Origin of the sequence: Vibrio aestuarianus (assembly GCF_028858425.1) — a bacterium.
Taxonomy (GTDB): Bacteria; Pseudomonadota; Gammaproteobacteria; order Enterobacterales; family Vibrionaceae; genus Vibrio; species Vibrio aestuarianus.
On record NZ_JAKNYQ010000002.1, the window covers coordinates 807,399 to 865,069 of the forward strand.

A 57,671-nucleotide genomic window follows, 5' to 3' on the forward strand; every position below is an offset into this window, starting at 1 on the left:
AACCGTCATGCACTTGAATTAGAGTTAAAGCAGGGGCTGATTGATGCTTTTGAACAAAACACGCAAGTTGCGGTTGTGCATATCGGTTTTACCAATGCGCGCCATATTCAATCACATTTTGGCTATCGAGCTTGGGACAACGTTATTACCCGCTACCGCGAACGGCTAGGAAGCATCGAAAAAATAGAACTTCTCACGGCTCGCCCAACTTCCACCGATTTAGTTCTGGTAGTTAAAGCCAAACAGCTGACCCGACACTTAGAAACTTTATGTCATAAATTAGTCGATATTAATCATTCCGAGTTCATGATTGAACAGCATAAAATTCACTTACATGCTTATATCGGTATCGCTACCAGTTTAGATACCAACAGCGCTAGAGAGCTACTCAAACAAGCCTCAGCAGCGATGGTTTCTTGCAAAGACTCTGGGCATAAGTTCTGTTATTACTCGCAAGCGTTTAGTGACTCACTGACACACACCAATCAATTGGAAAGTTACCTGCTGCGCGCGGTCAGAAATGATGACTTAATGCTCTATTTCCAACCTAAAGTATCGCCTGTAACGCACCGTTGGACAGGTGCAGAAGCCTTGTTGCGCTGGCGTCACCCAGTGCTTGGAGATATTTCCAATGAAACCTTGATCCACATGGCAGAGCAAAATGGTTTGATATTCGAAGTGGGAAATTTTGTATTGCGCGCCGCCATCGAAAAAGCCAGCCAATGGGCAAAACAGGTCGATGATTTTAAAATGGCGATCAATGTTTCAGCGGTACAGTTAAAAAATGTGCAGTTTGCCGAGCAAGTCAGTGAACTATTAAGCACTTACCAACTTCCTGCACAATACCTCGAACTGGAAGTAACCGAGAGCTGTTTAATTGCTGACGAAGTCGTCGCGAGCAATACCTTAAGAGTTCTGCATGAACTCGGGGTGACACTGTCACTTGATGATTTTGGCACAGGCTATGCGTCATTCAGTTATTTGAAAAAATTCCCCTTTGATTGCATAAAAATAGATAAGAGCTTTGTACAGCAATTAGAAAATAGTGATGAAGATAAAGAGATTGTGCGCTCAATCATCCACGTCGCGAAGAAATTAAAGCTTAAAGTGATACTCGAAGGTATTGAGAATCAGAATCAAGAAGATTTTATCATTAGCGAAGGCTGTGATTTTGGTCAGGGTTATTTTTACGGTCGACCAATGCCTTGTGATGAATTTGAAATAGGGCTACTGAATCAAAATTATCCGCACGCCTTTGAAGCAAAGGTGCTGTAGTTTAGTGGAAATCTTGATCATTCCTTTACTCTCAGGGTGGCGATTCCTATAATCGCCGCCTTTCTCTTTGCAAACGAGCGATATCGAGATGGATTTATTAACATCAATTCTCAAAAAGCTAGAAAAACAGAACTACCGTGCCTATCAACAGATTAAAGGCCAATACGATTTTGGTGATTTCACCCTGTATATCGATCACATCCAAGCCGACCCCTTCGCTTCTGCGTCTCGCTTTCGCGCAACGCGTGCTTGGTCACTGACAGATTTAGAGTGGCTAAGAGAAAAATCACCAGCGTATCAAATGGCCGCGAGAGACTTCATCGCACGCAGTTTTGCTGAATTTTCAAAGCAAGAGAACCACATTTCAATCGCACTAACAGGCCAAACGGTTCTTGATAGCACGGCGGTATTGTTTACTGAGCATGGTATTGAGCTACGTTTTCGCATCAATCTTCCAGCGGAAGGGCGCGATATTCTGGCCAAAAAAGCGCTGAATATTATTACCTTTTATCTGCCTAAGTTTATTCGCCGTGCGACAATCGAACGCGAGCTCAATAAAACGGCCATGCTTGAGCATTGCGAAGTGATTGAAGATCAAGAAGCAATGCGCCGCCAATTGGAAAAACATAACCTCGTTGCATTCGTGGCAAATGGTAGCATTCTCCCTCGCCTTGCAGGTAATTGCGATTTGCCGATGAAAGATGCCGTTACCTTCCAAGCACCGTCATCGTTAGAAATTGAGTTAGAAACTCCTAATCAAGGTAAACTCAAAGGGCTGGGTATACCGAAAGGTATTACGTTAATCGTGGGTGGCGGTTTTCATGGTAAGTCCACCCTCTTAACGGCAATTGAACGCTCCATTTATAATCATATCCCAGGAGATGGGCGTGAGCGTATTGTCACTGATCTCAATGCAATGAAAATTCGCGCTGAAGATGGACGTTGCGTGCATAATTTGAATTTATCGAATTACATCAATCATCTTCCTATGGGCAAAAACACTTCCGATTTTAGCACTCAAGATGCATCGGGTTCGACATCTCAAGCAGCGTGGTTACAAGAATCGATTGAAGCTGGCGTCAGTACTTTATTGATTGATGAAGATACATCCGCCACAAACTTTATGATCCGCGATGAACGTATGCAAGCTCTGGTGAGTAAAGGTGATGAGCCTATCACGCCACTGGTTGATCGCATTGGGCAACTTAGAGACGATCTCGATATTTCAACACTGATTGTTATGGGTGGCTCGGGTGACTATCTTGACGTCGCCGATACTGTTATCCAAATGCATGATTATCACGCTGTTGATGTCACGGAAAAAGCTAAGCAGGTCATAAAACAACATCCTACAGAACGTCAAAATGAATGTGAAACCCCATTAGCAACCTTCGCACCTCGCTCAATAAACCGAGCGGCATTACAAAAGTTATTAGTCGATGGGAAATTCCGAGTCTCAGCCAAAGGCGTCGATTCGCTTCGCTTTGGAAAAGAATTCGCTGACTTGACTGCGTTAGAGCAGTTAGAATCGGCATCGGAAGTGAACGCGATTGGTTGGACATGGTTTCAATTTGCTCAAGCTCCCGGTTGGTCAAATAAGCCAGCAGAAGAGATGAACGCCCTACTCACAGAAACTTGGTATCAAAACATGCCAAACCATGGTGACTTAGCCAAACCGCGCATACTAGACGTTATGGCTGCATTAAACCGCATGCGTAAGTCTCAATTCAAAGTCAGCGATTCTTAAACGAGTGATTGCCAGTTAGCAAACAATAACCCACCAGCGGATAACCAGTTATTTACTAATACTGGTATTAAATACAACGCGAATATAAAAAAGAAGCGAGCAACGCTTCTTTTTTATATTAAATTCAATTAGTTAACCACATTTAATCGTGTCGCAATACATTCCATGCTTCGCATAGCACTCTGAAGGTTTCAGCATTACCGTTGTCTCGATCGGGATGCCACTTCAACGCCAGTTTTCGCCATGTTCTGCGAATTTCCAGTTGCGTCGCCTCGGCAGGTAATTTGAACAGCTTCAAGGCATTCATTCGATTCATATTTAGGTCATTTGTTCCTCCGACCGCTTTACGGTAACGGGTCCAGAACTCATTTAACAATCGCCGAACTTCTCCTTCATTCGCCTCGTAGTTATGCCATTGTGTATAGTATTCACGTAACGGATCGTCCAAATCGATTTCACAATGAATGGCCCTTTGCGCTGGCATTAACATAATATTCATCGCTTCAACTTGTAGCCATTTTTCCGGATACAGTGTCTCTTGCAACTGATACAAGGCATTCATAATTAAAAAGTTACGCTTGAAGAGATCTTTCTCGGGGGAATCATCTAACACAGGCATAAAGCCAAGTTCACTTAAATTCGCGGCTAAAGTGTGTACCTTCCAACCTGAAGGTTGCTTGCGCAACACTTCAAGCATCGGCCAAAGCAGAGGGTTTTCCATATAGGATTGAAACGTAGCAGTAAGTTCTTGGCTTTGAGACATAGCATCGTAGTTCGCATAAAGATTCTATTGTCATTCAAATCTATGATGCACTTTTTGTCGAGTTTCTTGCTCCATCTTGTGTTTTCTTTTTGAACTGGAGTCCGTTTCTCACACCTTCTATCAACAAAGAGCTTTGCAACTTAGTCATGTCGGTGAGTGAATTTTGGACAACCGAATCCGCTGAGTAATAAATAGCAAGACAATCCTCGACAATTTTTTCTATGAAGTATGAAATGCGTCTAAATTTAGAAACTAAGATTAAGTTTCCCAACAGCGTGTAGCAATTAGTGTTTATTCTATAGATATGGAGAACTTCTTTCTCCTTTTGCTGCCGAGATATCAATATGAAACATATAAATCTAAAACAAGAAGAGATCGACTGCTGCCCACTTTGCCAGCATGATGAGTACTTGATTTCCGACAACCAGGAAAAATTCATTTGTGGTCAGTGTGGCTTTCGAACTGATAACCTACAAAGTGTTCGAAAAATGATAGCGACTCACGCGGTCTCTATCAGTTATAAGCATATTCATTCTTCTGCCCACAACGTTCACTAAGCCAGATCTTAAGATCCAGTAATGAATTAATGACCACCACATTCGAATCTTTAGAACGAGCATTCGGATTTAGAGGGGCTAGCTGAAAAGTTGGCACCTCAGCGTTGACTCCCGCCTCGACTCCTTTTTCAGAATCATCGACATAAATACACTCTTCTACTAGAAACCCCATACTCATCGCACAATAACGAATTAAGTCTGGTTCTGGTTTCCAACTGTTCGCTTCAAAAGCAGAAAAAATACGACCTTCGAAGAAGGTATTCAAACCGCAACGCTCTAAAATAAGAACCATTTTTTCTTTAGGGGCATTAGATGCGACGCAATACTCAATACCTTGTTGATCTAGATAGTTAAGTAATTCCAGCGCCCCCTCCATAGGTAATAGACGCTGCTGAAATAAGCGCTCAAGCTCAACCCGGTATCGCTTTTCGAGCAGATCAATATCGGCATCAATTTTGGCGTACGTTCGCGTTTGAACTAAGATATCGGCTATCTTACCACCTTCAAAATGATTACGGATTTGATCAAAAGAAAGCTCAGCGCCAAATTGATTGAATACCTCAACCAAGGCTTCACAGCATAAGCGCTCACTGTCAACCAAAGTACCTTCACAGTCAAAAATAATGCAATTAATTTTTTTCTCAGTCATAAACGCTTCCTTTTATCAGCCTTAATCTTAATATTTGAAGCATTACTTGGAATGATTGAGTTAACAGAATGGAGCGAAGGTAAGAACGGATGCGTATAACTTCCACACCCGTCACTCTTTTTACATTAAATGATATTTTTACAATGAAGCGAGATTGATAAATGATTCGCCGGGGTATCGGGATAAAGATTACGTATTTCAACAAAATCATCCAGATGATCAAGCAGAAGCTCCACGAGAGCGGGATCGAACTGGAAGCCACATTCACGCTTGAACAAACTCACTACTTTATCCAACGACCAAGCTTCTTTATAGCAACGTTCACTGAGCAATGCATCAAACACATCAGCAATCGCCGTTATACGAGCAAACAGGTGAATCTCTTCGCCTTTTTTCTGATTCGGATAACCGTCGCCATCCCAACGTTCATGATGCTCATGGGCAATAATCGCGGCCAATTTAGTGATGTCACCATCGCTAGTATTCAAAATGTTGAATCCTACAGTAGTATGACTTTGCATCACCCGCCACTCTTCAGGGTTTAATTTCCCCGGCTTATCTAATATTGCCTCTGGAATCGCAATTTTACCGACATCATGCATCGGGCTGATGATTTCGATCATCTCAACCTCGCGGTGAGTCAAGCCACATAATTTAGCCAGTAAGGCTGACAATTTGGCCACCCTTTTTACATGGTTACCCGTTTCACCAGAGCGCGTCTCTATCGCCTCGCCTAGCAAATGAATCATCTCTCTCTGAACGGTTAGAGTTCGTGATTGCAATGCGACAATCTTACGATTCTTACGAGCTAATTCTCGTTTTTGTTTCAACGTCACACTTTGCATAATAATAACGATCAACAAACCAAGAATAATACCGCTAGCGGTGACTAGAACTTGCCAATTTTGCTCTAAATAAGAGAGAGGACGGTTGGTAATCACGGCATTTTTTGGCAAATCATTTACGTCAATATGATGTTTCTTTAGAGCATGATAATTAAAAACCGGCGTTATCACGTCGATTGTTTCAACTTCATTATCCAGCGCTAAAGGAATAAAGCGACCAAGCTCAACTAAAACCGTCTTTCCAAGTTTCTCAGAACGGCTGACATAGCCGCCCACTATATCGTTACGAATATAAAACTCCCACATGACAAAAATGGGCGCAGCGCTCGCCTTGCTGAGTCGATATGAAATCTCTTGATAAGTGTGTAAAACACCTTGGCCAATTTCAGTATTAAAATGAGAAAGCAACACCGCATCGTCCGCAGATACAGAGGCAAGAAAGTGCTCAGTATCAGCAAGAGAAAGATCGTTTATCTCAATAAGCTCAATGCCGTTTAGCACACCTGTCGTCAGAGCAGAATCAAGGTTACTTCTTACCAGTTGTGAGGTATTGCTTTGATCAGAAAGATAATAAAGCTTCTGCAAGTTCGGCCTTAGTGAACGAATTAGCTTAAGATTGCCCAAAACATCGTCTTTTTCGTAGATAACAACGTTGTTCTTAGTAAGCTCATCCAAGGTCGCATTTTGATCATTAATACCAACAGCAATAACAGGAGTATCCGGGCGGATAATATTGGTGAGGTGCTTGGCAATGACGAGAGCGTTGTCATCGGTCACGATCACGGCATCAAAAGGATAACCTCGATATTTAACATCGAAATAGTTTTTGACCTGTGCAAGGTATTCTTGACCGTAAACTCTTTTGGTATCGAGATATTCAATCGACAGCTTGATCGGTGTGTCACTGCCAGCAATCGTATTGTCAATCACCTTCTGCAACTCATGAGTCCATTGATAAGAAGCCTCATAAGAATGCAGCACTAACACATATTTTAGTTGCCAAGGATTTGATTGAGCCGAAAATGAAAAAAATAACGCATAGAAAGCAACGGAAATCCACTTTAGCCAATGTTGCCAGCGTGTTTTATTCATGTATTTTTCTCTTCAATAAGCCACGGATGATGTTTGCAAAGAAACATCATACCTAGCCATCACGATAACCTATTGTTCTATATATACATTATTACTCAATTCGTGATCGGTGGACCATTTTTTAAGTAATAACGCTGCAAAATTTACCGAATTACCAAATGCATGTTTATCCAACATCACAAGATCGGAAACCAAAATTTCATCGTCACTATGGGTAACTAAGCCCGCCGCCACCGGCTCACCTTGGTGAAAGCCTAAATACAACTCACACGGCTGTGCATAAATGATCTGAGTAAAAAACTCGATAATATTGGCTTTATCTTCCTCATTAGCCCATAGGCTAGCTTGTAAAACTGCAAACCAAATTGTCTGACGATGAAAATCAACCAAGTACACATCATCAAGCAAGCTTTCATCTAGAGCTTTCTCTGACGCTTCTAGCAAGCGGTAGCTTCGTCCAACGAGCGCTTCTTGATACAAACTCCGCCCCTGAAGGCTTTCTTGAGTCGGAAACTCCACATCAACTTGGGAAAATAGCCACTGATTTTTAATTGCCGCCACATTAGGTAGGTTATTTGTCATGATGATCTTCTTCTTTTCATTATTGCAGGCAGGATACTAACCAACCCCTTGTGCGACAAGTAATTCCTGACAGTACTGCAATTAAATACCTACCCACTAAATTTATTTCGTGACTACACTGCAAAAGAGTTTCTCCGATAAGCATGGATAAACGTTGTAACTGAAAGGATCAGTAGCACCGCCGCTTCAATGAACAAGAGAATAAAGGGTATGAAATAGAGGGCGTTCAATAATTCGCAGCAACAATATATACTCTTAGATCTCAAGTAAGGCATACCTTACCCTTAACAACACTAAACCCTCATCCAAATTACGGATGATTCAAAACAAATATGACAAATGTTATTCGTTTTGAAAGCCAGTAACAAAGCACATTTGTAGGTTAATCATAAATAGGGAAAAATGATGAGCAATAAATACACACCACCGAAAATCTGGATTCATGATACAACTGGCGGTAATAAGTGGGCTAACATTAACCGCCCTGTTTCAGGCTCAACCCATGATAAAGCCTTACCTGTAGGAGCGCACTCTTTACAGCTTTATTCACTCGGTACACCTAACGGACAAAAGGTGACGATTCTTTTAGAAGAACTGTTAGCGTTAGGTATTACAGAGGCAGAGTATGACGCTTATCTTATTAACATTGGCGAAGGTGAGCAATTTTCATCGGGGTTTGTTGCTGTAAACCCAAATTCAAAAATTCCTGCTCTGGTTGATAAATCGGCTGAGGAAGAGATTAATGTCTTTGAATCTGCTTCAATTTTAGTGCACTTAGCAGAGAAATTTGGTCAGTTTTTACCGAAGGCTGGCAGTGCCAGAACTCAAACGTTTAATTGGCTATTTTGGGCACAAGGTTCAGCTCCATTTCTAGGTGGTGGTTTTGGGCATTTTTACGCTTACGCCGATGAAAAAATGGAATACCCAATCAACCGCTTTACAATGGAAGTCAAACGACAACTTGATGTTTTGGACAAGCAATTAGCCAAGCATACCTATATAGCCGGTGAAGAGTACACGATTGCCGATATAGCTATATGGCCGTGGTACGGCAATTTGGTGCTCGGTAATCTGTACGATTCCGCTGAGTTCTTGCAAGTTGAAGCTTATACGCATGTAATGCGTTGGGCAAAAATGCTTGAAGCAAGAACTGGGGTGCAACGTGGTCGCTTGATCAATCGCTCACAAGGTGAAGAGTGGGAACGAGTACCAGAACGTCATTGTGCACAAGACATCGATAACGCATTAGCATTACGACCATAATTAGGCCACCCCATGCGCATGGTCGATCTTGTTTTTGACCATGCAATTTCAAATTCATTTGTAGTGAGAGAGTCGCTAAAAAACTAAGGAATAAAAATGAAAAAGCTACTGTTAACAATCGGGCTATCTACTCTACTCGCGGGCTGTTCAGATAACGAAGTGGGTGATGTGGGTCTTGGTTGGTTCACTTTAAAAGACATAAAAATCGATCAGTTAAAGGATGACGTTGTGACTGGTGTTACTTGTCACATTGCCTCTATCAAAGCGGATTTAAGCCTTTCAGATCCCAGTGACAGCTCAATTTCATGTCGTCAAACTGGTGAAATTACCCCCGAGATGATCGCCAAAATTGATAAGAGTAAATCTGGTGAGGTTGTTTTTAAGCAGTCAAAGAGTATTTTCTTTAAGACGATGAAAGTAAGAAGAATTTATGATCCAGAAAATCAGACGCTTCTCTACCTTTCTTATACAACCAAAGAAACTGACGGTAGCTTTAAGCATAGCCTTTCAACCGTGCCACTATGGGGTACACAAGCTTATGTTGCTCAACCTGAAGCAACTCAATAACCTGAATTCAAATATATACCCAAATAACTTGAAGTTGCAGGCAGGCGGCAAGTGAGTTCATCCCTTAGCCCATTTAGAGGTTAAGTCATACACAAACATCGGCGACCGAAGATTAGGTCGCCTTTTTGTGCAATAAAATGAAAGTAATATTTCATTTTTGTGATACCATGCTGAAAATTTTCAATTCCATTTTTCAACATGAAATTTCCTGGACAGCGTAAATCTAAGCATTACTTTCCAACCCATGCTCGTGACCCTTTAGTCAATCAAATTCAACAAACACCGAAGCTGCATCGTCCGACGATAGTCGGTGTTGGACAGACTATTGTTGATATTGAAGCTCGTGTGGACAACGAATTCTTAGAAAAATATCAATTGAGTAAAGGTCACTCTTTGGTATTAGAAGAAAGCAAAGCCGATGCGCTCTATGAAGAGTTAGTGGAACGAGGTTTAATTACCCATCAGTATCCGGGAGATACTATCGGTAACACTCTACACAATTATTCGGTCCTCGCCGACAGTAAATCTGTATTGTTAGGCGTTATGTCGAAAAATATTGAAGTGGGCTCATACAGTTACCGTTATTTGTGCAGAACATCTTCACGCATGAACCTCAACCATCTTCAAACGGTTGATGGCCCTATCGGACGTTGCTACACCTTAATTTCGGATGATGGAGAACGAACCTTCGCCATTAACGAAGGGCACATGAATAAACTTCGCCCAGATAGCATCCCTAAAGAGGTATTTGAAAAAGCGTCGGCTTTAGTGGTTTCTTCATATTTGATGCGTGGAAAACCAGAAGATCCGATGCCTCTTGCGGTCAAACGTGCCATTGAGTTCGCTAAAGAAAAAAACATTCCTGTCGTGCTAACCTTGGGCACAAAATATGTGATCGAAGGCAACGCTAAGTGGTGGCAAGACTACATTAAAGAAAATATTACTGTAGTGGCGATGAATGAAGAAGAAGGCGAAGCGTTAACTGGCGAGAAAGATCCCTTACTCGCCGCCGATAAAGCACTCGAATGGGTTGACCTTATCCTCTGTACGGCCGGGCCAGTAGGTCTTTACATGGCCAGTTACACCGACGAAGAGTCAAAGCGTGAAACCGAGTTACCACTGCTGCCAGGCAATATTGCAGAATTCAATAAATACGAATTTAGCCGCGCAATGAGGAAACAAGATTGCGATAAACCCGTTAAGGTCTATTCGCATATCGGCCCTTATTTGGGTGGACCATTAGAGATCAAGAACACCAATGGTGCGGGTGATGGTGCGTTATCTGCATTGCTGCATGATATGGCGTCTAATAGCTACCACCAGCGTAATGTGCCTAACTCAGCCAAACATGATAAGCCTTACTTAACCTACTCTTCTCTTTCACAGATCTGTAAGTACGCAAACCGTGTGAGCTATGAAGTACTAACCCAGCATTCTCCACGTTTATCGCGAGCCCTGCCAGAACGTGAAGATAGTCTAGAAGAGGCTTACTGGGACCGTTAACACTATCACTTTGTAGAAGCGGTGAATCAGCCGCTTCTCTTATGCTTTGCCTTCTAAGGACATTTCCCCACCAAAACAAATTTGCTAACCCTCTATATTATCTCTCTTTTTTATACACAGTTTCAGATTGAGACATCTTGTTACACACGCTATAGTATTCATATTGAGTTAAGTATTAGAATCTATACGTTGCCAAATGCGTAACTCATAAGCTTCCCCCATTTCTGCTTAGGCTAGGGTGTTTTATCTATGTCGTTACCACAGGACGAGCTTTTAATTACCGACTACGACAATGATGTTTTAAATCAACGTTTAGTCCATATCTTCGATTTTTTTAACGAAGGTCTATTTTATATGGGCAACGATGACACAATGATGCTCTATAACCCTGATTTTTATCATCAATTTGGTATTGAAAGTGACACGCTGACGTTTTCTGATTGGCTTAGTCTTGTTCATCCTATGGACAAAAAACTTCTGCAACACCGAGTCGATGAACATATCATTACTGAAGAGTCAAGAGCCACCGTTCAATACCGAGTAAAGAAAACCAATGGTCAATATATATGGCTAGAAGGAAATGCTGTCACCAAAACCATTGACGGTGAACATTTTATGATTGGTAGCCATAAAGATATCTCCGACCAAAAACTGATGGAAGACTATATTCATCAGGCGGCTTTTTTCGACAGTGCATCAGGGCTATACAACCGTAGTAAGTTACTACTTGATATCGATGAGATCACCAATAAAAATGCTGAATCTTATGCCTTAATCTACATTCAGCTCGACGACATCAAGTCCTATTTAAACCAGTACGGTACAGATATTGTTAAAGATCTACTCAACCATGTCGTCAGTGCTTTGCATGAATTACCGGATGAATTGGCTGACTTTTACCGTATCCGTTCTGATGATTTCGCTATTTTGCTTAAAGGTAATCATCAATACGATGAGCTAAAACATATTTGCTCGCAGATCATGAAGCATTATTCGAAATCAGCGACTGAACATGGGCATCTTTATGGTAATGATATCAGTATTGGTGTGTTACCTAGTCTAGACAGTACCTACCAGGCAGAAGAGCTAATTAACATCGCATCCAGAACCTGTCAGTTTGCTAGTGCTAAAAATAACTCACGAATTGAGATTTACAGTGGGCGGATCCAAAAAAGTGTCGATCGCTTCTTCTTCATTGAACGCGGGTTAAAAGAAGCACTGAATCAACGCTCTCTTTCCGTCAAGTTTCAACCCATTATCAACGCACAATCAGGCAAGGTTTCAAGCTTTGAGGCGCTAGTGCGTTGGCGTTCATCCGAATTTGGCGAGATCTTTCCTGATGAATTTATCCCAGTGGCAGAAAAGAAAGGATTAATCGTTGATTTAGGTTATTTTGTGTTTGAAAAAGCCTGTGAGTTTATTGGTCGTTATAACAAGCAAAACGGCGTCGATATTCGCGTGAATATCAATGTTTCTGTTCTGCAGTTACTCAACAGTAACTTCCCGAATAACATTTTAATGATGGCAAAGACTGCCGATGTACCTCCCTCTTCCATTATGTTAGAGCTGACGGAAACCGTGATCTTAGATGGGGATAAAAATGCGTTGAATCAGCTTCATTCACTCAGTGAAATGGGCTTCTTGCTCTCTTTGGATGATTTTGGCGCTGGTTTTAGTTCTCTCAACAGCTTTTTCGATCTACCACTGAATCAAATAAAAATTGATAAGACTATTGCCTGGAAAACGCAAACCAACCACGCATCAGAGCAATACCTTGAGTTTCTGATCCAATTATGCCGTTCAAACAATGTCGACATTGTCATTGAAGGCATTGAAACCGCTGATATGCACCAAAAATTCAAAGAGATGGGAGCAACTTACCTGCAAGGTTATTGGTTCTCCAAACCGCTCTCTCTTGCCAGTGCAAGTCGTTATACTTTAGGCGCTCTGAGCACAAATTCAGTCTAAAAGCGAGGTCATCAATGACCTCGCTTATTTACATGATCGACTAATCGTTTTTCAACACGACACGAGCATTATGCGCTTGCACAGGACGGTTATTATTGCCCATCATCGAGTTCAATACATTTTCTTGCTGCTGAGACAATGTTTGAGCATGTTTTAACACCAACCAGCGTACACCTTCGCTGCACGGTGGCGTCGTTAACGAGCCATTAAAACGATAGTATTTATTCAATTTCGGAAGTAACAAGTTAACATCGAACTCATCTGTTAACGTTACACTCTTGCCGCTTGTTGGCAGGTTTGAAGCTAATTTGGCAAGCTGTTCATTTTGTTGGCCTACTTCAAACATCACAGCGAGAACCGCTAGGTTCCCTGCATTGTCGGCATGGACGAAGTGCGCTTCCAACGGATATTGTTTTCCCTTAATAAGGTTTTCCGATGGTGTATGAAAATGAAATTGCTTTAGTTCAAAATCAATGCCATCAAGAACCATGTGATTATCACCTGAAACCGAAGCCTGCAAAGTGTGACCATTGTTAGTTAATGTGGTCACTTTCCCCGAATAGTGAATATCCAAAGCTTTTAAATCAGCCTCAAGCGCACGTGTAACATCAATCGGACTTTGATTTTTGCCCACTTCACAAGTTTTCGAAACGTGCCCCCAATGTTCTGGCCCATGCTCTCCTTCATACCCCCAATCCGATGCTTGTGCCATACCTGCAAAACACACCACCATCGACGCGACTAAACAATGTTTTTTCATTCTTATTCCTTTAATTTTGGTTCACAATAACAGCTAAACAGAAGAGCAACTATTTAACGTTTAGAGATGCTATCGTCTATGCAATAAATCTCTTAATTGGCGCATCATACTTAACTATTTCATTGAATTGTGCGGTGAAAAATAAAGTTGCCAGTTAACCATTTCACATACGCTAAGCTTGGTGAGGATTCTAAGCTGGTGATAAAGATCCAATAACAGCGGTTCTGGTACTAAGATAAAAACCAGTTACAATGTGCGCCCTATTCAATGTGCACACCATTTAAAGAGATCCAACCATGCAGCGCGACTACGCTTACGAATGTTTAAACACCATGCCACGCGAAGAACTGGAAGAATTTAGCCTTCGCATGCTTCATCGCCTGGTTCCTGAAACGATGATGAATGAGCTATTTACTTTTGAGCAAGAAGAAGTGGAAGATGAAGCACGTTTGCAAGCTGCTCAATTTGACGCCATGCTCCGTATGCACGCCATCGCGTTAAGTGAAATACCTGCGCTCTTTTCTGATTCAGATAATGCCAATCAAAATAGTGAAAGAATGATCCGGCTCGTGCTGTGGCATTTCTATGCGTTATCATTCTGTCTCGAAAAAAGTATTACCCTATCGGTTCACTGTGCTGAAGTTGAAAATATTCTTCGCCAACGTCCAACAGATGCCTTTGCTTGGTCTAAAATACTCACCGACCTACTGTATCGTTACGCCGATTTAAATGCCCAATAGCAGCACTGGTTGTGATCCACTAGATAAACCACACGCTGATGATTTATCTAGTGGATGTGATGTACATAATCGATAATAACTTGGTTTCCCTCGATATAAACACGTTGAATTTCACCATCGACACTGACTCGATTTTGTAAACTAATCGTCCTTTCACCGATGTTTGAATTCAACTTCAGCGATGGCAACACATTTCGTGGCTCAATATGCAAATGCTGACAAAACTGATTAATAAAGCTCATCGATAACGGTGCATTACCACGTAATAAATTAGAAAGCTCAACTTGGCTAATGCCTAGCCTTTTCGAAACTTCCATTTGTGTTAAGTGCATTTTCGCTTTTTGCGACATCCAGGCATCGTACAACGCATTTCTATCTTCTTGGTTAAACTCCACCATTTACCTCTTCTATCGCTATTCTAACCCTGCTGAAAATGGCAAAAACAGACCAACATAATGTCAGACCAACGTAATAATCACCGATTGCAATATAAGGTTCTAACCATTTGGAATGCATATCTCTCTTTTAAAAGGTTTTGCAAATCGTGGGTGCTGCACGCCTAGTCAAACCTAATCTGGATCCAGACTGTGAACGAAACGTTCAATGCGCGCACGAGTTGTATTAGGATTCATCAATACCGCTTTTTCTCCAGGGATATGTAAACAATGGCCTTGCAAGTCATAGCGAGTGCGCGCAATAGAGCCAACCCAGTTGGTGTTTAAGTACATACCTTTACGCTGTAAAAATTGTTGTCGGTGATATAGCGTATTTTCAATCATTGAATCAATCGTTCCATTTTTGCCACCAGATGCCATTTCCTGTTCAAACATCTTTTCTGGGCAAGTTACTTTTTGCGGATCATAAAGACGGAACACCACGCTTGGGCCCTGATTTGCCAGTGCTGCTACCCAACAATTAGGCAATTTGACAAGTTGGCAGCGTAAAAAATTGGCATTTTGCAAGGTATTCGCAATAGCAGTTTGATAGCCTTCAACGCCTAAATATTGCAGTGCAGAATACGCAGAAAAAACGCCAACTGCACTACGTGAACATTCAATCGTCGACTGCAAGTGTGTCTCTTCCCTTTGTGTATGTTCAAAATATGAGTAATAGCTTGGATCGGTTTTTAACGCCGCAAGATCTTGCTTATTTTTCACCATCAGTAAACTCGAGGTATAGGGCACATACCCCCATTTTTGAAAATCAACGGTAAATGAATCCGCTAATTTTAGGCTATTAATATATGGCAGTAGCGAGACGATCCCGTTTAGTGTCGCTGCATTTATCGCCAATGGATTGCGTTCGACATCGTAATTTTTGAAAAATAACATGCTCCAACCTACCGCCGCATCAACATGCAAATGGGGTTTCGTAGCAACCGAATATTCTTCACACAACGTCTCTCTAATGTTGTATACCCGTTCAATATCATCAATAGCGAAAGTATCTGTAGTGCCAAAGGTGAGCATAATGGCAGGAACTGGAATATTGTGCTTAAAACACCAGGTCAACTGCTGCTCTAGCTCTGTGATATCCATTTGATTATTATCATTGACCTTAATTCGTATTACTTTTCCTTTAATATCAAGACCAAGTAAAGATAAGTTGGTCATGTTGGAATAATGACCCGCTTCAGAATTGAAGATACGGTACTCTTCTTCAGCCAGCCCATGCATAGCCGAATGACACAACGCGTTACGGATCCCCAATAAATAGCCATACAAGTTGCAAAATGTTCCCCCTTGAGTAAACAAACCACTGGATTGCTCAACGTTGTAACCAACTAAGTTAGCAATTTGTCTAACCACCAATTTCTCAAGCTCTGCGGCATCGCCTGCATACTCGCTATACACTAAGTTAGGATTGGCAATGGTCGCAAGTAGTGCACCGTGAATCGCAGGGTCACAAGGGGTTGAAATCACATTCTCAACCGAACGCGGATCATCCCAATTTTTCGAATGTTTGGCTGCATAAAGTGCCAGACTATCGAACGGGTGCATGACATCACGCGAATCATTAGGAATATGATTTATGTTTAGTAACTGTTGTTGTAGAGAAGACGAAATCGCTGCTGGGCGATGATTTAAGCGGCGCCCGTCGAGCCAGTCAGCAATATCGTGAATTCGATACAGCGGCCATAATTTAGGATCTCTGGCAAAAAACTGCGCCCGCATTTTTTCAAATTTCAGATTAAAGGTAGATGTCACTTGATTCGCTTTTTCATCTAACCCAATACAATCTATTGCTTGTTTTTTTAACAATAAATGTTTGGACGCCGTTTTCATCGTCATTTCTCCAGAGTTATTCGTGATAAGCACGAATCGTCACGCTTGCCCTACTTCAGCTTGAAATTAGCAACTAAACGATCAAGTTCATGATTGGATGAAGATAACGATTCTGTAGCACTGACCGTTTGTCGACCACTCACCACCAATGATTCAACGATATCTCTGATAGCGAGCATATTTCGACTCAGTTCTTCTGCAACCGTACTCTGCTGTTCGGTTGCCGCTGCAATTTGAGTACTTAAATCATCGATTTCAGTTACTGAGTTACCCATCATGTTCAGACTGCCTGAAACTTCAGATGTTTTGTCTGCGGTAGTTTGGCACTGCATTTTGGTTTTGTTCATAGCAGCAACCACACTGTCCGTGCCTTCAAGTAGCTTGGCTAACATGTCCGAGATCTCTGTCGTGCTATTTTGCGTCCTCGCCGCCAAAGCTCGCACCTCATCGGCCACCACCGCAAAGCCCCTTCCCTGTTCACCTGCGCGCGCAGCCTCTATCGCAGCATTCAAGGCCAGCAAGTTTGTTTGCTCGGAAATAGCACCAATGACCGTCAGTACTTCACTGATCTTAATCGCGTCTTTATTCATATTCGCAATACGTTCAGACATTTGATCTACATCACTGACCAACGAGCTAACCGTATCAACAGCATTGTTGACAATAATGATCGACTGTTTCGCTTCTTTGCTAGCAGAGTCAGTGATGTTAGTCGATTGAGTGACACTTTCAGCCACCGTCCTGGCGCTCTCGCTCATTTCGGTAATAGCAGTCACAACCTGCTCTGTCTCAGAAGAATGCGAAAGCAGCATATGCTCATTTTCTTTAGCGGTTTGTCCTAACTGTTCAATATTGGAGGAAATATTGCGACTGGCATCGGCGATTTGCAGCATCATTTTTTGTAAGTTTTCAGAGAACAAGTTAAACCCTTGGCTGATCTGAGCCAAATCATCTTCACCATGCACATCCAAACGTCGAGTTAAATCCCCAGAACCTTGTGAAAGAGCGAGTACTGCTTTTTTCAAACGTAGCAAAGGTTTATAGATCTGATTCAGGATAAAAAAGATGGCAGCAACGCTCACAACCAACAACATAATACTGGTGTAGATAGCACTCTTTTGCGCCTCATAAACTTCGGATAAAGCGGTGTTTTTATCGACGAACACCATCATTGTCCAATACATATTGTCCGTTAAGTTTACGCGCTTGAAATAACCATCAAACTCAATACCAAGATAAGGGAATGACAAGTTTCCTGAGTCCTGTTTACTAAACAGGCTCTCCATTTCGCTGAAGTTAGAACTGACTTGGGATGGTGTACGTCCAATATCATTTGGGTCATCACTAGCGAAAAATACCGCATGTTTATCAGTTAAGGTGGCAGCGCCACCAGCAAACCGTATGTTACTCACTTGCTCGATGACCTCACCAAGTTGAATATCACCTAGCAGTACACCGATAAAGCGACTTTGGGCGTAAACAGGCGTCACAGCACTGACTACACGACTACCGGTGACTTGATCTTCATAAATGTCGGTTAAGAATGCAGACTGAGACGTTTTTGCTTGCTGATACCAACTGCGGGATTTGAAGTCTTGCTTACCAGTCCACACACCATCATCGCTACCGAACGACATGTATGAGCGTCCATCGTCATAGACCATAACCACATTAGAAATCTGTGCACTTTCCGCCAACAGGCGAACCAACTTTACATTTTCTTGATCGGATAAATCCGTGCTGAAGTGCTTAGACCCTTGCATGACCGCTTGGTAACGATTTTTCACCCAAGACTCTAATTCAGAGACATGATAATTGAGCTTGTTCTGAGTTTCAGTGGTGAGAGAGGTGATCATTTTATCTCTCAGCGACAACATATTAATCGAACCCAAAATAATTAAGGATGTTGCAATCAAAATCGCAACACTCACGTATATTCTAGTTTTAAAACCTAAAGCCATGATTCACCCTCACCGTGCTACAGTGTATAAAAATAAGGTGAAACTTGGTCATATTATTAATATGAATGAAAGACCATAGAGACACCTAGCCAACCTGATTAAGTTGGTACAAGAAAAGTAATTATGCAAGTGGTGTCACAATGATTTATTATCTGATGATGTTCATACGCGTTGACAGTTAAGACCAACACTATGATTTATAAAGGAAGTTTTATTTATAAGTTTTGAATAAAAGAACGGCGCGCAGTGAAGAAAAAGACTACACGCCTAATCATATATAACCTTATATTTAGGCTTTTTCTTTTGAAGTAGCCCAAACGTAAAGCAGTTCTAAAGCGATAGTCGCGCCAGCCAGGGCTGTCACTTCGCTTTGGTCATAAGGTGGGGAAACTTCTACTACATCCATACCGACAAGGTTAATCCCTGCTAATCCGCGGATGATTTTGAGGACTTTGTCTGAGTTTAAACCACCACAAACCGGAGTTCCGGTCCCGGGAGCAAAGGCGGGATCAAGACAATCGATATCAAACGTAAGGTAAACCGGTTTGTCACCAATTGTTGCGCGAATCTGAGCAACTATCTCATCGACGGAGAGATCATTCGCTTGCATCGCATTAATCACATTAAAGCCGTGGCCTTCTTGTTTGTATTCCGTACGAATACCGATCTGAATCGAATGCTTGGCCGAGATCAACCCTTCCTTCGGAGCATGATAAAACATAGTGCCATGATCATAAGCGCTACCATTGGCATAGGTATCGGTGTGAGCATCAAAATGGATCAACGCCATTTCACCATGATATTTTGCATAAGCTCGCAAGATCGGCAGAGTGATAAAGTGATCGCCACCTAGTGCTAGCATGGTTTTACCGCTTTTCAAAATTTCGCCAGTTGCCGCTTCTAATCGATACGTGAAATCTTCTGCATCACCACAATCAAACACCAAATCACCCGCATCAATCACTTTAGTGTCATTGAAAAGGTTAAAATCCCACGGGAATTTTTTACCTTCCCACGCTAAGTTAACCGATGCACGGCGTATCGCATCAGGCCCCATACGAGCACCAGGACGTCCCGACGTCGCCATATCCAATGGCACACCTAAAACCACAACATCAGCATCTGCGCTAACTGGGTTCTTTACATATGGACGGCGAACAAAAGTCATCGCATTGGAATACAGCGAATAATCAGTTTTTGTAAACAAATCATTCATTTAAAAATCCTCTAAATAAGTGTAACCGCTCAAGCCTTGCTCTAGCTCTAGCAATACTTTTTCTTGTTCATCAGCGGCAACACGTTGGCTAACTAACTCACGATAATTGGTACGGATCTTATCAACATCGATGTGTACATAACGCATCATGTCTTCAACGCTATCGCCTTCGTTAATGGACAGTATCTCTGCTTCTCCATTATCCGTCATATTGACCACAACGCTGTGAGTATCACCAAATAAATTGTGCATATCACCCAATATTTCTTGATAAGCACCCACTAAGAAGAACCCCATTAAATACGGCTGGTCTGCATTCCAGGCAGGAACTGGCAATGTCGTTTCAATACCTTGTCCTTCTACATACTGTTCAATAGCACCATCTGAGTCACAGGTAATGTCCAACATCACCGCCCGGCGATCTTCTACATTTTCTAAGCCAGACAATGGTAGTACAGGGAACACTTGATCAATTCCCCAAGCATCTGGTAACGACTGGAATAGTGAGAAGTTCACAAAAAACTTGTCGGCTAAACGCTCATTCAGTTCGTCCAAAATTGGGCGATGGAAGCGATTTTTGGTGCTCATCTGCAATGTCAATTCGTGATAAATACGCAGTGATAACTGCTCTGCCCAAGCGCGATGTTGAAGGTTAATCACACCAGTTGAGAATTGACTATGCGCTTCAGATAGATCACTTTGTGTATCGTTATAAATTTCAATCAACGCACGAGCATCAGAACCTTCACGTAAATTTTCCCAGTTACGCCACATGTTTTGTAGTAACACTGGGGAATCGTGCTCAATCGCAGGGATTTCTTCTGGATAGTAAGCTTCTGTACCAATAACATTGGTGATCAACACGGCATGATGCGCAGTAATAGAACGTCCCGACTCAGAAATAATCACTGGCATAGGTTGGTTATATAACTGACAAACATCACCGACGGTGCTGACAATATTGCGCGCATACTCCACTAACCCATAGTTCATCGAGTTAGATGACTGGCTGCGAGTACCATCATAATCGACCGCTAAGCCACCACCGACATCGAAGAAGTCGATCTTCGCGCCAATATCGCGTAGTTCACAGTAAAAACGGGCCGCTTCATTCACACCATTACGCACATCACGAATGTTGGCCATTTGTGAACCTAGATGGAAGTGGACTAACTGCAGCGCTTCGAGTTGATCTTCTGTTTTTAAGCGATCAATCACAGTCAGCACTTGTGAAGCTGATAAACCAAATTTTGATTTTTCACCGCCGCTAGCTTGCCATTTACCCGCACCTTGAGATGCTAAGCGAATACGTAAACCTAATCGTGGTTTCACGCCCAAGCTTTTGGCTTCTTTCAACACGAGATCCAGTTCAGACAGTTTTTCTAAAACGATGAAGACTTTGTGCCCTAGTTTCTCACCAATCAAAGCTAGGCGAATATATTCCCTGTCTTTATAACCATTGCACACAATCACCGAGCTGGCTTGTTGAGCTAATGCCAATACCGCCAATAATTCAGGTTTACTGCCAGCTTCAAGGCCAAGCTGCTTAGTTTCTAACTGAGCTTGGCTGGCTAAAATTTCATCAACCACTTCTTTTTGTTGATTCACTTTAATTGGGTAAACCAACAAATAGTTATTCGGGTACTGGTATTCTTCAATCGCCTGATTGAAAGCATCACAGATATTGTGAACACGTTGATGAAGGATCTGAGGGAAACGCACAAGCACAGGCAAATTTAGATCACGAGCTTCAAGCTGCTTAACGATCGAACTCAAAGGCAATTGATGTGCCTTATCATGACGAGGAGATACATACACCTCACCTTGGTTATCAATACCGTAGAAGCCTTGGCTCCAATAATGAACATTGTAGTCAGCGCGAACGCGATCTAATTTTGATGGTTGTTCCACATCTAATCTCACATGGGTAGAGAGTAAAACGTGAATCAGAAATGCTGAAATCACGACCTGACACTTTGTGTGTCAGGCGCATTAACGTAGAAAAGTAGGTAGGTGTCTAATGATAATAATTTATCGTTAAGATTACGTTTAGTTGTTGTAAGACCGATCAGAAAAACCACTGAAATTTAATGTAAAACTACGCTCCACCAACGATCAATTCGTCAAATTTCGGGTTACCATGTAGGCCTTCTAAATCCGCTTCTTCTGCGATCATTTCGCGCAACGATGCACTGATATCCGTAGCGCGCTGCAGATCTTCAATTGCTTGCTCTTCAGCACCAATACGAGCATAAGCACAAGCTCGTTGGTACAAGGCTGGCGCATTTCTATCATCGAGTTCTAATACTCGGTTAGATAGACTCAATGCCCAGTAATACTCACGAATTTCCATCGCCGCATCCGCTTTGTAAGTCAATGCCTCTAAATCTCCCGGGCGTATTTTTAAGATTTCATCATATACTTCGATTCGTTGCTCGGGGGTTTGCATACTCTGAGCACGCAGCCATAAGTTATGAATTTCGTTAATAATTTCTATTTCACGGTTATTTTCTGTGATAATGCGAGTTTTACGCTTTAAATCCCTTTCTAATGCGAGAAATTTCTTTTCGTACTCTTGAGCGATCTTGTTTAACCGCTTATCGGCTAAATCACGCGTATTGTGTTTTAGCTCTTTTAGAGACTGCCAGCCTATCAATGCCACCAACGATGCCACACCCGCAATAACATAGAAAAAGTATGTCACTGTCACATTGGAATAGTTGAGTGATTTATCGGCGACGGATAGCTCGCGGTCTGTAATTTGGATAGTCATCCGCCGCTCAAGATCTTGCTGCTCTTGTCGTAATGATTTTAGTTCATCCAAGATATAACGCTCGACTAGGGGCCTATCGAGAATCGGCGATTCTGAATAAGCCTCTTCCGCTTTAAGCGGTGTTGATACAACCAACATTAATGTAAAAATAACTACTAACAATCGAGACACAACGCACTTCCTTTCTAGTCCATTTCTTTCTTCAACACAGAAAATGTTCTGAATACAAACAATTTTCCAGTATCAACACTACTGAAAATCTATTTTCTTAAACACTGCCAAACAACACTTAATTCGTCATCAAAACATTTTAATTCAAATTATTTTCAATTAATTACTCGCATAAAAACCATGATAAATCAAACGAATAACCATACAGCATCGAACAAAGTGACAATAACAACCTTGAAATAACCTTAACTAATGTTTAGTGTACTATACATAATTGCTATCTACTATTAAATAGCAACGACGAAAACAAAGGATGTAAATCATGTCACCCATGTTAGAAGTGAAAAACCTCTACAAGGTATTTGGGGAAACGCCACAACAAGCCTTTCCTCTTTTGGCTCAAGGACTCGACAAAGACCAAATTTTCGAAAAAACAGGACTGACTGTTGGCGTTAAAGACGTATCACTTTCGATCAATGAAGGAGAAATATTTGTCATTATGGGTTTATCTGGCTCAGGTAAATCAACTTTGGTTCGACTATTGAACCGACTCATAGAGCCAACTCAAGGTAATGTCTTACTCAAAGGCAAAGACATTGCTCATATTTCAGAACAGGAACTACGCGAAGTCAGACGAAAAAATATCTCCATGGTTTTTCAAAACTTTGCGCTCATGCCGCATATGACAGTGCTTGAAAACGCTTCTTTTGGTTTAGAACTGGCGGGCATTGCTGCACCTGAACGCAATAAGAGTGCTAAAGAAGCGCTAGCTCGCGTTGGCTTAGAGGCATATTGTGATTCGTATCCCGATGAGTTATCAGGCGGGATGAAGCAGCGGGTCGGACTTGCTCGAGCTCTCACTAATGACCCTGATATATTGTTAATGGACGAAGCGTTCTCGGCACTTGACCCATTGATTAGAACAGAAATGCAAGATGAGTTAATTCGTCTGCAAAACGACGACAAACGCACCATTGTATTTATTTCTCATGATCTTGATGAGGCAATGCGCATTGGTGACCGAATCGCCATCATGCAAGACGGCGTTGTTGTGCAAACCGGTACACCCGATGAGATATTGCACCACCCAGCAAATGATTATGTGAGTTCGTTCTTCCGTGGTGTCAATGTCGCCAGTGTCTTTTCCGCTAAGGATATCGCTCGTAAAAATCCAGCGGCCGTGTTCAAGAAACATGACAACGATGGTCCTGCCGCCGCAATGCAGTTATTGATGGATAACGATAGAGACTACGGCATTGTTGTCGACCGCAGTAATAAATACTCGGGTATTGTCTCTCTCGACTCTTTAAAACAAGCACTCAAACAGCAAGCATCTTTAAGCTCCGCACTGCTTTCCGACACGATCACTATTGACCCTGAATTATCGGTCGGTGAATTGATTAGCCAAGTCGCTGAAGTGCCATACGCCGTGCCTGTTGTCGATAAGCAGGGACACTATTATGGCGTCATCACCAAATCACGCTTATTACAGACTTTAGACAGGGAATAGTCATGACTACCGAAAATACAACGCAAGCCGCCGAAGCTCTTGACCCATGGGCTTCTACTGCGCCAACTCCCGCCAGTAGTGACCCATGGTCAACGGCTACCGCAACGCCAACTGGTGGTGACTGGTTAAGTGGCACGACTGACGCTCCCGTACCTTTCGATTGGCTTCACCCCTTCCAAGACGCGGTGATTCCTTTTGATAACTGGGTAGAAACGGGACTGAATTGGTTGGTACAGCACGGCCGCCCATTATTTCAAGCGATCCGAGTACCCATCGATTTCATATTAACTTCCTTTGAAACTACGCTTGTTTCAACACCAGCTCCATTTATGCTGCTGATCCTATTCCTCATTGCTTGGCAACTTGCAGGCCCAAAAATGGGAATCGCCTCACTAGCGTCATTAATAACTATCGGTTTAATTGGCGCTTGGTCAGAAGCGATGGTGACACTTGCTCTGGTTATGACCTCTGTATTCTTCTGCCTACTCATAGGGCTACCTCTGGGGATATGGCTTGCTAGAAATCAGACCGCTGGCAAATTCATTAGGCCAATATTAGATGCCATGCAAACCACACCCGCTTTCGTGTACTTGGTACCGATCGTTATGCTGTTTGGTATTGGTAATGTACCCGGTGTTGTTGTCACCATTATTTTTGCGCTGCCACCAATTGTTCGCTTGACCATATTAGGCATTCAGCAAGTGCCAGAAGAACTAATCGAAGCGGGGCACGCTTTTGGTGCTAGCCCAAAACAGATGCTTTACCGCATACAGTTACCTCTTGCCATGCCAACCATTATGGCTGGCGTCAACCAAACCTTGATGCTTTCGCTATCGATGGTAGTGATTGCTTCAATGATTGCTGTCGGTGGTTTAGGGCAAATGGTACTGCGTGGTATTGGTCGCTTAGATATGGGGCTTGCTGCTGTCGGTGGCTTAGGCATTGTAATACTGGCGATTTTATTAGACCGCCTCACCCAGCATATAGGGACAGAAAATCGAGATAAGAAAACGCGTTGGTACCAAACCGGTCCCGTATCCATTTTTTACCTCATCAAACAGAAAATGACTCACCAGCAAAGTATCAACAACCTAGGAGAACAGAAATGAGTTACGCATGGAAGACGTTAATCACCACTAGCATCATCGCTTCAACAGCACTATCAAGCAGCGTGTGGGCTGAAAAATTGCCAGGAGAAGGCATCAGTGTTCAACCAGTACAATCAACCGTTGCCGAAGAGACGTTTCAGACTCTAATTGTCAACAAAGCAATGGAAGCTTTAGGCTATGACGTCAAAGAGACCAAAGAGGTCGATTATAACGTTGCTTACACTTCAATTGCGGAAGGTGATGCAACCTATCTAACCGTAGGTTGGTTCCCACTTCATGCTGAAAAATATTCAATGTCCGGCGGCGATGCAAAATTCTACCGCAAAGGTCAATATATTTCAGGCGCTGCGCAAGGATATTTGATAGATAAAAAAACCGCTGAACAGTATGGCATCACCAATATTGCGCAATTGAAAGATCCCAAAATAGCTAAACTCTTTGATGCCAACGATGATGGCAAAGCCGATTTAACTGGCTGTAACCCTGGTTGGGGTTGTGAATTAGTGATTGAAGAGCAACTGACTGCATTCGGTCTACGTCCTACGGTCACTCATAACCAAGGAAATTACGCCGCCATTATAGCCGATACTATTTCACGCTATAAAAAAGGCGATCCCATTCTTTACTACACATGGACACCTTATTGGGTCAGTGGTGTTTTAGTTCCGGGTAAAGACGTGGTATGGCTTGAAGTACCGTTTTCTGCTCTACCCGGTGAACGTAAAAATATTGATACCACGCTAGCAAACGGTAAAAACTTTGGCTTCGAAATGAACAGCATGCGCATTGTGGCCAACAAAAAGTTTGCTCAACAAAACCCTGCTGCTGCCAAACTTTTTGAAATCATAAAGTTAGATATCAATGACGTCAGCGCTCAAAATATGATCATGAGTAAAGGGAAAAACTCAGCCAAAGATATTGAATCCCATGCCAATGGTTGGATTAAAGCACATCAACAGTTGTTTGATTCCTGGATTAATGCGGCTAAACAAGCGGCCAAATAGTCGAATGGTGGCTGCTCATAACCTTGAGCAGCCCAACTCATTTTCACGGAGGAAAGTGTGAATATTCATGAAGAAGTACTCATCGCCATACGCCAGATTATTCGAGCAACTGATCTCCACTCAAAAAAAATCAATAAAGATTTCGGACTAACCAGTCCGCAACTATTATTAATGAGAGAAATTAAAAGTTCCGAGAACGTGACCATCAGGCAATTGTCCAATAACACCAACATGAGCCAAGCAACCGCAACCAGTATTCTTGACCGACTGGAAAAACGCGGCTTAATTACACGTCAGCGAGACCAACAAGATAAACGTAAAGTGCATGCGCTACTGACAACAGAAGGTAACCAACTGCTGCTAAATGCACCTACCCTGCTACAAGACAATTTCATCGACCAATTTCAAGCCTTAAGTTCTTGGGAACAAACGCTGATTCTGTCATCTTTGCAGCGTATCTCAAGCATGATGAAAAACCCAGAAATTGAAACATCAGCGTTGCTTCCCATCTTAGAAGCTAACGATCCGCTTTAGCCTTAATTAATTATAAAAACAAAGCGTTGTCGACTTTTTTCGCAACACCGCTCTAATTAAACAACTTTCCATAATTAGAGGTTGTAATTCATTGAATTTCAGCTATTTTTGAAGCAAATTTCAAAGCATAACTAACCATGGATTACTTAAACTTATTTCAACTGCATTACCAATGGTTCATCACCGCTATCGTGCTAATCTGTTACCCAACACTTGCCAAATATTGTTTGCGATTTTTTGAAAACATGGTGATCGGTAAAGCGGATATCCATCGTTTAAAACGAGCTCGTTGGTTGGTTAAATCGATGCTGTTTACACTACTGATGCTTACTATTTTAATGATGTGGGGAGTTGAACTACGAGGTCTGCTTGTCGTAGGTTCATCCTTATTTGCTTTACTCGGAGTCGGTCTATTTGCGGCTTGGTCTTTGCTCAGTAATGTGACCTCTTTCCTCATCTTATTTGTACAAAATAACTGCCGAATTGGCCTGTGGGTACGAGTGGTCGACGGAGCAAATATGATTGAAGGCAAAATTGTCGATATGAATTTACTGAATGTGGTTTTAGAGAATATCGATGGCAATAAGATACTCTACCCCAATAATTTATTTATCATTCGTCCTGTCATTGTTCTGAATACGGCCCCCGAAAAAGCCGTGAAGAAAAAAGAGAAACGACAACTTCCAACTGGAGTAACGCGTTGAACGAATACCAAGATTTATCATTTCAGATTGAAGCCATTTCAAAAGCGGATGACGAACAACAGATCGACTTGCTTGGCGAGTATGTTGAAAACGGCCTTGATGAAGGTTCAATAGCGATCATTTTAGAAGCGTTTCCTGTTGAGCAACGTGTCCGGTTATGGCGCAGCCTTCCGCTAGAAATGCACATTGATGTATTAACGGAAATGCGTGCTGATGTACGTTTCTCAATTATTGAGGCGTTATCTGAAGTCGAACTCAAACTGACGTTAGCCAAACTCGATAACTTATCCCTCATCGAATGGGCAGACTCTTTGCCTGACGAGATTATCAGTGAAGCACTTCGATTAATTAGCCGCGATGAACTGGAACTGTACGACCAAGCAAGCGCCTATGAGGATGATGAAATCGGTCACTGGGCAGACCGTAAGGTCTACACTTTACCTTTCAGTATCAGCGTAGATAAAGCAAAAATACTACTCGAAAAATACCACAATGATTCTCCTCAGCACATTTATTTGATTAACAAAGCCAAAAAATTCCGCGGCATTGTTACCTACACCGATATTTTACTGGCCGATGGAAAAACGTTACTCAAAAACTTAAAGCAAGAGGAAATATTTACCCTTAATGCCCATCAATCCTTATCTGAAGCCGTCGAAGCTTTAGAGCACGCTCAGTTGCCAACGGTTGCTGTGATTGATGAAACGGATACTTTAGTTGGCGAAATTGACTGGCAATTTGCTCTCAGTACTCAACGAGAAATTTATGAAGCGCGCTTAATGGCGGGCACGGGTATGGACGAAGGCGATGACCTATTCGCCCCCATAATAAAAAGTTCGAAAAAGCGCGGCCTTTGGTTAGGTATCAACTTATTAACGGCAATTCTGGCTTCAATCACCATCGGTTTATTTGAGGATGTGATTTCGCAAGTCGTGGCCTTAGCGGTACTTATGCCAATCGTTGCTTCCATGGGTGGCATTGCGGGCAGTCAAACCTTAACCTTAATGGTTCGCGCCATGGCATTAAACCAAATTACGCCGGGTAACCGTTTCGCTCTACTCAAAAACGAAATTGGTATTGGTTCTATTAATGGATTGCTATGGGCATTAATCATCGGCGCGTTAGCTGGCCTGTGGTTTCAATCCACCATGATCGGCGCAACCATTTCCCTCGCTATCGTTGTGAACATTATAACAGCGGCAATGTTTGGTGTTTTAATCCCGATTACTTTAGATAAATTCAAACTGGACCCAGCGCTTGCAGGATCTGTAATTTTGACTACGGTAACAGACGTCGTCGGCTTTTTCGCTTTTTTAGGCACTGCTAGTTTAGTGATGTTGTAGATAAAAAACAGGTTGTTCTATACCCAAACCATTTGAAGTTGCAGGTAGGCGGCAAGTAAGTTCATCCCCATGAGCATAGATAAACTATGTGATTGGGGTGAGCGAATGTAGCCAACACCGCTGCAGCTTCAAGTAGGAAGGGTATAATGAACAGCCTGCTTTTATTCAAACAAATGAGTTGATACTTAAGCTTAAGCTGCCGCTTTATTTTCTGACGATACTGCTTCTACTTTATTAACAATCAACATCTGATGCAGCGCACAAATTGCACTGTTGTAATCTTGATCTTCTACTACAAATTGCGCATTAACGTTACGCATCGAAGAGTGCGCGGCAATAGGATTAACATCCGCTTTGGTTAGAGCTTGCATACCTTGGCTTAATGCAGCATTGGCATTAATAGAAGCACCAATGGCAGAAATCAGTGCCACCATTTTTCCTGATACCGATGCATTTGGGTAACTCTTTTCTACCTTGTATAACACGTGATTCAAATTTTCACTATTACCGCTCAGATAGTAGGTCATCGAATTGGCATTCATCTCTTTCCCAACTAAATACACCTTAGCATCTGCAATAACTTCCATTAATTCATAGCTCGCATTGTCAATCTTTCCAACCATACTCTGATCAAAGATGTGTAAAGCGAATACTTTATTGCGACCTGCAATAATTTCTACTTTATTGTCGACGGGTTGGTGAGCATTGGTAATTAAAGTCCCTTCATGTTCAGGTTCGAAGGTATTCTTGATGCGCAACTCAATACCTTTTTTACGCAAACCCGCAGCCGCATTCGGATGAATGGCTTCCATGCCAAGGTTAGCCAGTTGGTCTGCAACATCAAAGTTAGTCAGTCCCATCGGGCTCACTTTTTCAGGACCGACAACACGGGGATCAGCAGAACTCAAGTGGTATTCTTTATGAATGATCGCTTGGGTTGCTTCAGTCAGTGCTGCAATACGGCTAAATGTCATTTCACTGTAGCCACGATCATAGGTTTTCATTAGTCCTTCATCGCAATACGCATAACCAGTCACAATTGGCAGTTCGGTGCTCACATCAATGTCCGAAAAAGCCATAAGAATCACTTCATCCAAAGTTCCCGCTTGTCCACTATTCCAACCTGACAGGTCTACAAATCGGGCATTTACCCCAAGAGTTTTTAGCTTCAGACTCGTATTGTAAGCACTGTGTGCTTCTCCTATCGAAGATAAAAATTCTCGTATTTGCGGTAAATAATGACGCAGAGAAAACTGCCCGTACTGACATGTTTCCAAAATATTAGTGATACAATTTACAGCTTCTGCAATGCGCGATCGAATGAACTTATCAGCGCGAATACGGCTAATCGGATCAGCAAACAGATTGTCGTTGATCAGTAACATTCGTTGCTCAAGTTGATGTATGGCATCTTTCCATTGCGCATCATGCTTAGCGATCATTTGATAAATTCCGGGTTTACCCGTTCGCTTACACTCTAATAATGCATCGGTGATAGTGGCATATGCCGACACCACAAACACTCGCTGATAGGGGTCATTAGGTCGTAATAAAATATTGTCCAGAACAGCGTCAAACGCGCTCATCGAAGTTCCACCGATTTTCTCTACGGTGTAAGACATGAGATCTCCTTTGGTTATTAAATACACTTTATAAATCAATAATTCATGAAATAGATTGACGACGAATTGTGTTCAGAAAACCCTATTCTACGATGGGGTACACACCATTTTCGTCATGAACTTCAGCACCTGTAATCGGTGGGTTGAAAACACAAGCCATGACCATGTTTTCGTCTTTATAAGCCCTTAAATAGTGCTCATCGTGTTTATCTAAAATATACAAAGTCCCAGGCTGAATCGGATACGTTTCACCATCAACGACTTCGATTTCACCCTCACCAGATATACAAAACACAGATTCCAAATGGTTTTGGTAATGAATGTGGGTTTCGCTATCTTTAAAGATGGTAGTGATATGGAATGAGAATCCCATATTGTCATCTTTCAAAAGCATGCGAACGCTTTCCCACGTCGGTGCAACAACACGGCGTTCACTTTGGCGGCATTCATCTAATGTTCTTACAATCATCGCTTATCCTTATGATGCTTTTTTAATCAATTGAGCGGCAATATCTTCTACCGCTTGTTCAAAAATATCCAAACCCTGCTCTAATTCAGCTTCACTAATGGTCAGTGGACAGAAGAATTTAATCACTTCATCTTCCGGTCCTGCGGTTTCAATCACTAGGCCAAGTTCAAAACAACGCGCGGTAATTTTGCTTGCGAGTTCACCACTACAACATTCAATTCCTTGCATTAACCCTCGGCCTTTTTGGCGGTTAAATAGCGTTGGCTCTCGGCGTAACGTCATTTGAATACATCGAGTAACCTGCAGCGCTCGCTGCTGGATATGATTTGAAAGATCATCGTTTGACCAGTAAACCTCTAGCGCTTTCGCTGCGGTAACAAAAGCATGGTTATTACCTCGAAAAGTACCGTTATGCTCTCCTGGTTTCCATTCATCTAATTCAGGACTAAATAAGACGATAGCCATCGGTAATCCATAACCACCAATCGACTTTGATAGCGTAACAATATCGGGTTTGATACCTGAAGGTTCAAAGCTAAAGAAAGTCCCTGTTCGACCACAACCCGCTTGAATATCGTCAACGATCAGTAAGATATCGTATTGTTTACAGATCTGGCTTAAACGTTGTAACCATTGGTCTGATGCGACATTAAGTCCACCTTCACCCTGCACAACTTCCAACAAAACAGCTGCTGGTTTATCAAGACCAGAAGAGTTATCGCCCAGCATGCATTCAAACAGTGTTAGACCATCGATATCGGCATAGCCATCGTAAGGAATACGAGTTATTCCTCCTAGACTGATACCGGCGCCACCTCGATGATGCTGGTTACCTGTAGCAGCAAGTGCTCCGTATGAACAACCATGGAATCCATTAGTGAACGCCACCACATTGGTTCTTTTCGTTACCTTACGTGCGAGTTTCAATGCCGCTTCAACTGCATTAGTACCCGTTGGCCCTGTAAACTGGACTTTGTAATTTAAATCTCTTGGCATCAAAATACGGGCTTGTAGCGCCTTCAGAAAATCGGCTTTCGCTGATGAGTGCATGTCTAGACCGTGGGTAATACCATCTTTGTCAATGTAATCTAATAACGCCTGTTTTAAGATCTCATTATTATGTCCATAGTTCAGTGAACCCGCTCCAGCTAAGAAATCTAGGTATTGTTCTCCCTCTTCGGTGTATAACCAACTGCCTTTCGCGGTAGAGAAAACCACAGGAAAGTGGTTAGCATAAGATTGAACGTTTGATTCTTTCTTTTTAAAAATATCCATAACGTTTGAAATTATCCTTCGTTTTTAGAGTGTTGTTTTAGCGGAATTCGGTAAAGGTATTCAGTCGCATGTTGGCCATTAAAATGTCGAGTCTGGTCGAGGAATGTTGAAACTTCACCATGCTGACCATGCGCTTTATCAAGCTTCTTAAATAAACTCCATGATCCCTGATTATCTCGTGTGATTGTCGTTTCCAATGTGCTCACATCTTGCAGCGCATTCCTCTCTAAGAGTTCATTGAGCATTTGAAAGGCAAGGCCAAGGCCACGTGCATCTGGGTGTACCGCAACTTGCCAAACAAACAGTTCATGTAAGTTATCGGGTTTTAAATACGCAGAAATAAAACCGACCACTTCACCATCTCGTTCAGCAACAATGCATGTATCTTGAAAATGAATCGCCTGTAAAAAATTGCAATAAGCCGAGTTTTCATCGAGTGGAGGAGACAGCGCAACCAAATCATGAACTTTTTGTCCATCAGCTTGGTTTGGTGTACGAAATGTCCATCTATCATCCTTCATGTGCATAATTTCAGGGTATGCGACCCAAGGTGCTGCTGTAATCATTGCTCGCCACATAAATAGTTAGAACTCTAATGAATTTTCTTTATACCTTAACAACACTAACGATAAATTCAACTATAAAATTCATAAAAAAGACCAAAGGAAAAATAACTTACTGTTTTAAAATAAGTTAAATAACATGAAGAACAAAAATGACAGAATTATTTTGATTAGATGTGTAAACATATTTCAATTAAAAGGAATACCATGAAGTGAGAGCATTCGGATTTCTCTCCATTTCTCAGGCGGAGACCATCACTAGCGGAGAAAAATCGATTCAATAAGGTGGTAGCGGATAAGGGAGTGATCAGAAATAGCGTAGAGAAATGATTGAGTATTTAAACAAATTAGACTGAACTCATTTGCCGCATCCCTGCAGCTTCAAGTGGTTTGGGTATATGGGGGGCGAGTATTAACAAATGATAAGAAAAGTATTAAATAACTAGAAAGGAACTTCAATTTGCATCATTACGTCGAGATCGTAATCTTCATGCCAGCGATAATCAATACGCATGCGGGGCTCACCAACTTTCTTTTCACCAAACCCAAAGCTTATTTGAATACCATGGCTCATTAGCCATTCTTCGGTAGACATTTTACTCTTTTCTTCATGCAGATCTTGAGGCATCCACACCCCAAAACCGATGTAGCTTGTCGCTAACTTTTGAGTGAAAATTGGATCATCGTCAGTTTTTAAAACCCAGTCAGACCAATATAAAGAATTTGTGGATTTATTATCATCCGTCAAACCGAGAGCCGAGAGTTGAGCCGAAGCATAGTCGATACCGTCCAGCATCGAAAAACAGATACCCGATGCTTGAAACATTACAGAACTGCTGGTGCCTTCTTCTAAAAATGAGTTTGAATAGAGATCGCATGCTTTCGTCACTGACGAAAACAAGAGCAATACTAAAACGGCAACATTTAATTTCATTAACAACAACTACTCCGACCACTTTGAGGTTGTGGATTTTCTAGTATAGGCGCCTTTGTTGCAAGATCATTTCCACAGACTTGGTTGTCAAACCACTAATATCAGAATTCTCTGACAGACAATGTCGAATATCCGTACTTCTTATTGCCACTTTTTCAGGGCACGCCATCACCGACCAACGCTGTAAAATCTCCTGAGCCTTATAAAATTTGTCAAAGTTAAACAAATTATCGGGGCCAATCACAAAAGTAATGTCAGCGTCAGGAAATTGTTTTTGCAGTAATGACAAAACCGCATAAGTCGTCACACTTTCACCAGGTTGCTGTAAATGCTCTTCAACTGTCGATCTTTTTACATTACTTAATGCTAAATCACTAATAAAAGCATCAATAAGTTCACAGCGGGTCTCATAATCTAGCATTAATTTACCCCAAGCGTGTGAAATGCTCGGCACCAGAAGCACCAAGTCAAAATGGCTTAAAGAATCAATCACACTTTTATGACCTAAACTCGGCGGGTTAAAAGCACTTCCAAAGACAGCGATTTTTGTCATAGCAATCCTTATTCAACGTTGAAAACTACTTTCTCGGTTTTCTAATTTCGTGATTTAGGTATGATACACGAAAGATTTATTTTGCTTGCAGGAAAAGGAACTCTAATGGAAAAAATGATCCGTGATGAGATGCGCGTTCTCCCATCCATTGACCCAGCGTATGAAGTAGAACGCCGAGTCGACTTTATTAAACGTAAACTTGTTGAGTCTGGCTGCAAATCGCTCGTGCTCGGTATAAGTGGCGGTGTCGACTCAACCACATGTGGTCGTTTAGCTCAGCTTGCGGTTACACAGCTAAACCAAGAACACAATGTTAATGACTACCAATTTATTGCCGTACGTTTGCCTTATGGTGAACAGAAAGATGAAGAGGAAGCACAAATTGCCCTTTCTTTCATTCAACCGACGCATTCTGTTTCCGTTAACATTAAAGCGGGAGTTGATGGCTTACATACAGCTTCTCTTGAGGCACTGCAAGGGACCAGTTTAGTTCCAACCGATGCGGCTAAAGTTGATTTCGTGAAAGGAAATGTCAAAGCACGTGCACGTATGGTTGCACAGTATGAAATTGCTGGTTTTGTTGGAGCCTTGGTTCTCGGTACCGATCACTCAGCCGAAAACATCACAGGTTTTTACACCAAATTTGGCGATGGCGCATGTGACCTTGCTCCTTTATTTGGCTTAAGTAAACGCCAAGTACGTGCCGTAGCAGCTCAATTAGGTGCTCCGCAATTATTAGTACAAAAGACACCCACAGCGGATCTAGAAGAGCTTACACCTCAGAAAGCCGATGAAGATGCTTTAAACCTAACTTACGACCAAATTGATGATTTTCTTGAAGGTAAGCAGGTAGCGCAGCATGTCGTGGAGCGTCTAGTCGCTATCTATAAGATGACTCAGCATAAACGCCAACCGATCCCGACTATATACGATTAAACCATTAATCGATTTGGCTACTCACCAAATTGGTAGCGTAAACAATAAAGCCAACCGAATGGTTGGCTTTATTGTTTGAATCTGAATGACAAATTATTGACTCATTTTGATCAATGATTTACCCACCAGCCATTCAAGCTCTCTTGCACTTTCGTTACCAAATTGTGCTGCCGTCGTTTTGTATAAGCGGTCAATACCATTTGCAGCGAATTCATCAGCACATTCGCTCGTGACAATGTGGTGAAAAAGCAATCGCAAAATAGCTAAAAACTGCGCATTATTTAATGCTGTGATCCAACTCTTTGAAAACTGAGCAAGATCATTTTCAAAATCTAAATATTCAACGAAAAGTTTGAAAATTCGACCATCTAACGCGGCCGTAAAATCCGTTTTCTTTGGAAAGTGATGGCTAATCCCTGTACGAGATACACCCGTTTGTTGACTCAAAGTGGTGTATGACATTTTGTCATAACCCAATCTCAATAGCTGATCAACAACAGCATCCATTATTTTTTGGATGGTGATTTCAGTATCTTCTTTACTACGCTTTGGCATGGTTTAAGCTCTTCTATTTATTAATCCATCAATTGTGATGATAATGTTATTAAACGTCTCATCATTGCAGTGCGTTTTCCCTGTCTAAAAATCGCACAAAAAAAATAGCAACGCCTATCCAGAGCATTTTGCTAAGTCATATCTGCTAGTTTGGTGTTACTTTCCTTTAGCAATCGCTAATAAAGTTAACCTACTCCGTAATATCAACCAGTAAACGAATGAATTAGGCGCAATTTATAATAGTAATAATTACATCAATCGCATAATCTAACAATCACTGCCAATTCGCAACGAACTCAACACTGTTCTGACAAAATAATGACACGAAAACTAGTGATTCTTTGACCGCCATCACACTCTATGGTTACATTATCTTTCAATATAGTTTCAAACCATCAACATGACGTACTGTTTTAATGTAGATATGTTCTGCTTTTTTGTAGCTAGTCGACCATTTGCTCGCTAGAATAACCACACACTAAATATGAGGATTCGAAATGAGTATCGAAAACGACGTAGATATCCAAGTCTGTGAAGCATGCGGCTGCGCTGGCGAAATTGGTTTTATTATCAAAGAAGGTGATGAAGTTGCAGAGGTCATGGTTATGGCTCCTAACAAGATTCAGCTTGAGGCCGAGTTTGAAAAATACTTAGCGTTAGCCCAACAAGTATCAAGCAACGTTGAATATGAAGCATCTCCTATCGAGGAAAATTCAACTGAACTGCACGCGCGTTTTAAATTTGAAGTCAGTGCAGAAAAACTCATTTTCGAATTGAAGTCACGATCTTTGGCTCGCTAATTACGCCTTGATAATAATGACCAAAAGCGAGCAACTATCAGCTCGCTTTTTTTCTATTTGCACTAAACAGATATTGAAGCAAAGTAGCAATCGGCCGATACTGTTAGCAAGTGTTTTGGATAAGTGGATGCTATGAACGGAATCCGGCTTTTATTTTTATTATTCACCCTCATTTTTTCCAGTTTTAGTTGGTCACAATCCTTGGATCAATACAAAATCCTCAACCACCTCGATAACTACGGTAATTTGGATTTACGTAATAAACCTTATACCTCCCTACCTGATGATCTCACGCTCAAAGGCAATTTAAACATAGCGAAAACTTCTATTCTGTCATTACCTAAGGCGCTAAATGTACAAGGTAGTTTAGATGCATCAAATAGCTTGTTAAAAAACGTACCTAAGGGAACCACCATCCGTGGTTACGCCAATTTACTCGGTAGCCAAATCAAATCGTGGCCAGGAGGGATAAAGGTTGGTGGCTACATCAATTTCACCGATACTCAACTCGAGAAATTACCCGCTAATTTCAAAGTAAAAGGTGATCTCAGTGTCATTCGCACCCCATTAACCACTCTACCGGAAGGGTTAACAGTTGAAGGCAGTTTGTTTATTGGTGGGTCTAAAATAACAGAATTCCCAGACACCATGACCGTCAATGGGAATATCTACTTAGGGGGCAATGTTATCAGTAAGTGGCCAACTACTTTAACACTAGGTGGTGCTGTAGCACGCTAGTAAAAACATACGCAGATCGCAGCAACAAGAAACAAACTATACCCAAACCACTTGAAGTTGCAGGTAGGCGGCAAGTGAGTTAATCCCCATGAGCATAGATAAACCATGTGATTGGGGTGAGCGAACGTAGCCAACACCGCTGCAACTTCAAGTAGGAAAGGTATAGGAAAGTAAAAGAGAAGCGCCTCACTCCTCTTTTCTATTAGGGCGTGTTGACCCCGTTATAACTGATTTTTTGCTGGATTTGCATAGCTATCGAGCAGATAACGTTGAGCCCCTTCTGGTATCTGAGTCAACTTACGCTCTAAATGTGCTCGGACATCAGGGGTGATATCACTACTTTCGATACCCGCTGCTAATTTATTGATTGGAAATAGCTCATAGTTTGCGTGTATTTGGCGATCAATCTCTTGCGCGAGTGCATCTGGCGTCTCAAACGCTTGATCTATAACCTCACCAAACGCGACATGAACACGACCTTTCTCTCCAACGATCCCTTGAACGATGCTTTCAATATCTTCAAACTCACCTTTTTCATAGCGACCGCTAGAGGCTTTTTCGTACAATTCACACGCTTTTGCAATATCACATGGATCATTCTCATAGGAAATCGCAACCGGCACGATCCTCAGAGACTGAATGTAGCTGGCAAAATCAATTTTCTGCTTACGTCCTTCAACATGAAACATTTTCAAAATGGCGGGATCAGTGAAATCATTGCCATCTTTAGCTCGACCTTCTTTTTGAGCTATCCATATCGAATTACCAGTATCCAAGGAATGCTTAATGTAGGCCGATAGTGTCCCTAATGCCTTCATCATTTCACGAGGCCCTTTCGCAGAACGTTTTACAATGAAGCTTTTATTTAACCTCATTAATTCTGTCGTGCAGGGTTTTTTCAATAGATTGTCACCAATAGCAATCCGCACCGTTTTGTGGCCAGAGGTATTAAGACCATAGTTAACCAACGCTGGGTCCATCGCGATATCGCGATGATTAGAGACAAATAAATAAGCCGTCTGCTTATCCAGTTTGTCCAAGCCACTAAAGGTAACCCCTTGAGTAGTCGATGCTAATGTCTTAGTTAAGTATTTCTTAACTTCCAACTGAATGGCTTCAACTGACTTTAACTTTGACCATTTAAATTTTAGATACACTTTCACAAACGGACTAAGCATTGATTTTAGCCAAGCAGAACGCTTATCAAATCGATGTTGCAAAATCGCTGCAATAAATTCTTCATCATTAATCAAGCGGTCAATCGCCGCCGGAATTTCATCGTCATTGTATGGACGGATGTCTACATAAGGATCAGTTGTGGTGGTCATATTTTTATACATCAAATAAAAAACTGGCTTATTCTACGCGTAGTTGGCGCAGCTCGCAGCTACAGTCGTAACAGATTCGTGAAGGTCAGACCAGACTTAGTGCAAATTAGTTCGTCTATTTGGCATTTTCTGTGAGACAAGGTACTCTTAGCGCCCCGAAATTGGTGAGAACAAACATGAACTACGCGATTCATTTTGAAACGTTACTGCAAGTAAACTTAGTCGTTACTCCTCGTAAAAAAGTCATCAAACACAGCTTAGTTCGAGTCACAAGTGGCTTAGCCTTGTGTAAATTGGGTAAACACGAGTATTCGATTGAAGCAGGACAAGCATTTTGGATACCTTTAGACTGTTTGTGCTCACTGACTTTTTTTCCAAACACACAAATCCAAAGAGTAGATTTCTCGGCACGTCTTTGCGTACCATTTCCACATCAAGCCGGTTACGTAACGCTTTCGGAACTAAGTTTAGCTGCCATCGACAAGCTAAACCAGTGCAAGCAAAATGACGAGATTTACACTCACCTACTGCAAGTGCTTAAACTGGAAATTGCCCAACTTCAACCAAAAATTGAACTGAATCGTTTAAGTCATGATATTTCGACATGGCAACCACACAAAGAGAGCCACTTATCGGCAGAATGCCAAATGGTGTTAAGGGTACGCGAGGCTCAAAAACGCAAGCTATCTGGTACTAAAATATCACAGATCATTAGCGAACTATTTAATGATGATATGCAACAATATCATCAGCTTTTTTCTTTAGTACTAGGCGAAAAAGGATAAATTTACCAACTAAAGTTCGCGCTTTTACTGGCTGAATGTCTAATCCCTAACTATACATTTACTAATAATATTTTTATTACTAGATCATTAGATAGAAGGGACTGACTATGAAATTCAGCCACAAGATTGTTGCTGCGTCCTCATTACTATTACTCGCCACCGTGACTTTGCTTACTACACAGCAATATTTAACCGTTCAGGAAGAAATAAAATCCCAAGTAGAAGCAAGTGTAACGGAAATCGTTGATGGGGTTCGTAATACTGCAGGAGCTGAGATTAATAGCCGTAAAGCTATTGCCGCCTATTCAACCAGTATGCTTGAAGTGGATTTATCACCTAACAGTATCTCCAACGTAATTACTCGGCCTGTGGTTAAAAACACCTTCCTGCTTGCTGGTATCGGCTTTGAAAAAGATGGCTCCTACATCAGTAATGACCCATCGTGGAACCCCGGCTCCAGTTGGAACCCACGTATTAGGCCCTGGTACATCGATGCCAAAAATGCAGATAAACTCATCATTACCGCCCCTTATGCCGACTCTGCGACGAATGAAATTTTGGTCTCTATTGCTACCCCTGTAAAAGACAATGGCAAATTTATTGGTGCCATCTTTTACGATGTGAGCTTGGCAGGTCTAGCTGAACTGGTGAATACCGTCAAACTGTTTGATGCTGGTTATGTGTTTATTGTATCTGGAGATGGAACCACCATTGCTCACCCTAAAAAAGAGTTCAATGGTAAACCAATGAAAGATTACTTAGGTGGGACACCTTTGGTAGAAAAACCTCAGCAAGCTGTAATCAATGATAAAACTTACACTGTCGATTTTTCTAAAGTACCTGGTGAAAATTGGTATGTAGGTGTGGTTCTTGATGAGGAGATAGCTTATGCCTCATTGACTAAACTCCGTAACAGTTCAATTATCTATACCTTGATAGCGCTAGTGCTCAGCATTGCGTTACTCTTAGTACTGATTCGCATATTGATGCGTCCGCTCGATGCGCTCAATGAGGCAATACAAAATGTGGCTTCAGGTAACGGAGATTTAACTCAACGCCTTGCAACTGATACTGACCAAGAATTCTCTGTTTTAGCGGTCGGATTTAATACCTTTACTGAAACTCTGCAACAACGACTGATACAGTCAAAAGCCATTGGTTCAGAAATTCTAAGAGGCTCTGAAATAACCTCGATTGGCTTACAAGAATCGGCTGAAGCGATGCGTGATCAACTGCATGAGTTAGAGCAACTTGCTACCGCCATGCATGAAATGGCAACCACATCCGGTGATGTTGCTAATAATGCCCAAGGTGCAGCATCAGCAGCCAAAGATGCCGATGATGCAACGCAAATCGGTACCAATGTTGTAGCTCAAACAACTCGGGCTATTGATAACCTATCCGCTCGTATTGATGAGGCAGTAACCGAAGTGAGTGCTTTGGAAGGTGCAACATCAAACATTGAAACGATTTTAAAAGTGATCAACGACATTGCGGATCAAACCAACTTATTGGCATTGAATGCGGCTATTGAAGCAGCTCGTGCTGGAGATTCAGGTCGCGGCTTTGCTGTGGTAGCGGATGAGGTTCGAACGCTTGCCCAGCGAACTCAACAGTCAACCACCGAAATTCGTAATATGATTGAAAAACTGCAATCAAGTGCCACCTCCGTTGCAAGTGCTATGAATCACAGTAAGAATACGGCTGGCGAGGCGGTAAATAGTGCACAAGAAGCTAACGAAGCGCTACTGCAGATTCGAAATGCAATCCAGCAAATCAGTGATATGAATATTCAAATCGCTTCTGCCGCTGAAGAGCAGAGTCTAGTTGCCGAGGAGATAAACAATAATACAGTGAAAATTAAAGATCTTTCTGTTCAAGTCGCAGATGCAGCTGACAGCGCTAACATCGCGATGCAGTCTCAAACCGAGAATATTCGCGAACAGGATGCCATTTTGAATAAATTTACGGTGTAATGGTTTGTATTGAAGCTCATCACTTAACAATCAGTGAGTTTATTAAACAATGGCGCAAAATCTGCGCCATTGTTTGATGAGAAAGATAAATCGCTATTTAGCCCACAGCATACAACTTGAGCGGCCAACCATTTCAATCTTAATGTTTTTCTCTTTTGGAACAAACACCTGCTGCGATAGAAGATCTATCATCGAACTGTCCCACTTAATTTCGACGGTTTGATTACGCAGTGACTTATTCAATACCACTAAGCCTTGATCGCCCCGACTGAACACCAGAAGATCATCATTCGCTTCTAGCGTTTTCATCGGTAACCCATGCATTTTATTGTGAAATGCAATTCTCGCGGCCATCAATGGTGTACACCACGCATCTTGCCAACGTGGCAGACCTTGCTTGTTGAGGATACCACTGGTGTTTAAATCAGTATAAATCAAAGGCACACCACCATCTCGCCCAAGAACGTAGCTATAAGCGAGATCTTCAGAGGCTTCATCCATCACCGAGTCTAAAAACACGTCGTTGTTCGGTATATCATGAGTGATGGCAAACGTAATTGCGCGGCTGTTAGACAGTGCTTGTCCAAAACAATATGGGTCAATGAGCCACTTCAGGCTACCTTTCTTTTGCAGCGCATCAAACACCGTTTGAAACAGCGGAAAATCATAAGCACCCAGCGTAGTTTCCTTTAAATAAGGCTCTAAGAAGATCTGGTATTCTTCTTTTGTTGCGCCGCCATCGGTAATGATTTCACCAAAAATATGCATATCTTGCGTAATGTCATCAACCCACACTTTTTTCAGATGTTCAATGGACATATGTTTTGCCGCATCGATCCTAAAACCTTTTACACCCAACTCTTTTAAGGCTCTTAAATAAGCTTGCTGCTGAGACACCACATGATCATTGTCTCGCAGAGTCGGTAAACCAGGATCGTGCGCTCCACCAGTAATGCGCCCATGCTGAACTTGCCAACGGTCTTTCCAATCTTTAATGCCGAAGGCTTCAACAAAATCATCTTCGTCAAATAACGGCTCTTGCAAGTCACCAAATAGACGTATCTTTTGATAATACTCGTGCTTCTGTTGGTAAAGCGTTAGCTCTTGGTTACTTGGATACTGTAGATCTAATCGCAGCTTCGATTCATTTGCCATGTGATTAAACACTACATCGACATAGGCTCGTAATCCATGCTCGGCTAGAGCTGCAAGCATCGCTTTAAAGTCATCGGTATCTCCCAGTTGGTTATCAATGACACGATAATCTTGTGGTTGGTAACGCTGCCACCACTGAGTACCTTGATCGTTTTTCAACGACTTCATGGCAGGAGAAACTAATACCGTTTTATAGCCTAGTTTAAAAATCTGCTCTGCACGCTCTGCCACTAGGCGATATGGCCAGTCAAACGCATGCAAAATAACATCTGTTGATTGAACATTTGTCATACTTCTAATGTTCCTATTCGTCATGAACGATTTACAAGTTGAAAGAGGCCGAACCTCTCAATGCTTCACTTGCTTCCTTGAGCACGCATCAATATCGCGCATTAAACACTTGTTGAATTATAGGCAACCTAGACACCACGCCATCAGCCTTAATTGAATAAATTTTGTATGAGATAGAAGGCGTAGAGCAAGATGAAATTGCGCCTAACGAGATACTGACAAGATTACTTTCCCTAGATCAACCAAGATAAGTAACACCGAAAGATGAAAGGATGGGTAAAACAAAACAGATGGAGTGCTGATGTTTTGACCCAAGAAGGCACCTAACATGTCACAGTTTATCCTGATAACCTAGCTATAATTGGATAAGACTATTGTGCAAATACACTAGAGGGAACCATGAAAAAGCTGCGTATTGATATCGTTTCTGATGTTGTTTGCCCATGGTGCATTATTGGTTACAAACGACTAGAACACGCCTTATTGGCGCTAAGTGATACCATTGATGCCGATATTCACTGGCATCCGTTCGAACTTAATCCTGCAATGCTAACCAATGGTGAAAACTTAAAAGAGCATATTGCTAAGAAATATGGAACATCAGCAGATGCAAGCCTACAAGCGCGGCAGACACTTACCAAACTTGGCAAAGAAGTAGGCTTTGAATTCAATTTTAGTGACGATATGCGGATATACAACACTCGTAAAGCACACAAACTCCTGATGTGGGCAAACAGCCAAGGTAAACAACTTGAGTTGGCAATGGCGCTATTTCGTGCCTACTTTACTCTCGGACAAAATGTCGATGATGATAATGTACTGCTTGAAACCGTCAGCAACCTTGGCTTAGATAAGCAAATCTGCCAAGCAGTATTGAATGATGACTCCTGGGCAAAAACGGTTTCAGTCACAGAGCAACAATGGTTAGAAGCAGGGATTCAAGCGGTTCCAGCTTTGATAATAGAACAGCGTCATTTAATTTCAGGAGCGCAAACAGCAGAGATGCTTCAAAAAGTACTGCAAGACATTGCACAACAGCTGCCGACAACGCATTAGCTCTAGCCATCAAAAAGGGCACAACGTAGCGTTTGTGCCCTTTTTATATTTATACCCAAACGCCTTGAAGTTGCAGGTAAACGAGTGTAGCCAACACTGCTACTGCTTCAAATAGGAATGGGATAATAATGGCTTGTTAATGAACCGGTGTATCGGTGTCAGCAAAGAACTGGCCAAAGTGTTTTTCAAGCACCTCTGGGGTTAATTTGCCATCCGCTTCCAACTGCTTCAATTCTGCCACTATCGCTTTTTGTTCTTCCAACGATGGTAGCTTAACTTCTGGTTCATCAGCTACTTGCTGAGATAGTTGCTCTAGCTCTTTTTCAAAATCGCTCATTGTACTTACCTAAAATTAACGCAATAAGGGGAAGTGTACCGATTTCCCCTTCATGATTCTAGAGCTTAAAGCTACCAACCATTTTGTCTAGACGACCAGAAAGATCGCGCAGTTCTTGGCTCGCTTCTGCAAGTTCTTCTGCGGTACTGGTCGTCACCTCATTGATAGAGTTGATCTCTTCAATATTTTGGTTAATGGTATGAACCACAGTTGATTGCTCTTCAGTTGCGGTTGCAACTTGTGTGTTACGATCCGAAATATCATGGATACGATCAGATATGTTAACCAATACATTCACCGCTTCATCAGAGGCGGATACACCTTCTTGCGTCACTACCTTACCTGATGCCATCGCCGTTACCGCATCTTTTGCATCATTTTGTAACTGATTAATCATCTTCTGGATCTCTTCCGTAGAGGAAGCAGTACGGCTTGCTAAGTTACGAACTTCATCAGCAACCACAGCAAAACCGCGCCCTTGTTCACCCGCACGTGCCGCTTCGATCGCCGCGTTCAATGCTAGCAAGTTCGTTTGATCCGAGATATCACGGATAACATCCAAAATTGATCCGATATCTTGCGTGGTTGACGCTAGTTGCTCAACGACCTTACCAGTATTTTCAATATCTGCCGCCAAGCGACTGATCGCATCTTTGGCTTTATTGACAACGGCACGCCCTTCATCGGTATTACCAGAAGCTTGATTCGCCGTTTCAGCAGCCGTCGCTGCGTTAGAGGCAATTTCACTAATGGTCGCGCCCATTTGGTTGATCGCGGCAACAACTTGAATCGTTTGATCGCGTTGCTCTTGGCTGTTGTTGTGAGTTCGGTTTGATTTTTCAGAGACACTTTCCGCTGCCGATTGAAGAGCATGACTGGTTGACGCTACTTCTTTCATCGATTGGTGGATTTTCTCAATAAAACCATTAAAGCCAGTAGAAAGCTGAGCTATCTCATCGTTACCTTTCACTTCAATACGTTGAGATAAATCACCGTCACCTTTACCTAAATCGGTAAAACGTTGAGCAATCTGCTTGATTGGGTTGGCAATACTGTTGGCTAAGAAGATACCCATAAAGATGAAAATAGCTGCAACAATCAGTGTTGTGAACAGCATTTTTTGCGCCACAGCTGTCAGGTCGGCAAACACTTCAGCAACAGGCACCGAACCAATAACAAACCAATCCATTGATTTAACATAAGCGCTAGCCACAAACACTTCTTGGCCTTCATAAGTTGCCGTAATGAGGTTAAAGCTGCCTCTGTTCAATAATTGACTGGCTTGTGAACCATAGAGCTGAGTCAACGACGAGCTGGCTTTATCCTTACGCTGATGGATTTGCACACTACCTTTTGCGTCAGTCAAAAAGACAAAACCCGAATCCTCGATTTTAAAACCATTGAGTAAGTTGACCATGTCGTCCATCGATTTAGACAAACCAGACATAGTATCGCCACTCACATTTTGATAGTTAGCGAACATTTTAACCTCACCAGAGGCCTCTTGAAACATACTCACCATAGTCTGTTGACCTGACTGAGTAAAACCGAAGAACCAACCATCTTGTTGCTGATTTAACTGACGCAGGAAACCATTCTGGTTCCAATAATAAGCCGTTTTCCGGTTTGCCACTGAAGCATCATTCAGTGAGTACTGATTACGCACATTGTTAAGCTGCTTAACCAACATCGCTTCTGTCACAGCGTCAAGTTCTGTCTGCTGAACCGCTTGTTTAATAAATTCATTATTGGCAAGTTGTTCTGCAGAAAATAGCAGTTGAGAAACCTCACGATCAATCTGACTACTAATTTGTTCAAGCATCGTAGGTAGTTGGATGTCGATTAAGCGATGCTCTAACACTTCACGGGCTTGGCGCTGCGCCATAACCCCGACAATAATGGTTGAAGCTAGTACAGCAAAGGTAATGCCTATCACCACCTTCTTTTTAATACTCATTGAATTCAATTGGAACATCATTTCTGCCCTTAATTAATGGCTAATTGGGAATAACTGTTACTTATCGCCCGCGTAGGAATTTTCTTGATATTTTTATTGATAAAAACTTATGCGCAAGCATTACCTTTGGAAATGGATAATTGGCCCCCATAATGATAGACGAATATGGCATGATTGCTGAGCTTAGACTAAGTAATCGCTCAACAATTAACCGAACAGTCCGTACTTCACACTTTTAACGGAACTTTTTTAGAAGATAATTCACTAACTGTTCAAAAATTGGGAGAACCAAACCTTATGCAGTCGCTTGCTTTTCAGTCTTTACAACAGCATTTAAACCAACAAGTTATTGGTCAGCAATCGTTAGTAAAACAGTTGCTCGTCGCACTTCTTGCCGATGGGCACATTCTGGTCGAAGGGCCTCCTGGTTTAGCAAAAACACGAGCGGTAAAATCCTTAGCAGACTGCATAGAAGGAGACTTTCATCGCATCCAATTCACACCAGATTTGTTACCTGCGGATCTCACGGGTACAGATATCTTCCGCCCTGAAACAGGCGAGTTTATCTTTCAAGCAGGGCCAATTTTTAACTCTCTTGTCTTAGCCGATGAAATCAACCGCGCACCAGCTAAAGTACAAGCAGCAATGCTAGAAGCCATGGCAGAGAAGCAAATTACCGCAGGTAGAAAAACTTACCCACTGCCTGAACTCTTTTTAGTAATGGCAACACAAAACCCGATTGAGCAAGAAGGAACTTACCCTCTTCCAGAGGCGCAGCTTGACCGCTTCTTACTGCATTTAAATGTTGACTACCCAGATGCTGAAAATGAACTCGCTATTTTACGCTTAAATCGTGGTGAAGCACAGGGTATCGAACAAACCGCACCGCCTAAATTAACGCAAAACGATATTTTTGCTGCTCGTCAGGAAGTACTAAATATTCATATGGCAGAGCCGATCGAGCAATATATCGTGCGATTAGTGATGGCTACTCGCCAGCCAGAAAGCTATGACGCGAAACTGGCACAATGGATAGAACTAGGAGTGAGTCCACGCGCGACCATTGCTCTTGATCGCTGCGCCCGCGCGCACGCTTGGCTGAGCGGCCGAGATTTTGTCAGCCCTGAAGATGTTCAAGCGATGGTCTTTCCTGTATTACGTCACCGCTTGTTACTGACCTACCAAGCACAAGCTGAAGGAATCCATCCAAACCAAGTGATCTCCCACTTACTTTCATTGGTTGGCAGTGCCTAGCACTAAGGTTTTGTATGCCTCACTCACAGACAAAACATCGTTCTCAGGTCAAAAACACCGACCTGCCAGAATTTAGCAACGGCGTCAGTTTGTCGCTTGAAGAGCTGCTTCCATACAAGCAGCAAGCGATACATTGGTTACCACCAGCGAAAAGCTTGTGGGCTCAATTACTTGGTCAGCATCAAAGTAAACAACTCGGTAGAGGCATGGACTTTGCCGAAGTACGCCAATATCAAGCGGGTGACGATATCCGGTCGATCGATTGGCGAGTCACTGCTCGCACTGGGAAACCTCATACTAAGTTATTCAGTGAAGAGCGGGAAAAACCCGTCATTTTATATGTTGACCTCAGTACATCGATGCAATTTGGCTCTCAGTTAATGCTGAAATCGGTACAAGCCGCGCATATGGCGAGCTTACTCAGTTGGCTAAGTGTGGCGAAAAATGACCGTGTAGGTGCCGTGATCGACACTGGAAATGCATTAGTTGAGTTAAAACCGACCAGTCGCCAAAAAGGTCCGTTGCAGTTGATTCAGCAATTAGTCACGATACAAAACCAGCAGCTCAGTAGTCTCACCTTAACCAAGCGGCATGCTCATTCAATGCACAATGGTTTGATGGCATTGAATCGTTTATGTCCTAAAGGCAGCGAAGTTATTTTAATCAGTGATTTTGTCCATTGTGATGAATCACTAACGCCACTACTCAACCAATTGCATCGCCACAACCGTGTGCGAATGGTGCATATTTATGATCCACTCGAACAAGGAGAGACCCAATTTCGTGGTTTAGAACGGGTAACCGATAACCAACAGACGAGCTGGCTCAACTTTTCGACAAATAGTACACGCTTAGGGTTAAAAAAAGCCTTTGAATCTCAAAAAGAAAAACTAAAATCATTGAGTCAATCTATGGCAATTTCTTATACCTCACTCTCTAGTGAGAAACCTTTGCTGCAACAACTATCCGGATATAAAGAATGAAGGAATCATCAACTGCTACACCTTTAGATTTAAGCGCCATGCAACTGCCAGAATTACCTTCTTGGTTTCCATTGGCTTGGGGCTGGTGGGCAAGTGCGGCTGGAGTGCTGCTTTGCCTGCTGATCATCGTGCTAGCGATTCGTTGGCGTCGTAAACGTCTTGCACCGAAAAAAACCGCGCTGCGTTTGCTTAATTCACAATTTAGCCATTTAACACCTTCATCTGCGATTGAGCTGCTTCGTCAAGCGGCTTTGTGTTATTACCCACGAATGGAAATCGCGCATTTAACCGGGAAAGAGTGGTATACCTTTTTAGATTCTCAAATTTCTGCCCCTCTTTTTGTTCCTAATGAAAACTTGTGGCAACAAGCTTTATACCAAAAGCAAAATACTGAACAGAACAAAGAACTGATTCAGCACTGCTATCAATGGGTAAATGATGCGTTGCCGCCAAAGAAACGGAGATAGCTAAACTTTGGCAAATATAGAGTTATTGTGGTGGTGGGCGTTATTGCTGCTACCACTACCACTGGTTATTTATCGATTCTTACCACCAGTAAAAGAAAGGGCAGCCATTCACCTGCCCTACCTTCCAAAACAAGATCAGATATCGTCACCACGCAATATCGCCATAAAAGCCATCGCCACCGCTATTTGGTGTTTGCTGATACTCGCTGTTGCCCGCCCAGTTTGGTATGGCGACCCGGTAACGACACAACCTAAGCACCGAGATTTAATGCTCGTGGTTGATCTCTCCTACTCCATGAGTCAAGAAGACATGCAGCAAGGTGGGCAATACATAGATCGTTTGACCGCGGTCAAAAATGTTCTATCTGATTTCATTCAAAAGCGCGAAGGCGACCGTCTTGGTTTAGTGCTATTTGCTGATCACGCTTATCTGCAAACACCATTGACCTTGGATAAAAACACGATTAGCGAACAGTTAAACCAAGCGGTACTCAAATTAATTGGGACTCAAACTGCAATTGGTGAAGGCATTGGACTTGCCACCAAAACCTTTATTGATAGTGATGCTCCACAGCGAGTCATGATTCTTCTTAGTGACGGCAGCAATACCTCGGGGGTTTTAGACCCATTAGAAGCCGCAAAGATTGCTAAAAAATACGACGCCACCATATACACCATTGGCGTTGGCGCTGGGGAAATGATGGTTAAAGAGTTTTTTATGACTCGCAAAGTCAACACAGCTCAAGATCTTGATGAAAAAACACTGACTGAGATTGCCAACATTACCGGTGGAAAATACTTTAGAGCGCGTAATAGCCAAGATCTCGCCAACATATACGACACCATTAACCAGCTAGAACCAATAAGCCAAGCCACTCAAACATGGCGTCCTCAAACTGAATGGTTCGGTTACCCGCTTTTGGCAGCACTTATGCTTTCTGTGATCTTGATCGTGCTGAGGAGAAACCATGTCTAATTTTGTTTTTCTCAATCCATTATGGCTATTGGCGCTTTTCCCTTTGGCGGCCATTTTACTGTGGTTGACTCTGCGCTCGAAGCAGCAGACCCTTATTGCCCCTCATTTGGCCAAAGCGTTAGGCATAACAAACAACAAACGCCAATCGACAGCACTTTCCTTGATTGGTTTTTGCTGGCTACTCGCTGTCGTTGCACTTGCCGGACCTAGCTTTCAAACCGAAGCTCGCCCTAGTTACAGTAATAGCAATGCACGTGTACTGGTGATGGATATGTCAATGTCGATGTATGCGACTGATATTAAACCCAACCGTTTGACACAAAGCCGTTATAAGGCGCTCGACTTACTCGCTCACTGGAAAGAAGGCAGCACAGGGCTAGTCGCTTACGCCGGTGATGCATTTACCGTTAGCCCACTCACCAGTGACAGTGCAACTATTAATAACTTGTTGCCGAATCTTTCACCGGACATTATGCCCTATTTAGGATCCGATGCCGCCCGAGGCATTCAATTGGCGATAGAGGTGATGACCCATGCAGGCCTTGCTCAAGGGGATATTGTTCTGCTCACCGACGATATTGACTCACAAGAACAAGATGAGATTGAAAAGCTACTTGCTGGGACCAATTGGAAACTGATTATTATGGGGATAGGAACTCAAGCAGGTGCCCCCATCGTATTGGCTGATGGCTCGATGCTTAAAAACAATGCAGGACAAACCGTGGTCGCTAAGACCAACTTTGCGAATATGCAATCCCTTAGCCAATCGGTGCAAGGTATCTTTACACCAATTCGTCTCGACAATAGCGATATCGATATCATCGTCCGCCTTACTCAAGCAGAAAACCCCAATGTTGGTGCACAGAACAAACAAACCGTCGAAGACAGAGTGAATAATGGATACTGGTTACTCCTATTGCTTATTATTCCCTGCTTACTTTTATTTCGTCGTGGCTTTATTTTTTCCCTCGTCATCTTGTTTCTTCCGATGCTGCAAAGTCCAAATGCCGAAGCTTCGCCTTGGCTCAACCAAAACCAACAAGCAAAACAAGCCTTTGATAACGACGACTATCAAGGTGCCAGTGAGCAATTTACTGACTTAGAATGGAAAGGTATTGCCCAATATCAAGCCGGGGATTATGCAGCAGCGGTTAAGACGCTTTCTCAATTACCCAATACAAATGTCCGTTCTCAATACAATCTCGCTAACGCTTACGCGCAAAATGGCGAGTTAGTAGAAGCCAAAAAACGTTATGAGCAAGTGCTACGCCAACAACCAGACCATGCTGATGCTCAGCACAACCTTGATGTTGTGACTAAAGCTTTACAGCAACAGCAACAGCAACAGCAACAGCAACAGCAACAGCAACAGCAACAGCAACAGTCTGAATCGCAGTCCAATAAGGATCAACAGCAAAACTCACAACAAAACCAAAACAGCGAACAAGATTCTTCCTCTCAGCCATCTGATAGCAACAACGCAGATAACCAGCCAAGCCAATCCCAAAATTCAAAGGGAGAGAGTGAGGAACAGCAAACGGCGCAAGACAACCAGCAGCAGTCTGCGGAACAATCGCCCGCAGACAGCAAGCCCAACACCGAAGCACAAAAACCTGAGCCATCTCAGCGCGAGAGCGAGCAGGAAAATGCAGACAATTCTCAATCTGCTGATGCCACTCAAACTCAAAACACCTCAAGTGATGCAGAAAAGGAACAACAATCTGTTGCAGCACAAGCGATGGAAGCTGATAGCAGCCAAACCATTGATCCAGAATTGCGAAAGTTAGAACAAGTGGAAAGCGCCCGTGACCCGAGCCGCTTGCTCAAAGCACAAATGTTCTTACAAGCGAAACAAAGAGAAGAAAGCCAAGTTCAACCTCCACAAAACAACGGTAAAAAGTGGTAATCATGAAACAAGTTAATCGTTCATTTTTTGCTGTCATCATCAGCTTATTCATTGCGCTGAATGCGTTTATCTCCACCGCCTATGCGACGACGCTTTTCGCAAGTGTCAGTAAAAATAAAGTCGTCAAAAATGAAGTCTTTCAGCTGCGAGTCGTAGCTGATGAAAAAGCGTCATCGGACGCGATTGATTTTAGTGTGCTAGAGAATGATTTCTTTCTGGGTCGTCCCAGTTTTGGTACCTCAATGAATATCATCAATGGGGACAGCAGCACCCGCAGTGAATGGAACGTTTCGCTGGCCGCGAATAAGCTCGGAATTATTACTATCCCAAGCTTCACTTTAAATGGAGCCCAAACGCAGCCCATTTCTATTCAGGTTGCCGCTGACACTCAAGAGCCTGAGCAGTCGGATTTGGTTGAAATGCAATCTCATTTAGAACGTAAAGAGCTTTATCCGAATGAAAGCACTTACCTTAATGCGCGCTTAATCATAAAAGCCGATCCTAGAAGGCTGCAAAACCCTCAAATTGCTGCTCCTTCAGCTCAAGGCGTTGAATTAAAGCCAGCCGGAGAAGCAAACCAATATCAAAGCGTATTGGATGGCATTGAAGTCACCGTGGTAGACCAAAAATTCCAAGTCACGGCAAAAGAATCTGGTAGCTTCACTGTATCGGGGCCTGCATTTAAAGGCGGCCTAGTTTATGGCAGCAACCAAACTGGCAATACTCGCCTGATCCAACTTGATGTCCCCGCCAAAACGTTCCCTTTAACCGTATTGCCTAAACCAGAAACTTACCAAGGTACATGGCTACCAACATCTCAATTAACACTTGAGCAAACATGGCGTGATACAAGCGGTAAAGTGACAACTGACTCCCCCTTCCACACGAAAGTAGGTGAATCATTAACACGTGAATTAGTGTTAACGGTCAAGGGGATCTCCCAAGAGCAGCTACCTAATTTAGCCATCAATTATCCTGACACCATACGTGTTTACGCAGAGAAACCGCAATTCACAACATTGGACAATGGAGACGTTAAAATGACGATCAAACAGGTGCTAATTCCGAATACGATCGGCAATATCCAACTTCCAGAAGTGAATGTCACCTGGTGGGACACTCAAAGCAAATCGCAAAAATATAGCAAAGCAAGTGCATTAACTTTGAATGTTGAGAAAGGAGAATGGCTTGATCAATCGTCAGCGACACCGATTACACCACAAAATGTGCAGACAGTGACCGTTAAAGATGCTGGATATTGGCCTTATTTTACCGCTTTCTTCGCCCTACTTTGGGTAGCAACCATGATCGTCGCTTGGGCATTTAGAAATCAATCCTCAGCTCCTACAACAAATGCATACTCGGATCTTAATCAAGAAGATAGCAATGAATACACTCTGCTAAAAAAAGCATTATCCCAAGGTGATGGCGTACAAATCAGTTACTGTTTGACGCAATGGCGCGCTGTCGTTCAACTAACCGAGGAAGAAAAAATAACATTGGATAACGAATTAAACGCACTCAACAAAACACTCTATACAACACAAGAAAGCCCTTGGGATCCTGGAAATTTAGAGAAACTGGTCACTCGTATTCAAAAGCAACAAGCTAAGCGCGCTAAAAATAAAGCGCAACCTCTTGCAAAACTCTAGCGTGCACTTCACGCTTTTAACGCAATGATACGCATATAATAAAGCGTCCCAAAGCCAACATAAGGAAACAGTGACATGCAAATTAAGAGTACATCCTCTGCATTAATTATGGGGTTAAGCGTGATCCTCGGGCTCGGTGTGCTAGGCTTTTTTGTTCAGCAAACTGCCATCAAGTATAAAGAATACGAACGCGTAGTCACTGTAAAGGGGCTCTCCGAAAGAGAATACCCTGCTGATACCGTCATCTGGCCTATTCAATTTACCGTAGCAGACAATGATTTACCGACCATGTTTTCCACCATCGAAAAACAAACCAAAATGGTGACAGATTTCTTAGCCACCCAAGGCATTGCAGACAACAACGTTTCTTTGTCTTCACCTGCTGTTATTGATAAAAAAGCGCAGCAATACGGTGGAGAAAACTCGGTTGAATTTCGCTATTTAGCCAATCAAACCATCACGGTTTACAGCAATCAAGTTGACTTAGTTCGCGCCGCCATCAACAAGCTCGGAAACTTAGGCAAACAAGGTATCGTGTTCAATCAAGATCCTTACAACAACCGAGTCAATTACTCATTCTCAGGACTTAACGACATCAAGCCCGATATGATTGAAGAAGCGACCAAGCAAGCAAGAGAAGTGGCAGAGAAATTCGCCAAAGACTCACAAAGCTCGTTAGGGAAAATTAAAAGAGCCTCTCAAGGACAATTCAGTATTGTCGACCGAGATAACAACACGCCTCATATCAAAAAGATACGTGTGGTTTCAACGGTAGAATATTACCTATCAGATTGATAAAGCAGCAGACCAAGAGGAAGACTAGAAATATCTGACTATTCGACACATAATAACGGATATTTCTATTACTTCTGACCATGCAGTATTTCTATGATACGAATGCTATACCTAATTTCGATACTGTCTTGGCCGCTTGTTAGCTACGCTGATGTTGATCTTGTCAAAGTCGATAAATCCAAACGTAGAATGTACCTACTTGATGGGCAAACCGTAGTTCAGGAATACCGAATTGCTTTAGGAAAAAATCCGCAGGGGCATAAGTTTAAAGAAGGCGACCAACGTACACCAGAAGGTCGCTATTATCTTGATTATATTAGCAATGATTCATCATACTACCGCTCAGTCCACATTACCTATCCGAATCATCAAGATACCGTCCTAGCCATGAAATCAGGGGTGAATCCTGGTGGCGACATAAAAATTCACGGCTTAAAAAACGGCTTTCAAGCAAAGCCAGAATTCATTCAAAGCTTTGATTGGACTGATGGGTGTATTGCCATCACCAATGATCAAATGGATGATTTTCTCAGTCGAGTCAAATTAGGCACCCCCATAGTCATAGAATGGTAATGAATGCTCAAAATAACCATCCCCTATACCTAAACAACTTGAACTTAAAACTGCAGCAAGAAATGTATAACAGCAAAGCGATGAAAGCCTTGCTATATTGATAGTTATGCTTTTATCCTCAGACAAATTGAAGTTCAGGTAGGTGGCAAGTGAATTCACCCCATGAGCATAGATAAACTATCTAGTTAGGTTAAACGAATGTAGCCTGCGCAGATGCAGCTTCAAGCTGGAAAGGGATAGAGCTTTTATTTTATGTATTGTTGGTAATAAATACCAAGGAGTAACTGATACATGGGCAGTGTAGAAAATGAAAGTAAGTGTTTGAATATTATATTGAATGCTGTTCCAGACCATGTGTTTATTTTTTCTGAGTCCGGTGAATACCTCAATGTATTTGGTGGAGAAGATAATAACCTTGGCTTTGACTGTAAGAGCTTTATAGGTAAAACCCTCTATGAAGTTATGCCCCACACCATGGCGCATCAGTGCCACCAATTCATAAAAAAGGCATTAGCAGGTGAAGATTCACTCATTATTGAATACAGCTTTAATGAAGAGAATATGATCACCCTACCCGAAAATGTGACCATCAGTGACGAAGTATGGTTTCAAGGTATTATCAAACCTTTGCCTATGTTTTGCCTAAAAAGCAACCAACGCACAGTATTATGGACCGCACGCAATATAACCCACAGATACAACTTAGAAAAACAACTGAAAACATTAAGTGAAACGGATGAATTAACCGGTTTATTAAACCGACGTGCTTTTATGAAGCTGCTTTCTCAAGATATTGAAAACCATCCTGCAACTAGCAGTAATATCTCACTATTAATGCTCGATATTGATCTATTCAAAGAGATTAATGATCACTTAGGCCACTTAGCGGGTGATTACGTTATTAAACACATTACTAACATTTGTAGTGAAATGATTCTTCACCCACATTACATCGGCAGAATTGGTGGTGAAGAGTTTGCCATTGTATTAACTGAAACGTCAGAGTGTCATGCCTATGACATAGCCGAGAAATTGAGAATTGCGATTCAAAATGCGCCTTGTGAGGTTGAAGGCTATATTGTGAACGTTACGGTAAGCATTGGCGTATCTCAGCTGTTTGAATCTGATAACTCTAGTATGCACATCCTTTCTCGAACCGACCGAGCTATGTATTACTCAAAACAACATGGCCGAAACAGAGTCACCATTTTTGACGATAAGGTAGCCAACCACGCCAAAAATAAAAGCACACCAAAACAAATCAATTATAGGGCAGCTACTTAACAGATTTGCAACACACAGATATAAACCTGTTTAATTACATTCGCTTTAACGGCTTGACGACACTATCTAATCCTTCGATTTTTAGTGCTAAACATAACTTAAGCAACTCTCCCAGTTCAGCGCTTGGCCAACCTTTCTTTTCAAACCAAAGGAAAGCAACTGTTTTGGGGAATTTCTATACCTCTATCACTTCAACTTACAATTGGACAAAACCAAGCTAGGACTGACTAACTATGAGAACCAAGGTTTCAAATGATGGTTAAGAAGCCAAGAGGTAAATGATCGAAATGACAGTCACGGCACGAACACAGAATTATTTACAGGGTCGCTGTGGGAACAGCTCATCAATAAGCACTTTAGCCTCATTCAAATCCGAGACTTCAGGTGGTGCTTCTTGGGGTATTCAGGTGATTTTTTTCTAGTCGTGAAACCATGATGGCTTCCCAGAATGATCACTCAATACCAAAAGTGGGATCAAGTGCGTAAGATCACACTTTTTATGTCAATAGGGCTTGGTGAACACTTACAGCAATACGATGATAGACAGTCACGAATTGGATTTTGCACGAACGGTTGGGAAAAGGCTCTCTGAGCACAGAGAGCTGATTGAAGACATCGAAAGAGCAACAGGCTATTTCAGCTCTGAAGCAGGGCTGTGGTCAAGAGGGCGCGCACTAACGCAAGACTATTACTTAATATTTACTTCCACTAGCACCCCAAAGTGATCCGATACAACCGGATAAAAATCGTGATTAAAAATTACCTTATGCTGCTTTACCACTACAGGTTGATTACTAAGTACTAAATCAATGCGTAGCGCTTGGCTATTTTGCTCCCAACCATCAATGTTTTTAATGACAGTGGTTCCATCATCTTTGATTTCTGCTCTTTCATAACAATCCATCAAACCGCGTTGTAATAGGTAATCATAGCCTTCATTACGTATATGAGCTGGGTTGTTGAAATCGCCTAATAGAAAGCTCAACTCTGTTGGTAACGTTGCCTTGATTCGGTTGAACTGATCCTCAAATGAGTTCTCTGAGTCATTCCACCAGCCACAATGACAATTATAAAGATTAAAATCACCCTGTTTAGAGGTCACTTTAATACGCACTGCTCGCCGATGTTTCCAACAGCTCACATCATAGTTATCACTTAAATCAATGACCTCATGTTCGACAACCGGCAGTCGCGTCAAAAATGCGAGACCCTCTTGATATACTTCATAACTTTGATGAACGAAATCCCACGTAAGTTGGTAGTGATGACCGTATTCCATGAGTTTTTTCTGTAATAAATAACCATAGTTATCAGCTAACACGGTGTGATTAGTTAATATATTGACATCAACATCCGGGCTATCTTGATGTTGATTCACTTCTTGTAATGCAACGACATCACACCCTTGCTCGATAATGGCTTGCGCGACCACATCCAACTTTTCTAGCTGTTTTTCTTCTTGCCAACTATGAGAATTTAGCGTCATTAACTTCATTTATTGTTCACTTATTTATTCTAGTGAGATAAAAC

Annotated in this window: 51 protein-coding genes and 1 pseudogene (1 of these 52 only partly in view); 28 read left to right on the forward strand and 24 right to left on the reverse strand. The window is 42.2% G+C overall.

Annotation, left to right across the window (positions count from 1 at the left end; genetic code table 11):
- Window positions 1-1,275 carry the 3' portion of a sensor domain-containing phosphodiesterase gene (locus MCT08_RS17245; RefSeq protein WP_274678977.1) on the forward strand. Its footprint begins 636 nt before the window's first position, so the window shows 1,275 of its 1,911 coding nt (coding positions 637-1,911); its start codon lies beyond the left edge, outside the window; its stop codon occupies window positions 1,273-1,275.
- 88 nt (window positions 1,276-1,363) lie between these two features.
- Entirely contained in the window at window positions 1,364-3,022 is a 1,659-nt protein-coding gene (locus MCT08_RS17250) for an ABC-ATPase domain-containing protein (protein ID WP_274678978.1), read from the forward strand.
- A 142-nt stretch (window positions 3,023-3,164) separates the two neighbouring features.
- Here MCT08_RS17250 and MCT08_RS17255 read toward each other — a convergent pair whose 3' ends face one another.
- The 4 genes from MCT08_RS17255 to MCT08_RS17270 form a co-directional block, all read right to left on the reverse strand.
- Window positions 3,165-3,785 (reverse strand): DNA-J related domain-containing protein, encoded by a 621-nt coding sequence (locus MCT08_RS17255; protein WP_053311044.1) that lies wholly within the window; start codon window positions 3,783-3,785, stop codon window positions 3,165-3,167.
- 513 nt (window positions 3,786-4,298) lie between these two features.
- Entirely contained in the window at window positions 4,299-4,991 is a 693-nt protein-coding gene (locus MCT08_RS17260; protein WP_274678979.1) for an HAD family hydrolase, read from the reverse strand.
- 125 nt (window positions 4,992-5,116) lie between these two features.
- Window positions 5,117-6,928 (reverse strand): HD domain-containing phosphohydrolase, encoded by a 1,812-nt coding sequence (locus MCT08_RS17265; RefSeq protein WP_274678980.1) that lies wholly within the window; start codon window positions 6,926-6,928, stop codon window positions 5,117-5,119.
- Between the two features lie 69 nt (window positions 6,929-6,997).
- Window positions 6,998-7,510, reverse strand: a complete 513-nt coding sequence (locus MCT08_RS17270) for a hypothetical protein (protein WP_274678981.1) — start codon at window positions 7,508-7,510, stop codon at window positions 6,998-7,000.
- Between the two features lie 405 nt (window positions 7,511-7,915).
- On the opposite strand from MCT08_RS17270, the gene yghU reads away from it, so the two are divergent.
- From yghU to MCT08_RS17290, 4 genes are all read left to right on the forward strand, one after another.
- Window positions 7,916-8,773 (forward strand): glutathione-dependent disulfide-bond oxidoreductase, encoded by an 858-nt coding sequence (gene yghU / locus MCT08_RS17275; RefSeq protein ID WP_274678982.1) that lies wholly within the window; start codon window positions 7,916-7,918, stop codon window positions 8,771-8,773.
- Window positions 8,774-8,869: 96 nt separating this feature from the next.
- Entirely contained in the window at window positions 8,870-9,340 is a 471-nt protein-coding gene (locus tag MCT08_RS17280; RefSeq protein WP_192075976.1) for a CreA family protein, read from the forward strand.
- Between the two features lie 198 nt (window positions 9,341-9,538).
- Entirely contained in the window at window positions 9,539-10,843 is a 1,305-nt protein-coding gene (locus MCT08_RS17285; protein ID WP_168524244.1) for an inosine/guanosine kinase, read from the forward strand.
- A gap of 249 nt (window positions 10,844-11,092) precedes the next feature.
- Window positions 11,093-12,811 carry a GGDEF domain-containing phosphodiesterase gene (locus tag MCT08_RS17290; protein WP_274678983.1) on the forward strand — a complete coding sequence of 573 codons (1,719 nt, stop codon included), beginning with the start codon at window positions 11,093-11,095 and terminating at the stop codon, window positions 12,809-12,811.
- Window positions 12,812-12,851: 40 nt separating this feature from the next.
- Here the strand turns inward: MCT08_RS17290 and MCT08_RS17295 are convergent, their stop codons facing one another.
- Complete coding sequence (locus MCT08_RS17295) at window positions 12,852-13,571, reverse strand: carbonic anhydrase (RefSeq protein WP_274678985.1); 720 nt, start codon at window positions 13,569-13,571, stop codon at window positions 12,852-12,854.
- Between the two features lie 296 nt (window positions 13,572-13,867).
- Here MCT08_RS17295 and MCT08_RS17300 point away from each other — a divergent pair, with 296 nt between their 5' ends.
- Window positions 13,868-14,311, forward strand: coding sequence for a hypothetical protein (locus tag MCT08_RS17300; RefSeq protein ID WP_053311053.1), 444 nt, complete (start codon window positions 13,868-13,870; stop codon window positions 14,309-14,311).
- A 47-nt stretch (window positions 14,312-14,358) separates the two neighbouring features.
- Here MCT08_RS17300 and MCT08_RS17305 read toward each other — a convergent pair whose 3' ends face one another.
- From MCT08_RS17305 to MCT08_RS17330, 6 genes are all read right to left on the reverse strand, one after another.
- Window positions 14,359-14,706, reverse strand: coding sequence for a helix-turn-helix domain-containing protein (locus tag MCT08_RS17305; protein ID WP_172532568.1), 348 nt, complete (start codon window positions 14,704-14,706; stop codon window positions 14,359-14,361).
- A 174-nt stretch (window positions 14,707-14,880) separates the two neighbouring features.
- A complete protein-coding gene (locus tag MCT08_RS17310) occupies window positions 14,881-16,596 on the reverse strand; it encodes a pyridoxal phosphate-dependent decarboxylase family protein (protein ID WP_274678986.1) in 1,716 nt (571 codons plus the stop codon).
- A 50-nt stretch (window positions 16,597-16,646) separates the two neighbouring features.
- Complete coding sequence (locus MCT08_RS17315; protein WP_274678987.1) at window positions 16,647-18,557, reverse strand: methyl-accepting chemotaxis protein; 1,911 nt, start codon at window positions 18,555-18,557, stop codon at window positions 16,647-16,649.
- A 289-nt stretch (window positions 18,558-18,846) separates the two neighbouring features.
- On the reverse strand, window positions 18,847-19,773 hold the full coding sequence (speB, locus tag MCT08_RS17320) for an agmatinase (protein WP_171980763.1): 927 nt from the start codon (window positions 19,771-19,773) through the stop codon (window positions 18,847-18,849).
- Window positions 19,774-21,684, reverse strand: coding sequence for an arginine decarboxylase (gene speA, locus MCT08_RS17325; RefSeq protein WP_261916133.1), 1,911 nt, complete (start codon window positions 21,682-21,684; stop codon window positions 19,774-19,776).
- A gap of 187 nt (window positions 21,685-21,871) precedes the next feature.
- Window positions 21,872-22,684 carry a TPR end-of-group domain-containing protein gene (locus MCT08_RS17330; protein ID WP_053311178.1) on the reverse strand — a complete coding sequence of 271 codons (813 nt, stop codon included), beginning with the start codon at window positions 22,682-22,684 and terminating at the stop codon, window positions 21,872-21,874.
- A gap of 355 nt (window positions 22,685-23,039) precedes the next feature.
- Between MCT08_RS17330 and proV the strand changes: the two genes are divergently transcribed.
- From proV to MCT08_RS17360, 6 genes are all read left to right on the forward strand, one after another.
- Window positions 23,040-24,227, forward strand: a complete 1,188-nt coding sequence (proV, locus tag MCT08_RS17335; RefSeq protein WP_053311057.1) for a glycine betaine/L-proline ABC transporter ATP-binding protein ProV — start codon at window positions 23,040-23,042, stop codon at window positions 24,225-24,227.
- 2 nt (window positions 24,228-24,229) lie between these two features.
- Window positions 24,230-25,336, forward strand: coding sequence for a glycine betaine/L-proline ABC transporter permease ProW (gene proW, locus MCT08_RS17340; protein WP_274678988.1), 1,107 nt, complete (start codon window positions 24,230-24,232; stop codon window positions 25,334-25,336).
- On the forward strand, window positions 25,333-26,340 hold the full coding sequence (proX, locus tag MCT08_RS17345; RefSeq protein ID WP_053311059.1) for a glycine betaine/L-proline ABC transporter substrate-binding protein ProX: 1,008 nt from the start codon (window positions 25,333-25,335) through the stop codon (window positions 26,338-26,340). The genes proW and proX overlap by 4 nt, the downstream gene beginning before the upstream one ends.
- Before the next feature lie 57 nt (window positions 26,341-26,397).
- Window positions 26,398-26,874 carry a MarR family winged helix-turn-helix transcriptional regulator gene (locus tag MCT08_RS17350; RefSeq protein WP_172532531.1) on the forward strand — a complete coding sequence of 159 codons (477 nt, stop codon included), beginning with the start codon at window positions 26,398-26,400 and terminating at the stop codon, window positions 26,872-26,874.
- Window positions 26,875-27,011: 137 nt separating this feature from the next.
- Window positions 27,012-27,578, forward strand: coding sequence for a mechanosensitive ion channel domain-containing protein (locus MCT08_RS17355; protein WP_172532532.1), 567 nt, complete (start codon window positions 27,012-27,014; stop codon window positions 27,576-27,578).
- Window positions 27,575-28,921 (forward strand): magnesium transporter, encoded by a 1,347-nt coding sequence (locus MCT08_RS17360; protein WP_274676904.1) that lies wholly within the window; start codon window positions 27,575-27,577, stop codon window positions 28,919-28,921. The genes MCT08_RS17355 and MCT08_RS17360 overlap by 4 nt, the downstream gene beginning before the upstream one ends.
- Window positions 28,922-29,112: 191 nt before the next feature.
- On the opposite strand, the gene MCT08_RS17365 is transcribed toward MCT08_RS17360, so the two are convergent.
- The 6 genes from MCT08_RS17365 to MCT08_RS17390 form a co-directional block, all read right to left on the reverse strand.
- Window positions 29,113-30,543, reverse strand: a complete 1,431-nt coding sequence (locus MCT08_RS17365) for an aspartate kinase (RefSeq protein WP_172532534.1) — start codon at window positions 30,541-30,543, stop codon at window positions 29,113-29,115.
- An 82-nt stretch (window positions 30,544-30,625) separates the two neighbouring features.
- On the reverse strand, window positions 30,626-31,012 hold the full coding sequence (locus MCT08_RS17370; RefSeq protein WP_053311064.1) for an ectoine synthase: 387 nt from the start codon (window positions 31,010-31,012) through the stop codon (window positions 30,626-30,628).
- Between the two features lie 9 nt (window positions 31,013-31,021).
- Window positions 31,022-32,287, reverse strand: coding sequence for a diaminobutyrate--2-oxoglutarate transaminase (gene ectB / locus MCT08_RS17375; RefSeq protein ID WP_274678989.1), 1,266 nt, complete (start codon window positions 32,285-32,287; stop codon window positions 31,022-31,024).
- 11 nt (window positions 32,288-32,298) lie between these two features.
- Window positions 32,299-32,865, reverse strand: coding sequence for a diaminobutyrate acetyltransferase (gene ectA / locus MCT08_RS17380; protein ID WP_274674697.1), 567 nt, complete (start codon window positions 32,863-32,865; stop codon window positions 32,299-32,301).
- A gap of 427 nt (window positions 32,866-33,292) precedes the next feature.
- Window positions 33,293-33,784 carry a hypothetical protein gene (locus MCT08_RS17385; protein ID WP_274678990.1) on the reverse strand — a complete coding sequence of 164 codons (492 nt, stop codon included), beginning with the start codon at window positions 33,782-33,784 and terminating at the stop codon, window positions 33,293-33,295.
- Window positions 33,785-33,824: 40 nt separating this feature from the next.
- A complete protein-coding gene (locus MCT08_RS17390) occupies window positions 33,825-34,337 on the reverse strand; it encodes a nicotinate-nicotinamide nucleotide adenylyltransferase (RefSeq protein WP_274678991.1) in 513 nt (170 codons plus the stop codon).
- A 105-nt stretch (window positions 34,338-34,442) separates the two neighbouring features.
- On the opposite strand from MCT08_RS17390, the gene nadE reads away from it, so the two are divergent.
- Entirely contained in the window at window positions 34,443-35,273 is an 831-nt protein-coding gene (gene nadE / locus MCT08_RS17395; protein WP_053311069.1) for an ammonia-dependent NAD(+) synthetase, read from the forward strand.
- 93 nt (window positions 35,274-35,366) lie between these two features.
- On the opposite strand, the gene MCT08_RS17400 is transcribed toward nadE, so the two are convergent.
- A complete protein-coding gene (locus tag MCT08_RS17400) occupies window positions 35,367-35,828 on the reverse strand; it encodes a TetR/AcrR family transcriptional regulator (protein WP_053311070.1) in 462 nt (153 codons plus the stop codon).
- 497 nt (window positions 35,829-36,325) lie between these two features.
- On the opposite strand from MCT08_RS17400, the gene MCT08_RS17405 reads away from it, so the two are divergent.
- Complete coding sequence (locus tag MCT08_RS17405; RefSeq protein WP_053311071.1) at window positions 36,326-36,628, forward strand: YfcZ/YiiS family protein; 303 nt, start codon at window positions 36,326-36,328, stop codon at window positions 36,626-36,628.
- Window positions 36,629-36,760: 132 nt separating this feature from the next.
- Window positions 36,761-37,366: a hypothetical protein gene (locus MCT08_RS17410; protein ID WP_168524255.1), complete on the forward strand. Its 606-nt coding sequence runs from the start codon at window positions 36,761-36,763 to the stop codon at window positions 37,364-37,366.
- Window positions 37,367-37,587: 221 nt separating this feature from the next.
- On the opposite strand, the gene MCT08_RS17415 is transcribed toward MCT08_RS17410, so the two are convergent.
- Window positions 37,588-38,694, reverse strand: coding sequence for a 1-acyl-sn-glycerol-3-phosphate acyltransferase (locus tag MCT08_RS17415; protein WP_168524256.1), 1,107 nt, complete (start codon window positions 38,692-38,694; stop codon window positions 37,588-37,590).
- A gap of 176 nt (window positions 38,695-38,870) precedes the next feature.
- On the opposite strand from MCT08_RS17415, the gene MCT08_RS17420 reads away from it, so the two are divergent.
- Together MCT08_RS17420 and MCT08_RS17425 are read left to right on the forward strand one after the other, a co-directional pair.
- The gene (locus MCT08_RS17420; protein ID WP_274678992.1) at window positions 38,871-39,479 is read left to right on the forward strand and encodes a hypothetical protein; all 609 of its coding nucleotides are present in this window, start codon (window positions 38,871-38,873) and stop codon (window positions 39,477-39,479) included.
- Window positions 39,480-39,586: 107 nt separating this feature from the next.
- A complete protein-coding gene (locus MCT08_RS17425; RefSeq protein WP_168524258.1) occupies window positions 39,587-41,455 on the forward strand; it encodes a methyl-accepting chemotaxis protein in 1,869 nt (622 codons plus the stop codon).
- Window positions 41,456-41,548: 93 nt separating this feature from the next.
- Here the strand turns inward: MCT08_RS17425 and MCT08_RS17430 are convergent, their stop codons facing one another.
- Window positions 41,549-42,901: an alpha-amylase family protein gene (locus MCT08_RS17430; protein WP_168524259.1), complete on the reverse strand. Its 1,353-nt coding sequence runs from the start codon at window positions 42,899-42,901 to the stop codon at window positions 41,549-41,551.
- 399 nt (window positions 42,902-43,300) lie between these two features.
- Between MCT08_RS17430 and MCT08_RS17435 the strand changes: the two genes are divergently transcribed.
- Window positions 43,301-43,957 carry a DsbA family oxidoreductase gene (locus tag MCT08_RS17435; protein WP_168524260.1) on the forward strand — a complete coding sequence of 219 codons (657 nt, stop codon included), beginning with the start codon at window positions 43,301-43,303 and terminating at the stop codon, window positions 43,955-43,957.
- 136 nt (window positions 43,958-44,093) lie between these two features.
- Here MCT08_RS17435 and MCT08_RS17440 read toward each other — a convergent pair whose 3' ends face one another.
- Window positions 44,094-44,294 (reverse strand): restriction endonuclease subunit S, encoded by a 201-nt coding sequence (locus MCT08_RS17440; RefSeq protein ID WP_053311078.1) that lies wholly within the window; start codon window positions 44,292-44,294, stop codon window positions 44,094-44,096.
- A gap of 58 nt (window positions 44,295-44,352) precedes the next feature.
- Entirely contained in the window at window positions 44,353-46,269 is a 1,917-nt protein-coding gene (locus tag MCT08_RS17445) for a methyl-accepting chemotaxis protein (protein WP_274679086.1), read from the reverse strand.
- 279 nt (window positions 46,270-46,548) lie between these two features.
- On the opposite strand from MCT08_RS17445, the gene MCT08_RS17450 reads away from it, so the two are divergent.
- From MCT08_RS17450 to MCT08_RS17490, 9 genes are all read left to right on the forward strand, one after another.
- Window positions 46,549-47,505: an AAA family ATPase gene (locus tag MCT08_RS17450; protein ID WP_053311080.1), complete on the forward strand. Its 957-nt coding sequence runs from the start codon at window positions 46,549-46,551 to the stop codon at window positions 47,503-47,505.
- Window positions 47,506-47,519: 14 nt separating this feature from the next.
- The gene (locus MCT08_RS17455; RefSeq protein ID WP_053311081.1) at window positions 47,520-48,488 is read left to right on the forward strand and encodes a DUF58 domain-containing protein; all 969 of its coding nucleotides are present in this window, start codon (window positions 47,520-47,522) and stop codon (window positions 48,486-48,488) included.
- Window positions 48,485-48,955, forward strand: a complete 471-nt coding sequence (locus MCT08_RS17460; protein ID WP_053311082.1) for a DUF4381 domain-containing protein — start codon at window positions 48,485-48,487, stop codon at window positions 48,953-48,955. Before MCT08_RS17455 ends, MCT08_RS17460 begins: the two co-directional genes overlap by 4 nt.
- Window positions 48,956-48,962: 7 nt before the next feature.
- Complete coding sequence (locus tag MCT08_RS17465) at window positions 48,963-49,931, forward strand: vWA domain-containing protein (RefSeq protein ID WP_053311083.1); 969 nt, start codon at window positions 48,963-48,965, stop codon at window positions 49,929-49,931.
- Window positions 49,924-51,837 carry a vWA domain-containing protein gene (locus MCT08_RS17470; protein ID WP_274678993.1) on the forward strand — a complete coding sequence of 638 codons (1,914 nt, stop codon included), beginning with the start codon at window positions 49,924-49,926 and terminating at the stop codon, window positions 51,835-51,837. Before MCT08_RS17465 ends, MCT08_RS17470 begins: the two co-directional genes overlap by 8 nt.
- Before the next feature lie 2 nt (window positions 51,838-51,839).
- A complete protein-coding gene (locus MCT08_RS17475) occupies window positions 51,840-53,489 on the forward strand; it encodes a BatD family protein (protein WP_274678994.1) in 1,650 nt (549 codons plus the stop codon).
- Between the two features lie 75 nt (window positions 53,490-53,564).
- Window positions 53,565-54,284, forward strand: a complete 720-nt coding sequence (locus tag MCT08_RS17480; protein ID WP_168524265.1) for an SIMPL domain-containing protein — start codon at window positions 53,565-53,567, stop codon at window positions 54,282-54,284.
- A 93-nt stretch (window positions 54,285-54,377) separates the two neighbouring features.
- A complete protein-coding gene (locus MCT08_RS17485) occupies window positions 54,378-54,857 on the forward strand; it encodes a L,D-transpeptidase family protein (protein WP_274678995.1) in 480 nt (159 codons plus the stop codon).
- A gap of 291 nt (window positions 54,858-55,148) precedes the next feature.
- Window positions 55,149-56,141 carry a sensor domain-containing diguanylate cyclase gene (locus MCT08_RS17490; protein ID WP_274678996.1) on the forward strand — a complete coding sequence of 331 codons (993 nt, stop codon included), beginning with the start codon at window positions 55,149-55,151 and terminating at the stop codon, window positions 56,139-56,141.
- Window positions 56,142-56,175: 34 nt separating this feature from the next.
- Here the strand turns inward: MCT08_RS17490 and MCT08_RS17495 are convergent.
- Together MCT08_RS17495 and MCT08_RS17500 are read right to left on the reverse strand one after the other, a co-directional pair.
- Window positions 56,176-56,292, reverse strand: a pseudogene (locus tag MCT08_RS17495) (putative quorum-sensing-regulated virulence factor); the annotation flags it as partial.
- 537 nt (window positions 56,293-56,829) lie between these two features.
- Entirely contained in the window at window positions 56,830-57,627 is a 798-nt protein-coding gene (locus MCT08_RS17500; RefSeq protein WP_274678997.1) for an endonuclease/exonuclease/phosphatase family protein, read from the reverse strand.
- Between the last annotated feature and the right edge of the window lie 44 nt (window positions 57,628-57,671).

Excerpts from the sequence above, each read along its gene's own strand:
- MCT08_RS17250 (WP_274678978.1), top strand. The coding sequence starts at position 1,364 with ATGGATTTATTAACATCAATTCTCAAAAAGCTAGAAAAACAGAACTAC.
- MCT08_RS17255 (WP_053311044.1), bottom strand. The coding sequence starts at position 3,785 with ATGTCTCAAAGCCAAGAACTTACTGCTACGTTTCAATCCTATATGGAA.
- MCT08_RS17260 (WP_274678979.1), bottom strand. The coding sequence starts at position 4,991 with ATGACTGAGAAAAAAATTAATTGCATTATTTTTGACTGTGAAGGTACT.
- MCT08_RS17265 (WP_274678980.1), bottom strand. The coding sequence starts at position 6,928 with ATGAATAAAACACGCTGGCAACATTGGCTAAAGTGGATTTCCGTTGCT.
- MCT08_RS17270 (WP_274678981.1), bottom strand. The coding sequence starts at position 7,510 with ATGACAAATAACCTACCTAATGTGGCGGCAATTAAAAATCAGTGGCTA.
- yghU (WP_274678982.1), top strand. The coding sequence starts at position 7,916 with ATGAGCAATAAATACACACCACCGAAAATCTGGATTCATGATACAACT.
- MCT08_RS17280 (WP_192075976.1), top strand. The coding sequence starts at position 8,870 with ATGAAAAAGCTACTGTTAACAATCGGGCTATCTACTCTACTCGCGGGC.
- MCT08_RS17285 (WP_168524244.1), top strand. The coding sequence starts at position 9,539 with ATGAAATTTCCTGGACAGCGTAAATCTAAGCATTACTTTCCAACCCAT.
- MCT08_RS17290 (WP_274678983.1), top strand. The coding sequence starts at position 11,093 with ATGTCGTTACCACAGGACGAGCTTTTAATTACCGACTACGACAATGAT.
- MCT08_RS17295 (WP_274678985.1), bottom strand. The coding sequence starts at position 13,571 with ATGAAAAAACATTGTTTAGTCGCGTCGATGGTGGTGTGTTTTGCAGGT.
- MCT08_RS17300 (WP_053311053.1), top strand. The coding sequence starts at position 13,868 with ATGCAGCGCGACTACGCTTACGAATGTTTAAACACCATGCCACGCGAA.
- MCT08_RS17310 (WP_274678986.1), bottom strand. The coding sequence starts at position 16,596 with ATGAAAACGGCGTCCAAACATTTATTGTTAAAAAAACAAGCAATAGAT.
- MCT08_RS17315 (WP_274678987.1), bottom strand. The coding sequence starts at position 18,557 with ATGGCTTTAGGTTTTAAAACTAGAATATACGTGAGTGTTGCGATTTTG.
- speB (WP_171980763.1), bottom strand. The coding sequence starts at position 19,773 with ATGAATGATTTGTTTACAAAAACTGATTATTCGCTGTATTCCAATGCG.
- MCT08_RS17330 (WP_053311178.1), bottom strand. The coding sequence starts at position 22,684 with ATGTTGGTTGTATCAACACCGCTTAAAGCGGAAGAGGCTTATTCAGAA.
- proV (WP_053311057.1), top strand. The coding sequence starts at position 23,040 with ATGTCACCCATGTTAGAAGTGAAAAACCTCTACAAGGTATTTGGGGAA.
- proW (WP_274678988.1), top strand. The coding sequence starts at position 24,230 with ATGACTACCGAAAATACAACGCAAGCCGCCGAAGCTCTTGACCCATGG.
- proX (WP_053311059.1), top strand. The coding sequence starts at position 25,333 with ATGAGTTACGCATGGAAGACGTTAATCACCACTAGCATCATCGCTTCA.
- MCT08_RS17355 (WP_172532532.1), top strand. The coding sequence starts at position 27,012 with ATGGATTACTTAAACTTATTTCAACTGCATTACCAATGGTTCATCACC.
- MCT08_RS17365 (WP_172532534.1), bottom strand. The coding sequence starts at position 30,543 with ATGTCTTACACCGTAGAGAAAATCGGTGGAACTTCGATGAGCGCGTTT.
- MCT08_RS17370 (WP_053311064.1), bottom strand. The coding sequence starts at position 31,012 with ATGATTGTAAGAACATTAGATGAATGCCGCCAAAGTGAACGCCGTGTT.
- ectB (WP_274678989.1), bottom strand. The coding sequence starts at position 32,287 with ATGGATATTTTTAAAAAGAAAGAATCAAACGTTCAATCTTATGCTAAC.
- ectA (WP_274674697.1), bottom strand. The coding sequence starts at position 32,865 with ATGTGGCGAGCAATGATTACAGCAGCACCTTGGGTCGCATACCCTGAA.
- MCT08_RS17385 (WP_274678990.1), bottom strand. The coding sequence starts at position 33,784 with ATGAAATTAAATGTTGCCGTTTTAGTATTGCTCTTGTTTTCGTCAGTG.
- MCT08_RS17390 (WP_274678991.1), bottom strand. The coding sequence starts at position 34,337 with ATGACAAAAATCGCTGTCTTTGGAAGTGCTTTTAACCCGCCGAGTTTA.
- nadE (WP_053311069.1), top strand. The coding sequence starts at position 34,443 with ATGGAAAAAATGATCCGTGATGAGATGCGCGTTCTCCCATCCATTGAC.
- MCT08_RS17400 (WP_053311070.1), bottom strand. The coding sequence starts at position 35,828 with ATGCCAAAGCGTAGTAAAGAAGATACTGAAATCACCATCCAAAAAATA.
- MCT08_RS17405 (WP_053311071.1), top strand. The coding sequence starts at position 36,326 with ATGAGTATCGAAAACGACGTAGATATCCAAGTCTGTGAAGCATGCGGC.
- MCT08_RS17410 (WP_168524255.1), top strand. The coding sequence starts at position 36,761 with ATGAACGGAATCCGGCTTTTATTTTTATTATTCACCCTCATTTTTTCC.
- MCT08_RS17415 (WP_168524256.1), bottom strand. The coding sequence starts at position 38,694 with ATGACCACCACAACTGATCCTTATGTAGACATCCGTCCATACAATGAC.
- MCT08_RS17420 (WP_274678992.1), top strand. The coding sequence starts at position 38,871 with ATGAACTACGCGATTCATTTTGAAACGTTACTGCAAGTAAACTTAGTC.
- MCT08_RS17425 (WP_168524258.1), top strand. The coding sequence starts at position 39,587 with ATGAAATTCAGCCACAAGATTGTTGCTGCGTCCTCATTACTATTACTC.
- MCT08_RS17430 (WP_168524259.1), bottom strand. The coding sequence starts at position 42,901 with ATGACAAATGTTCAATCAACAGATGTTATTTTGCATGCGTTTGACTGG.
- MCT08_RS17435 (WP_168524260.1), top strand. The coding sequence starts at position 43,301 with ATGAAAAAGCTGCGTATTGATATCGTTTCTGATGTTGTTTGCCCATGG.
- MCT08_RS17440 (WP_053311078.1), bottom strand. The coding sequence starts at position 44,294 with ATGAGCGATTTTGAAAAAGAGCTAGAGCAACTATCTCAGCAAGTAGCT.
- MCT08_RS17445 (WP_274679086.1), bottom strand. The coding sequence starts at position 46,269 with ATGTTCCAATTGAATTCAATGAGTATTAAAAAGAAGGTGGTGATAGGC.
- MCT08_RS17450 (WP_053311080.1), top strand. The coding sequence starts at position 46,549 with ATGCAGTCGCTTGCTTTTCAGTCTTTACAACAGCATTTAAACCAACAA.
- MCT08_RS17455 (WP_053311081.1), top strand. The coding sequence starts at position 47,520 with ATGCCTCACTCACAGACAAAACATCGTTCTCAGGTCAAAAACACCGAC.
- MCT08_RS17460 (WP_053311082.1), top strand. The coding sequence starts at position 48,485 with ATGAAGGAATCATCAACTGCTACACCTTTAGATTTAAGCGCCATGCAA.
- MCT08_RS17470 (WP_274678993.1), top strand. The coding sequence starts at position 49,924 with ATGTCTAATTTTGTTTTTCTCAATCCATTATGGCTATTGGCGCTTTTC.
- MCT08_RS17475 (WP_274678994.1), top strand. The coding sequence starts at position 51,840 with ATGAAACAAGTTAATCGTTCATTTTTTGCTGTCATCATCAGCTTATTC.
- MCT08_RS17480 (WP_168524265.1), top strand. The coding sequence starts at position 53,565 with ATGCAAATTAAGAGTACATCCTCTGCATTAATTATGGGGTTAAGCGTG.
- MCT08_RS17485 (WP_274678995.1), top strand. The coding sequence starts at position 54,378 with ATGATACGAATGCTATACCTAATTTCGATACTGTCTTGGCCGCTTGTT.
- MCT08_RS17490 (WP_274678996.1), top strand. The coding sequence starts at position 55,149 with ATGGGCAGTGTAGAAAATGAAAGTAAGTGTTTGAATATTATATTGAAT.
- MCT08_RS17500 (WP_274678997.1), bottom strand. The coding sequence starts at position 57,627 with ATGACGCTAAATTCTCATAGTTGGCAAGAAGAAAAACAGCTAGAAAAG.